Below are 57,671 nucleotides of genomic sequence, written 5' to 3'. Positions count from 1 at the left end.
GTCGACGTCGAGTTCGGGCACGCTCACCGGCAGCTGCCCCACCGACTGGCACGCGTCGAGCAGCACGAGCGCCCCGACCGCGTGCGCGGCGTCGGCGATCTCCCGCACCGGGTTGACGAGCCCGCCGTTGGTGGGGGCGTGCACGACGGACACCAGCCGCACCCGTTCGTCGAGCATCCCCTCGAGCGCCTCGACGTCGACGCGGCCGGACGGATCGGACGGAACGGCCTCGACGGTGGCGCCGGTCGCCCGCGCGCGCTGCAGCGCGGCGATCGCGTTTGCGGCGTATTCGGCCTGAGAGATCAGGATGCGGTCGCCGGGTCGCAGCGGCACCGCGTAGAAGAAGGACGTCCACGCCCGCGAGGCGCCGTCGGACAGCGCGAGGGAGGTCTCCGGCACGTCGAACAGGCGGCCGAGCGAGGTCTTCACGGCCGTCAGGTCGTCGAGCCGTTCGTCGGCCGCCACGTACCCGCCGATCTCGGCCTCGCGGCGCAGGTGCGCGAGCATCGTCTCGAGCACCGGTGCCGGGGGCAGCGACGAGCCGGCGCTGTCGAGGAAGACCCGATCGAAGCATCCCGGTGTGTCGCGTCGGGCCGCCTGGAGGTCCAGCACGGGCCGCTCACCTCCTCCGTCGTCCGTATCGTCGGGGTCGAGCCTGCCCGGTGGAGTGCGTTCGCGCACGCACCGGTGCGTTATCCGCGCGTCGTGTCCCCCGGCGGGTTAGTCTCGACCGCAGACCTGGCGCACCGGCCGAGGGGGTGGACGAATGGCAATGGCAGTCGATGCCGCAGCCTCCCGTGCCCGCAAGGACCTCGGCTCCCGAGCAGCAGCGGAGGACCACGTCCGCAGCAGGGCATTCCGGCTGGGAATCCCCAGGCTGATCGGGGTCGAGCTCGAATGGCTCACCGCGCGGGCCGACGGCACCGAATCGCGTCCCGAACTCACGAGGCTCGTCGAGGCCCTCGGGCCCCACGCGCCGCGCACGGTAGCGCCGTCGTCGTCGGCCCGTCCCCTGCCGTCGGGCAGCGCGGTCAGCGTCGAGCCGGGTGGTCAGATCGAGCTGTCGAGCGTGCCGTGCACTTCGGCACGGCAGGTGTGCGATCGGCTCACGGCCGACCTCCGCATGCTCCGGGCGTTGCTGGCCCGCCGGTCGGTGACCATGCTCGACCGCGCCGCCGACGAGGTGCGGCCTCCCCACCGTCTGCTGCGCACCCCGCGCTACGGAGCGATGGAACTCCGCTACGACCGGATCGGCCCGATGGGCCGGTTGATGATGAACAGCACTGCGTCCATACAGGTTTCCGTCGACGCGGGACGCGACGAGGCAGAGGTGGTGCAGCGCTGGGAGTTGCTCCACGCCATCGGCCCGGCGATGATCGCGGCCTTCGCGTGCTCGCCCCGGCTGCGAGGTGCTCCGGAGGGCGACTGGGCGTCGCAGCGGATGCGCACGTGGCTCGAACTCGATCCCGCCCTCGGTCACGTCGACCATCCCGCCGACTACCCCGCGTGGGTGCTCGACGCACCGCTGACCTGCGTGCGTTCGGAAATGCCCGAATGGTACGCACCGCCCGGCGCCACCTTCGCGGCGTGGCTCGCGGGCGAGCTCGACGCCGACATCCACCGTCGACCCACCATCGACGACCTCGACTACCACATGACGACGCTGTTCCCGCCTGTTCGTCCGTGCGGGCATCTCGAGGTGCGTTATCTCGACGCCCAGCCGGCCGAGTCGTGGCAGGTGCCCGTCGCGGCTCTCGAGGCGTTGCTGTCGGCGCCCGAGGTCTCCGCGGAGGCGTGCGCGATCGCCGCGCCGGTGCGCGACCAGTGGTCCGAGGCGGCCCGCGTCGGTCTCGCCTCGCTCGAATTGCGTGCTGCCGCGGCGGGTTTGCTCTCGCTCGCGGCGGAGTCCTCCCGCGACATGCGGTTCACCGCGGCGCTCGACGCGGCCGCGGCACGGTGCCTGCGCGGTCTGGCGCCGGGTGAGGAGGTGCGGTGACACCTGCTCGTGTTGCGCTCAGGCGGCACCTCGAGCGGGCGCGTGCCCGCACCGAGGTACTCGCCTCCGTGCCGGAACAGGATCTCACCGCACAACATTCGCCGTTGATGAGCCCGCTGGTGTGGGATCTCGCGCACATCGCCAACCAGGAGGAGCGCTGGCTCGTGCGGGTCGCGGGCAGGCGCCCTGCGGTTCGCGGCGACATCGACGATCTCTACGACGCGTTCCGGCATCCCCGCGCGACCCGCACGGGGCTGCCACTGCTCGACCCCGACGCCGCCCGCCGTTACGCGCGTGCCGTCCGCGAGCTCACCTGGGATGTGCTCGAAGACAGTGCATTCGACGACGATCTGACCCGCGAGGGTTTCGTATTCGCGATGGTCGCGCAGCACGAACAGCAGCACGGCGAGACGATGCTCGCGACGCACCAGTTACGGCAGGGTCCACCCTTGCTCGACGCGCCGGAAGCGCCGCGCACCGGAACCGTCCGCGACACCGAACGTGTCCGGATCCCCGCCGGCGCATTCGAGATGGGCACGTCCACCGATCCGTGGGCCCTCGACAACGAGCGCCCGGCACACGTCGTCGAGGTGCCGGAGTTCGAACTCGACGCGGTGCCCGTCACCAACCGCCGTTACCTCGGGTTCGTCGAGGACGGCGGTTACGAGCGGCCCGAACTGTGGAGCGAGGCAGGTTGGCAGCACCGCCTCGACGCCCGTCTCGAGGCCCCGCAGTTCTGGAGTCGCGACGAAACCGGATGGAGCCGAACGGCCTTCGGCCGCACGATGCCGCTGCACCCGGACGAGCCGGTCGTGCACGTGTGCTTCCACGAGGCGGAGGCGTTCGCCCGCTGGGCCGGTGGACGTCTTCCGACCGAGGCCGAATGGGAGAAGGCGGCACGCTGGGATCCGGCCACCGGGCTCAGCCGCCGATTCCCGTGGGGCGACGAGGATCCCGGTCCCGAGCACGCGAATCTCGGTCAGCGTCATCTCGGTCCCGCCGTCGTCGGCGCGTATCCGCAGGGAGCGTCACCGCTCGGGGTGCACCAGCTGATCGGCGACGTCTGGGAGTGGACGTCCACACCGTTCACCGGTTATCCGGGCTTCCGCGCGTTCCCGTACCGCGAGTACTCGGAGGTCTTCTTCGGCGACGGACACCGGGTTCTGCGCGGAGGCTCGTTCGGAACCGACGAGGTCGCGTGCCGCGGAACCTTCCGCAACTGGGATCTGCCGATCCGCCGTCAGATCTTCTCCGGGCTCCGCGTCGCGTACGGGACGGGCGATGTGTAGACATCTGGCGTACATCGGGCCGGAGACGAACGTCGCGGCACTGCTGTCCACCGGAACCAACTCGCTGCTCCGCCAGTCGTGGGCGCCCACCGACATGCGTGGGGGAGGCACGATCAACGCCGACGGATTCGGTGTCGGATGGTGGAGTGCCGAGGGCACCTTCGGGCGCTACCGGTCGGCGTTGCCGATCTGGTCCGATCCCTTCGTCGGTGAAGGCCTGACGTCGATACGGTCGCGCACCGTCGTCGCCGCGACCCGCTCGGCCACCGAGGGGATGCCCGTCGAACGGTCGGCGGCCGCGCCCTTCTCCGACGACCGGTGGGCGTTCAGTCTCAACGGTGTCGTCCGGGGCTGGCCGGGATCGCTCGTCACCCTCGCCGGCGCGCTTCCCGTCGCCGAACTGCTGCAGCTCGAATCACCGACCGATGCTGCCACGCTGTGGCTCCTGCTCCAGTCGCGTCTGCGCTCGGCCGATCCCGAGCCGGCGCTGATCTCACTCGTCCACGACGTGCTGGAACTCGCACCGGAATCACGGTTGAACATGTTGCTGTGCAACGAATCCGGGATCTGGGCCACCGCCTGGTACCACTCGCTGTGGACGTTCGTCGACGAGCAGGTCGCGATCGTGGCGTCCGAACCGTTCGACGACGACAGCCGCTGGAAACCCGTACCCGACCGGCATCTCGTCGCCGCGATGCCGGGCAAACTCATCGTCTCACCACTGGAGGTCGGTTCACCGTGATCGTCGACGTGCATCTGCGCCCCGAGGACCTCGACGCCAAACTGCGCGAGGACGCACGGCGCGGACTCACGTCCGATCCCAAGTACCTGTCGCCGACCTGGCTGTACGACGCGCGGGGCAGCGAACTGTTCGACGAGATCACGCGACTGCCCGAGTACTATCCGACACGCACCGAATTCGCACTGCTGCGACAGCACGCCGCCGACTTCGCCGATGCCGCCCGCCCCGAGATGCTCGTCGAACTCGGCTCCGGGTCGTCCGAGAAGACGCACGTGCTGCTCGACGCCCTCGAACCGTATCTCCACACCTACGTGCCGCAGGACGTCTCCGAACCGGCGTTGCGGTCGGCCGTCACCCGGCTGGCGGCGGAGTATCCGAACCTGACGGTGCACGGGGTTGTCGGCGACTTCACCGATTCGCTCACGCATCTGCCGGCCGGCGGGAAACGCGCGATCGCGTTCCTCGGCGGCACGATCGGCAATCTCGTCCCGAGCGAACGCGCACAGTTCCTCGCCGGGACGGCCGCGATCCTCCATCCCGGCGAGTGGCTGCTCCTCGGCGCCGGTCTCGTCATCGACCGCGACACCCTGATCGCCGCCTACGACGACGCGGCCGGCGTGACGGCGGAGTTCGACCGGAACGTCCTGCGGGTGCTCAACGACCGGCTCGGCGCCGACTTCGATCCCGCCCGGTTCGTGCACCGCGCCGTCTGGGACCCGGAGAACGAGTGGATCGAGATGCGCCTCGAGGCGACCGAGGCGATGGACGTGACGATCCCGGGCCTCGACCTGCAGATCTCCTTCGCCGAGGGTGAGCAGATCCGGACCGAGATCTCCGCGAAGTTCCGCCTCGTCGGAATCTCGCAGGAACTCGCCGACGCGGGATTCGTGGTCCGGCACGAATGGGTGGATCCGGACGGACGGTTCGTCCTGCTCGCCGCATCCCGGGAGTAGTCCTCGAAAGGCGGCCGACGAGCCGATTCGACTTCCGCCGCGCCCACACGGGACGCTGGAGGACATGGCGTCCTCCCGTCCCGTCCTGACGACCCCGGTCCTGTTGCTCATGGCCGTGGCGACGGGTCTGTGCGTGGGTGGCAACTACTTCAACCAGCCGCTGCTCGACTCGATCGCCGAAGCACTGGACACCTCCCGATCGGCCGCCGCCTCTACCGTGACGGTCGCGCAGGTCGCCTATGCTCTCGGCCTGCTGTTCCTCGTGCCGCTCGGCGACATGTTCCCGCAGCGGCGGCTGGCGGTGATGCTCATGCTGGCCGCGGCGGCGGGGCAGGGGCTGAGCGGATTCGCGCCGAACATCGGGGTGCTCGTGGTGGGCACCGCTGTCGCCGGTCTGTTCTCGGTGGCCGCGCAGGTGCTGGTGCCGTTCGCGGCGACCCTCGCGACGCCGGAATCGAGGGGTCGCGCGGTCGGCACCGTGATGAGCGGGCTGCTCGTCGGGATCCTCGTGGCCCGGAGCGTCGCGGGCATCCTCGCCGAACTCGGCGACAGTTGGACGACGGTCTACCGGGTGAGCGCGGTCGCGATGGTGATCGTGGCGCTCGCGTTGTGGCGGGTGCTGCCGGCGACGCCACCGGTGGTCCGTCAGGGTTACGGCAGCACGCTGCGATCACTCGGGACGTTGATCGTCACGCATCCTCGCCTGCGCACCCGGACCCTGCTCGGCGGGCTGGGTTTCGCGTCGGTGGGCGCGCTGTTCTCGACGATGGCGTTTCTGCTGTCCGACCCGCCCTTCGGCCTCGACGACCTGCAGATCGGGCTCGTCGGGCTGGCCGGGGTGGCCGGTGCGTTCGCCGCGACCGCGGCGGGCCGGCTCGTCGACCGCGGTTACGGACCGCCGACGACGGCGGTGGGAGTGTTCACGCTGATCGCGTCGTGGGCGGCGCTCGCGGCGGGTGCGAGCTCGCTGGTGTGGTTCGTCGTCGGGATGCTCGTCGTCGACCTCGCGCTCAACCTCGTGCACATCACCAACCAGAACATCGTGTACGCCCTCGACCCCGACGCCCGCTCGCGCGTCAATTCCGTCTACATGACGGGCTACTTCATCGGTGCGGCGTCCGGTTCGGCGCTCGGCACGATGGCGTGGAGCGCCGGCGGGTGGACCGCGGTGTGTGTGCTCGGTGTCGGACTGGCGGCGCTCGCGGGTGTCGTGTGGGCGCTCGATCTTCGGCTCACCGCCCGGATGCGTGCGCGTTCGGCTACAGCGACCGGCGGACCGGCAGCAGCCTGAGATCGCGCGCCCGGCCGATGGCTTCCACCCGCGTGTGCACGCCGAGCTTGCGGTAGATGCTGCGCAACTGGGTCTTGATCGTGTTGTGCGAGACGAACAACTTCTTCGCGATGTCGGCGTGCGTCGATCCCAGCGCCAGCAACTCCAGCACGTCTGTCTCCCGCCGGGACAGTTCGACATGGGTGACCGGTTCGGTGAAGACGGACCCGATCGCCTCGTCCGGGACGGTGAGACCGCCGGGCTCCGCGAGACGCCCGGCGACACCCTCGGCCAGAGTGGTGAAGGCGCGGCGGTTGCCGAGGGCCTCGGCGAGCGTGCAGGCCCGCTGCCAGCTGCGGACCGCGGCGTCCTTCTTGTCGAGATCGAGGTGGGCGCTCGCCTCGATGAGCAACGCCTCGACATGTGCGCGCGGGAAGCCGCACTCCGTCCACGGAACACGCTTGAGCTTCTTGAGCGCGATCTCCGGATGACCGGTGAACAGTTCGACACGCGCGTTCGTCACCACGAGCATCGGATGGGTCTGCGGCGACTCCTCGGCGAGGGCGCGCGCGAGGTTGCCGTTGCCGAGCGCCAGCTGCAGGTCGATCTCGGCGGCCCCGAGCAGGATGCGCGAGAACGCGCCGCGGTCGAACAGATCGTGGTGTGAAGCGATGAGCCGGTGCAGTTCGGTGAGTCCGTCGTAGGCGTTGCCCGCCGCCAGGTTGTAGTAGGCCCGGCCGTAGGCGACGAATCCCCAGAGTTCCTCCGAAACCCGCGGGACACCGAGCTCGTCGAGATATCCGACGGCACGGTCGAGCTCGAGCGAGTCGAGGTGGACGAGCGCGGACGCCACGCGACCACCCACCTTGACCATCTCGCCCCAGCGACCCTCGGTGGGCTCGGCGTTGCTCTCGATGCGCAGCCATTCCCGGGCGCGCGGATTGTCGCCCGTCACCGCCCAGTTCAGCGCCGAGCTGCCCGCGGCGTTCTGGATGACGAAGGCGATGTTCACGGCGTACGCACCGCGGTAGGCGCGGCGGAAGACGGTGGTGGACTCGGTCAGATATCCGGCGAGCTGGAGCGTGATCGCCCACTGCACGCGCAGCAGCGGCAGTTGCGGACCGAGATCGTCGGGCCGGTGTTCGAGGATCGAATCGACGAGCGGACGCAACAGCAGCGTCAACCGCGCGGCCTCACCGAATTCGCCCGAGACCCGCAGGGTCAGGGTCTGCACCGTCGCGACGTAGAGGGCCTGCGCGGCGCCGGGTGTCTTCCCGAGCTCGGTGAGTTCGTCGGGATCCGCGGGCAGGGAGGCGTGCAGGATCGAATGTTCGTCGAGCATCTGTGTGAACAGCGCGCGACCTGCCTGGACCGACGGATGGTCGCCGAGCTCCTGGTCGGGGATCTGCCGAAGCACCTTGACGAGAACGTCGAAAGAACTGTCGACCATGCGCGCCCAGGATTCCTCGACGATCGCCACGGCGGTCTCCCAGTCGCCGGCCTCGACGGCATAGATCGACGCCTCGGCGGGCCTGCCGGCGTCGCGATGGGCCCGGGCGAGTTCGACGAGCAGGGCGTCGACACGTCCGGGTTGCTCTCGGCGGGAGATGTCGAGCACGCACGAGCGGACGGCGTCGGGCCACCGCCACGTCCGGGGATCGTCGAAGGGCGAATCCATCACGAGGCCGGCCGCGGCGAGCGTCGCGAGTGCGGCCTCGGGGTCCGCCGCGCCCGTCAGTTCGGCCGCCCGCTCGGCGGTGACGCTGTGGGCAGCGGCGACCGAGAACGCGAACTCGCGGTGCGCGTCGTCGAGTTCGTCGAGCCGGCTCTCCACATACGTCCGCACGAGGCGGGCCAAGGCCGGGGTCGGCAGTCCACGGGAGTCGATCAGGCGCTGGGGCCGGCTCCGGGCGACGGCCGCGGCCGCCGAGACCAGGGTGGGCACACCACCGAGCACGCGACACACGACCTCGCACTCGCTGTCGGAGCGCTCCGGTCCGGCGTCGCGCAACAGCGTCGTCGTCTCCTCGATGGTGAACGCGAGATCGGCCGCCGGGACGTACGTGGAGTCGATCCCGCGGAGGACGACCTCGGTCATGTCGGTGCTGTTTCCCGGCAGGCAGACGATCGCATCGAGCAGGGGGCACCGGTCGAGCAGCCGAAGGGTTGCTTCGAGCACCTCGGCCGAGTTCTGCGGCGACACACAGGCGAGCACGAGCAGGCAGGGCGACCCCAGATCGCGGAAGGTACGGACCACGCGCTCGAACGGGGAATCGTCGGGACCGTCGCCGGCGACCTCGACGGCCGGGTGATCGGCGAGGACCGCGAGCACATGCTCGGGCAGGTCGCCGTCGCCGGACGCCGTGAGTTCGGGAACCCAGACGATCGTGTGGTCGGGTGCGCCGCCCCGATGGAGCCATCCCGCGACGAGCGTCCGCTTGCCGAAACCCGGGGGAGCGTCGCTCACCGTCAGCGTGGAGCACCGGTCGAGACACGCGAACAATCGGGGTCGCGCCAGAGCCGAGGACAAGGAACGCCACGCGGGTGCACCGACGCGAGAGGAGTCGGAAACACTCACGCGCACTCCTTCGGAAGGCTTCAGCCCGGATCTGCACAGGCGGGAAGGCCCGAGCAGTGCCCCCGACAGGCTCTTGGTCGATCACAGACTACCTGGTCCGTTGTCGTGAGGTGCGGTAACGACAACCGTCGTGACGTGCGGTAACGACGGCAGCCCCGGCACCGGACCGTCGAGCGGACTCGACGGAGCGGGACGGGGCTGCGGTGGTGTGAGCCGGCGACTAGCTGCCGGATGCGCTCAGACGTGCCTTCTCGAGTGCGGCGAGGGTACGCAGGATCGTCGCCTTCTGCTTCTCCAGATCGCTGCGGCGGGCGCGGGCGGCGAGGCCGTTCTGCTCGGCGACGAGCGCGAGCTGCGCGTCGATCGCGGAGAGCTGATCGAGCAGCGCGAGGGCCCGGGTCTGGATCTCCTCGACGTCCACGGCGCCCGTCCGGACCGGAGCCGCGGACTTCGCCGGCTTGGCCGAAGCGGACGAGCTGCGGGTCGCGGAGGCCGGACGCGTCGACGTCTGCGCGGAGGAACCGGTGTGGCCCTCCGTGATCGCGGCGGCGCGGGGACGCAAGGTCTTGCGCACGAGCGCCGGGTCGGGCTGCTCGGCGAGACGGATGTCGTTGAGGGCGCGGCGGGCCTCGCGGGCGGCGAGGCGGTGCTCGTATTCCTCCTCGTCGTCGGACTGCAGGGTGCCGCCGATGGGGCGCAGGCCGTACATGCCCATGAACTTGCGGGCCTCGTCGATGACGGCTTCGTGCTTACGGCATGTGGCACAGCGAGGTTCGTTGCGGAAGACCTCGACAGAGTCGGTGTCGCCGCACCAGACGCACGCACCCGGCGACCATCGTCGGACCGTTCGGATTGTCGCGTTTTCCGTAGGGGCTTCGAGAGTTTGCGCGTCGGTCACGAGGTGCCACTTTAGGTGAAAGCCGAGTTACGCAGGGGAGGGGGGTCTCGCACGACCTGCGACGATTTCACGCGGCGTGACGAAGATCATCCCCGTCCCGGCGCGTCCTTCAAACCATTGCGCCACACAGCATTTCCATACCACCCGGTCTGCCGGATCACGTTGTGGTAGCAGCGGTGAGCCAGCGCACCAGCGGCCGGAACTCACGCCACGCCGAACGCACCTCCTCGAGGGTGCGCGGACTGTCGATCCACGGCGGGGAGATCTCGGTGCGACCGGCCCACAGCGACCGGTGACGCATGAGTTCGATGCGGGGATGATCGACGTCCACGCCGCGCGGCCGGGACTTCAACCGGTCGCCGCCGATCTCGTATCCCGCGCGTTCGAGCTTGCGCACGATCCTCCCGAGCTCGGGGCCGCGACGGTCGTGATCGACCCCGGTCCGGTAACCGGCGATCTGATCGGACGAGCCGTGGAACAGGCCGGCGGCGACCCGCAATCCGGCGGCGTTGATCTCGACGTAGTAGCCGACGCTCTGCGCGACGGAGGCGAATCCGCCCTGGTGGGTCTTGTACGGCAGCTTGTCTTTGCTGAACCGCACGTCGCGGTACGGGCGGAAGGCCTTGCCCTCCCCGAACTCCTCCTCGAGTTCCGCAAGTAGGGCAAGTATCGGGCCGCGCACGCAGTCGTCGTAGACGGCCTTGTGCGCGGCCCAGAATGCTTTGCTGTTGTCGGCCTCGAGATCGTCGTAGAAGTCGAGGGCCGCGACGGGAAATCCGGTGAACACCGGACAAGTCTGCCCCGTCGTCGAGCGGAAGGTCAGGCGACCCCGTTGAACAGCGAGGTGACCGAGCCGTTCTCGAAGACCTCGCGGATCGTCTGCGCGAGCAGCGGAGCGATCGACAGCACGGTGAGGCAGTCGAACTGCTTCTCCGGCGGGATCGGCAGCGTGTTGGTGACGATGACCTCCTTGGCGCCGCACGAAGCGAGGCGCTCGGCGGCCGGGTCGGAGAGCACACCGTGGGTGGCGGCGATGATGACGTCGCCCGCGCCGGCCTCCTTGAGGATCTTCACGGCGCCGGCGATGGTGCCACCGGTGTCGATCATGTCGTCGATCAGGATGCAGGTGCGGCCGTCGACCTCACCGACCACGCGGTTCGACTTGACCTGGTTGGGCACCAGCGGGTCGCGGGTCTTGTGGATGAACGCCAGCGGCGCGCCACCGAGGGTGTCGGCCCACTTCTCGGCCACCCGCACGCGACCGGAGTCGGGGGAGACCACGGCGATGTTCTCGACGCCGTACTTGCCGCGGATGTACTCGGCGAGCTGGCCCTGTGCGTGCATGTGGTCGACCGGACCGTCGAAGAAGCCCTGGATCTGATCGGTGTGCAGGTCGACCGTGATGATGCGGTCGGCGCCGGCGGTCTTGAGCAGATCGGCGATCAGGCGGGCGGAGATGGGCTCGCGGCCGCGGTGCTTCTTGTCCTGACGGGCGTAGGGGTAGAACGGCAGGATCGCGGTGATGCGCTTGGCCGAACCACGCTTGAGCGCGTCGATCATGATGAGCTGCTCCATGACCCACTGGTTCAGCGGGAACGGATGGCTCTGCAGCACGAAGGCATCCGAACCGCGCACCGACTCCTCGAAACGCACGAACGTCTCACCGTTCGCGAAGTCCCGTGCCGTCTGCGGGGTGAGGGGGACGCCCAGTTCCTTCGCGACCTGCTCTGCCAGCTCGGGATGGGCCCGGCCGGAGAAGAGCATCAAGTTCTTCTGGTTGTCGATCCAATTGGTCACTGGTTCTGGCCGTCCTTCTGGCGATCGTGGTCGTGCGGCTGCTGTGCTCTCGATGCTGCCTCGGCAGCGGGGGTACCGGCGCGATTTCGCTGGACCCACCCGTCAATATTGCGCTGTGGCGTACCCGACACCGCCAGCGCCCCCGGAGGAACGTCGCGACGGAGTACTGTTCCGGCGCCCGTGTAGGCGCCGTCGCCCACCGTGAGGGGAGCGACGAACATAGTGTCCGACCCGGTCCGGACGTGCGATCCGACGACCGTGCGGTACTTCTTCACCCCGTCGTAGTTGACGAACACGCTCGATGCCCCGATGTTGGAGTGCTCGCCGATCTCCGCGTCGCCGACATAAGTGAGGTGGGGGACCTTCGAATGCGCTCCGATCTGCGCGTTCTTCGTCTCGACGAAGGCGCCGAGCTTGCCGCACGCGCCGAGTTCGGTGCCGGGGCGCAGGTAGGTGAACGGGCCGACGGTGGCCTCCGCGCCGATCACGGCGTCGGAGCCGTGGGTGCGCATCACGGTGGCGCCGGCGCCGACCTGCACGTCGGTCAGCGTCGTGTCGGGGCCGACCTCCGCGTCGTCGGCGATCACCGTGCGGCCGCGCAACTGCACACCCGGGTGGATGGTGACGTCGGCCCCGAGCACGACGTCGACGTCGATCCACGTCGAAGCCGGGTCGATCACCGTGACACCCTCGCGCATCCAGTGCTCGAGCAGGCGCCGGTTGAGTTCGGTGGTCAGTGCGGCGAGCTGGACGCGGTCGTTGACGCCGGAGACCTGCACGGCGTCGTCGGTGTGGAGTCCGCGGACGGTGTGGCCCTCGTTGCGGGCGATCTTCACGACGTCGGTCAGGTACAGCTCGCCCTGCGAGTTGTCGGCGCTCAGCTTGCCGAGCGCGGATCGCAGCGCGGCCGCGTCGAAGGCGTACACGCCCGTGTTGATCTCCTGGATCGCGCGCTGCGTCGGCGAGGCGTCCTTCTCCTCGACGATCCCGGCGACGTCGCCGTCGGTGGTGCGCACGATGCGTCCGTAGCCGGTCGGCTCGGACACCGTCGTGGTGAGGACGGTGACGGCGGCAGGTTCGGTGTCGAGGTGTGCGTCGAGCAGTTCCTGCAGGGTGTCGGAGCGGAGCAGCGGGACGTCGCCGGCGGTGACGACGACCGTGCCGTCGAAGTCGTCGGGGAGGGCGCCGAGGCCGCACTCCACGGCGTGGCCGGTGCCGAGCTGTTCCTCCTGGACGGTCACCCGGATCTCGCGGTCGAGATCCGCGGCGACGGCGCTCACCTCGGCGGAGACCTCCTCGCGGCGGTGCCCGACGACGGTGACGAGATGGGCGGGTCCGAGTGCGGCGGCGGCGTACAGGGAGTGAGCGAGCATCGTGCGTCCACCGAGGGTGTGCAACACCTTCGGTGTCTTCGACCGCATCCTTGTTCCTGCTCCGGCTGCCAGCACGACGATCGCGGTCTGCACCTGCATGTAGCTCCCTCGACACGTTTCTGTACGCCGGTCCGTGCGTACACCGGGGAAGCGCTGAGGCTCCCCGGGACGGTTCCCGCTCCGCCGCCAGGACTCGAACCTGAACTATCTGAACCAAAATCAGAGGTGCTGCCGATTACACCACGGCGGATTGCCACACCCCCGCGGCGGAACCGGCGGGCGTGCGCCCCTGATCCTCGCACGAGACGGCGTCGACGTCGAACCTGGGGTGGCGCGATCGGGAATGGATAGGCTGTCGAACGTTCGAGTACGTCCCGCCGCCGAAGGAGGACCTGTGTCGCAGGCGTCGCAGAAGCGAACCGAGCGCACTCCGCGGATCCGGATGACGGGCACGCAGCGTCGGGAACAGCTCATCGAAATCGGTCGCGCCCTGTTCGCCGAGCGCGGCTACGAGGGCACCTCCATCGAGGAGATAGCCCAGCGGGCGCAGGTCTCCAAGCCGGTCGTCTACGAGCACTTCGGCGGTAAGGAAGGTCTCTACGCGGTGGTCGTGGACCGCGAGATGACCGTGCTGATGTCGATGGTCACCGAGAGCCTCACCCGCAACCGGTCGAGGATCCGCGTCGAGCGGGCCGCGCTCGCTCTGCTCACCTACATAGAGGAGCGCACCGACGGCTTCCGCATCCTCGTGCGCGACTCGCCGATGTCCGCCGAGGAAGGCACCTATTCGAGTCTGCTCAACGAGGCGATGCGTCAGGTGGGGAAGCTGTTGACCGGCGACTTCTCCCGGCGGGGGCTCAACCCGGAGTTCGCTCCGCTCTACGCCCAGGCTCTCGTCGGCATGGTCGCCACCACTGCGACGTGGTGGCTCGACCGCCGCACTCCGTCGAAGGAGGACGTCGCGGCCCACCTCGTGAACCTGTGCTGGAACGGCCTCATCGGTCTGGAAGCGGACCCGAAGCTCGGGGAACCCCCGGTTTCCGAATAGTCCTCTCGTTTCCGGGACCGTCTGCTCTCTACTTTCAGGTAAGTGGCGTTATCGTTGGGATACCCGTGAGAAGGCAGGCTGTGGTGGGACGACAAGTACGCGCAGAGGTGACACGCGAATCGGTGCTGCAGGGCGCAGCGACGATCTTCGTGCGCGACGGGTACGCGGACGCGAACCTGGGCGACATCATCGAGGAGGCCGGCGTCACCAAGGGTGCGCTGTACTTCCACTTCGGTTCGAAGGAAGAACTGGCGCGCGGGGTGATCGACTCCGGCTATCTCCGCTTCGAGGCCGCCGCCGAGTCCAAGATGGACCGCCGTTCCCCGGCGCTCGAGACACTGATCGACCTGTCGGTCCTGCACGTCGACATGTCCGAGACCGATTCCGTGGTGCGGGCGATGTTCCGGCTGCTGGTCGAGATCGGCGACTACCAGGGCACCGAGCACCGGCCCTACGAGATCTGGCAGAACAACCTGCAGGAGCTCGCGGCCCGGGCCGCCGACGAGGGCGACCTCGTCGAGGACGTCGACGTCCACGCGGTCTCCCTGCTGTTGCTCGAACAGGCGATGGGCGCCCGGATCATGGCGAACGCTCTCAAGGCGACCGAACGGCTCGCAGAGCAGACCGGTGCGATGTGGCAGATGATCCTGCCCGCGCTGGTGCCGGCGAACAAGCTCGAATACTTCCGGCAGTTCGTGGAGCGCCGTCTGCGGCTGCAGTCGTGACCTTCGGGCCGTTCTCCGCCGAGGAGGCCCCCGCGGCGCTGGCGGGTCTGCTCGACCGGTTCGGGTCCGACACCGCCGTGACGATCGGTGTCGTGCCGTCGTTGCTCACCATCGCCCAGGCCGCCGACGTCCTCGGCTGCTCCCGCCGGCACGTCGCGCGCCTGGTCGACACGGGCGCACTCTCCGCCGACTTCCACGGCCTGCACCGGCGGGTGTCGCGCTCCGACGTCCTCGACCTCGCGAAGCAGCAGGCGGAGGTGGTCACGACGGTCCTCGACGGACTCGCCGATCTCACGCGGCGCGAAGGACTGTACGACCCGTTCTGACAGCATGACGCGGCCCGCCGCGGCAGCACGGTACGGTCCGTTCCGACGGTTCGACGAAGGGTGACGATGCCGGTTCGAGTGGTGCTCGATGCGACGGTCCTCGCCCGCCCCCGCCTGCGCGATGTGGCGCTCGCCCTTACCGAAGACGGCCTCTACCAACCCTTCTGGAGCGACGGAATCATCGCGGAAGTGGACCGCCGACTGCCGCAGGAACTGCTGCGTCCCGCCCGCGACTTCCTCTTCGCCGAACTCGACCGCGCCTTCCCCGACGCCCGGGTGGTCTGGCCCACCACCGTGCTCCGCGAGGTGCCGCACGTGACGGGACCGAGGGAGGCACACGTGACCTCGGTGGCGCTGCTGTGCCACGCCGACGCCGTCGTCACCGCCGACCCCGAGCTCACCGGGGCACTGGAACGATCGGGTATCGAAGCGTGGACACCCGACGCTTTCGTCACCTTCGCGCTCGACGCCGATCCCGTCCGCACCCGCGCGGCACTGCTGAGAATGGTGCGCCGTCGCTGGCTCGCCGACGATGACACCCGGCGCGAGGCGGACGACGACGAACTGTTCGCACGGCTGGCCGAGTGGGCCGCGCGCGACCTCGGTGCAAACAGCGCCGACCTCCTCGCGCCCCCGGCGCGGTAGCGCGTTTCACGCCCCCGCGCGGTAGCGCGTTTCACGCCCCGGCGCGGTGACGCGCGGGGAACAGCGGAATAGACTCGACAAGGTTCTCGTCCCACACTCAGGAGCGCCTTCCTTGTCTGCTGTGCCCCCGGCCGCTGTCCCACTGTCCGGATTGGCGCGGATCGCGCTGGCCGACGACAGACTGCGCAGGATCGGCGAGCTCGCCGGTTCCGCCGAACAGGAGATCGTCGCCCCACCCGCCGCGCGGCCGTTCGTCGCGGCGGCGCTGGCCGAGAAGACACCTCTGCTCGTGGTCACCGCCACCGGACGCGAGGCCGACGATCTCACCGCCGAACTCACCGAGATGTTCGGCGAGGGCGTCACGCAGTTCCCGTCATGGGAGACCTTGCCGCACGAGCGCCTGTCGCCGAGCGCCGACACGGTCGGCCGTCGCCTGCACGTCCTGCGTCGCCTCGCGCGTCCCGACGATCGCGATCTCGGGCCCGCACTGCGGGTCGTCGTCGCCACCGTGCGGTCGCTGGTGCAGCCGATGGCTCCCGGACTCGGCGAGATCGACCCCGTCACGCTGCGGGTCGGCACCGAACACGACTTCGAGGAACTCGTCGAGCGGCTCGTCGAACTGGCGTACACCCGCGTCGACATGGTCGGCAAGCGCGGTGAGTTCGCGGTGCGCGGCGGCATCCTCGACGTCTTCCCGCCCACCGCCGACCATCCGGTCCGCGTCGAGTTCTGGGGCGACGAGGTCACCGAACTTCGCTGCTTCTCCGTCGCCGACCAGCGTTCGATCTCCGAGGTCGACGTGCCGGTGCTCGTCGCGCCGCCGTGCCGCGAACTGCTGCTCACCGACGAGGTCAAGGCCCGCGCCGCGCAGCTCGCCGAGGACAACCCGGCCGATGCGGCGCTCGTCGAGATGCTCGACAAGATGGCCGGCGGCATCCCCGTCGAGGGCATGGAAGCGTTGCTGCCGGTGCTGCAGCCCGGCGAGTTGCAGTTGCTCACCGACGTTCTGCCCGCCGGGGCGCACGTGCTGATCTGCGACCCGGAGAAGGTCCGCACCCGTGCGAGCGATCTCGCCCGCACCGGGCAGGAGTTCCTCGAGGCGTCGTGGACGGCCGCCTCGATCGGTGGTGCGGCGCCGCTCGACACCTCGAACCTCAACGGGGTGGACGGCCGGAAGCTCGATCTCGGCGCGTCGGCCTACCGGTCGCTGCGTCAGGTGCGCGAGGCCGCGCAGGCCGCGGGCAGACCGTGGTGGACGCTCAGCCCGCTCGCCTCCGGTGCCGACACCGAACTCGTCCTCGACGTGCAGCCGGCCCCCGAGGTCCGCGGCTCCGAGGACCTGCTGTCGATGCTGTTCGTGAACCTGCGCGCCCACGTCACCGCGGGGGGCCGTGCGGTGATCGTCGTCGCCGGTGCGGGCACCGGACAGCGCATCCTCGAGCGGCTGAAGGAGAACGAGGTCCCCGCCGCGAAGCTCGAACCGGGCACCGAACCGGTGCGCGGGCAGGTCGGCGTCATGCGCGGTTGCCTGCACGAGGGCGTCGTCCTCCCCGGCAACGACGACAACGTGGTGCCGGGGCTGGTGGTCGTCACCGAGGCCGACCTCACCGGTAACCGCGTGGTCACCGAGGGCCGCAAGACTCCCGTCAAGCGTCGCAACCAGGTCGACCCGCTCGCCCTGAACGCCGGTGACTTCGTCGTCCACGACCAGCACGGCATCGGCAAGTTCGTCGAGATGGTCGAGCGCACGGTCGGTGGTGCCCGCCGCGAGTATCTCGTCATCGAGTACGCGCCCGGCAAGCGGGGCCAGCCCGGCGACAAGCTGTTCGTGCCGATGGAGCAGCTCGACCAGCTCTCTCGGTACGTCGGCGGTGAGCTGCCGTCCGTCAGCAAGCTCGGCGGATCCGACTGGGCCAACACCAAGCGCAAGGCGCGCAAGGCGGTTCGCGAGATCGCCGGCGAGCTCGTGCGGCTGTACGCGGCGCGGCAGGCCTCGCCCGGCCATGCCTTCGCGCCCGACTCGCCGTGGCAGAAGGAGATGGAGGACGCCTTCCCCTTCACGGAGACACAGGACCAGCTCACGGTGATCTCCGAGGTCAAGGCCGACATGGAGAAGGCGGTGCCGATGGACCGCGTCGTGATCGGCGACGTCGGCTACGGCAAGACCGAGATCGCGGTGCGTGCGGCCTTCAAGGCCGTGCAGGACGGCAAGCAGGTCGCGGTGCTCGTCCCCACGACCCTGCTCGCGCAGCAGCACCTGCAGACCTTCACCGAGCGGATGGCGGCCTTCCCCGTGACGGTGAAGGGGCTGAGCCGGTTCACCGACGCATCCGATTCGCGCGCGATCACCGAGGGCATGGCCGACGGCACCGTCGACATCGTCGTCGGCACCCACCGCCTGCTCCAGACCGGGATCCGCTGGAAGGACCTCGGTCTCGTGATCGTCGACGAGGAGCAGCGTTTCGGCGTCGAGCACAAGGAACACATCAAGGCGCTGCGCACGCACGTCGACGTGCTCACGATGTCGGCCACACCGATTCCGCGAACCCTCGAGATGAGCATGGCCGGGATCCGCGAGATGTCGACCATCCTCACCCCGCCCGAGGAGCGGCACCCGATCCTCACCTATGTGGGTGCGTACAACGACAAGCAGGTCGCCGCGGCGATCCGCCGAGAGCTGCTGCGCGACGGTCAGGTCTTCTACGTCCACAACCGGGTGAGCTCGATCGACAAGGCCGCCAAGCGACTCCGCGATCTCGTCCCCGAGGCGCGGGTCGCGGTCGCGCACGGGCAGATGAAGGAGGAGACGCTCGAGAAGACGGTGCAGGGCTTCTGGCAGCGCGAGTTCGACGTGCTGGTGTGCACGACGATCGTCGAGACCGGCCTCGACATCTCGAACGCCAACACGCTCATCGTCGAACGTGCGGATTCGCTCGGTCTGTCGCAGCTGCACCAGTTGCGCGGCCGCGTCGGGCGTTCGCGTGAGCGCGGCTACGCGTACTTCCTGTACCCGGCGGAGAAGCCGCTGACGGAGACCGCCTACGACCGACTCGCCACGATCTCGCAGAACTCCGATCTCGGCGCGGGTATGGCCGTGGCCATGAAGGACCTCGAGATCCGCGGCGCCGGTAACGTTCTCGGTGCCGAACAGTCCGGCCACGTCGCCGGCGTGGGCTTCGACCTGTACGTGCGGCTCGTCGGCGAGGCCGTCGAGGCGTACCGGGCCGCGGCCGACGGCCGCACGGTCACCACCGACGAAGCGCCCAAGGAGGTGCGGATCGACCTTCCCGTCGATGCGCACATCCCGGCCGACTACGTCGCATCCGACCGGCTGCGCCTCGAGGCGTACCGCAAGCTCGCCGCCGCGAACGACGACGCCGCGATCGCCACGGTCGTCGACGAACTCGTCGACCGTTACGGTCCGCTGCCCGATGAGGTGCAGCGGCTCGTGTCCGTCGGCCGGTTGCGGTTGCTGTGCCGCGAGTACGGCCTCGAGGAGGTCGCGGTCACCGGCACCCAGATCCGGATCTCGCCGATGGAGCTGCCCGACTCGAAGCAGATGCGGCTCAAGCGGTTGTACCCGGGAGCGCAGTACCGCGCGACGAGCGGTCTCGTGCAACTGCCGATCCCGCGGACCGGCGGGGTCGGATCGGATCGGGTGCGCGACGTGGCGCTGCTGCAGTACATCGCCGACTTCCTGCTCGCCCTCGACGGCAAGCCGCAGGGCTCGGTGGACCTGAACAGCGCGGCGACGGTGAATGCATGACCGACTACACCGCTCTCGCCGAGGCGGCGGCCGTGATGGACAGACTGTGGTCGTTCGGGGGATGGGAGGTCACCCAGACCCACGAGAGTCTGCGCCGCTATCTGATCGAGGAGACCTACGAGTTTCTCGACGCCGTCGAGTCGGGTGATCCGGACGAGCTCCGCGAAGAACTCGGCGACCTGCTGCTGCAGGTGCTGTTCCACTCCCGGATCGCCGAGGCGAACGGGCAGTTCACGGTCGACGACGTGGCGGCGACGCTCGTCGCCAAGCTGGCCGCGCGCAGCCCGCACCTGACCAACGGGCACACCGGTCCGCTCGACGTCGCGGAGCAGGAAGCGGCGTGGGAGATCGCGAAGAAGACGGAGAAGGCACGCACGTCGTGCCTCGACGGGATCGCGATGGCGCAGCCCGCACTCTCCCCGGCCGACAAGGTGATCGAACGCGCGATGCGAGCGGGTTTCCCGGAGGACCTGGTGCCCGAGACGTTGCGGGTCGTCCGGATCACAGGCACGGGCGACACGGAGTCGACGCTCCGATCGGCGATCCTCGCGTTCGCCGGATCGATCCGGGCAACGGAGAAGGCCGCGCACACCGACGGAGTTCCGCACGGCGGGCTCGACGAGGATGCGTGGCGTCGCTACTGGGCACCCGCCGGCGAGCACCGCGGGGGACCCGCAGACGAGCACCGCGGGGGACCCGCAGACGAGCACCGCGCCTGAATGTGTCTCACCCGACCCACCGGACCCCGTGCCGGCTGTCGGGTGGAATACACCAGCGGCCCTCGAACTCCGGGAACTGCGCCCGCACTTCGGGGAGCAGATCGGGGACGGTGAGCAGGATGCAATCGGGGGATGCATCGCGCAGAGCGGTGAGGTCGACGATCGGGACGTCCGTTCCCGGCATTCGCCGTCCGGCCTTCGCCGGTGAGCCGTCGGCGACGGCCTCCATGACGGAGCGGTCGACACCCGCACGAGCGAACAGTGCCACGGCCCGGGAAGCCCCGCCGTAGGCGAAGACCCGTCGGTGTTCGGCGGCCGACTTGCGCAGCCAGGAGACCAGTTCGTCCACCTGGCGGTCGGCCTGCCGTTGCAGGGTGCGGAGTGTCGCAGCGCTCGTGATGCCGGTCGCCCGTTCGGCGGCGAGGATCCGGCGTGCACTCAGTCCCGCATTCGTCCACGGATCCCGTTCGGCAGCGACCAGCACGGTGCCGCCGTAGAGGTCGAAGGTCCAGGCCTCGGAGATGTGCAGTCCCACGTCCTCGAGCAGTCGCCGCAGCGCGGTCAGTGAGTAGTACGCGAAATGACCGTGCCGCAGGGCGTTCCACTGGCCCTGCGACACGATGGCGGAGAGGGTGTGGAACTGGAGCAGCAGCACACCGTCGGGGGAGAGCGCCGCCGCGCGTTTGAGGAATGCCGCGCGCTGATCGGCTTCGTGCATGATGCCGAAGCTGTCGAGGACCAGGGACGCGGCGGCCCCGGGGAAGGCGGGCTGGAAACCGCGTTCGATCAGCAGGGGGAGCCAGGTGCCGCCGTGCGGACTGCCGAACTCGATCACCGTGCGGCCCTTCAGCCTGCCCGCCCGCTCGACGACCTCGACGGCCTCCCGGGCCTGCTCGCGCAGCGCCTCCGGCTCGATGCCGCGGGGCTCGTCCGGGACGGTGTCGTCGTCCGCCAGCTGCGCCAGTCCGCAGCCGGTACACAAAACCATCGCCAGTTCGTGGGCTGATTCGGCGGGTAAAGGAGGCGAGTCCCCGGGTGGAAAGAAATCGGCGGGCGGGACCGCTCCGAGATCGAGGACTCGCTCGAGGCGATCGTGGCCGCACGCGCGGCACCTGTTCATTCGCGGAACACGCCCGCCGGCCGTGGCCGCAGCGTCGGGTCGAGGCGTCCCGCATCGGACAGCCGCCGCAGATGTGCCAGGCGCGTGAAGCGCTGGGTGAAGTCCTCCTTCGTGAGGCCGTCGGCGACGAAGTGACGGAACAGTTCGGCAGCGCCTGCGTCGACACTCCACGACGGAACGAAGGCCGGCATGGCGCGGCGAATGGCCGAGAAGTCCACACGATACGAGCGTGGGTCGGGACCGGTCTCGCCGGTGATGGAGACGAACGACCCGGGGACCGCGCGGGTGACGGACTCGGCGATGTCGCGTACGCGGACGTTGTTGGATTCGGTGCCGACATTGAAGGCGGCGCAGTGCACATCGCTCTCCGGTGCGGTGAGGGCACACGCGAACGCGAGGGCGATGTCCTTCGCGTGAACGAGGGGACGCCACGGGGTGCCGTCCGACAGCACGCGCACCTCGCCGGTGAGCACCGCGGTGCCGACGAGATTGTTCACGACGATGTCCGCGCGGAGCCGTGGCGAGTATCCGAAGGCTGTGGCGTTGCGGAGGAAGACGGGACAGAAACCCGAATCGGCCAGGGCCGCCACGTCGTCCTCGACCCGGACCTTGCTCACGGCGTAGGGCGTGAGCGGCCGGAGCGGAGCACTCTCGTCCACGAGATCGTCGCCCGCGCTTCCGTACACCGAACAGGTCGACGCGTAGAGGAACCGGCGCACACCGGCCTCCTTCGCGCACCTGGCGAGGTGGACGGATCCGAGATGGTTGATGTCGTAGGTGATCTCGGGTGCGAACGCACCGAGCGGGTCGTTCGACAACGCCGCCAGGTGGACGACGGCGTCGAACCCGGTGAGGTGCTCGGTTCCCACATCGCGGATGTCGACGGTCATGCCGGGCGGATCCTGCGGTGCCGTGCCGAGAGTGCATTCCGCGAAGAGTCCCGTGTCGAGACCGACGACCTCGTGACCGCGGGCGAGCAGTTCGGGCACCATGACGGATCCGAGATATCCCTTGTGCCCTGTGACGAGTACGCGCATGTCAATCTCTCCCGGGATCGTCGGCGGTCATGAGGTTCACGAGGTCACCGCCGGTGTCTCCCACACCGTCCACGGATGGATACCGCGTGCGAAGTTGTCGTCGAGTTCGGCGCGTTCCTTGAAGGTGTCGGCCGGTTTCCAGAACCCGAAGTGGCGATAGCCGAACAGTTTCCCCTGGCCTGCGAGCGGTCCGCACACGTCGGCGACGAGGTCGCCGCCGGGTGGCAACAGGTCGAAGATCGCCTGGTTCAGGACGAAGTATCCGCCGTTCTCCCAGATGGGGAAGTTGCTGACCGGGGTGATCTCCTTGATCTCGCCGTTCTCCGCGACGTCGACGCAGTGGAAGGACGACTGCGGGGGCACGACGAGCATGGAGGCCGTGGCCCCGGACGTGTGGAACGCCTCGATCATGTCGTCGAGCGGGGCATCGGTCAGCACGTCCGCGTAGTTCGCGAGGAAGTGCTCGTCGCCGTCGAGATATCGGCGGACGCGGCGCAGGCGTTCGCCGATCGCCGATTCGAGTCCGGTGTCGACGAAGGTGATCTTCCAGTCGCTGATGTCGGTGCTGAGGCAGTCGACCCGGTTGCCGTGCAGGACGAAGTCGTTGGACTGTTCCTCGTGGTAGTCGAGGAAGAACTCCTTGATCTTGGATGCGCCGTAGCCGAGGCAGAGGATGAACTCCTTGTGCCCGAAGTGCGCGTAGTAGCGCATGATGTGCCACAGGATGGGGCGCGGACCGACCATCTGCATGGGCTTGGGGATCTGGTCGTTGCGATCGTTGCGCATGCGCATGCCGTAACCGCCGCAGAACAGTACAACCTTCATGATGTGGTCCTCCAGGACAGTTCGGGTTCACCGATGGCCGTGTGGATGGTGGGGAGGGGGAAGACGAGATGTCCGCCCCAGTCCACGATGTAGGCGAGCTGGCGGGTCAGCTCGGGTTCGAGGTTCCAGGGCAGTGCGAGGACGATGTCCGGCCGGTCCTGGGCGATCCGCTCGACGGGCTCGATGGGGATCCGGGTCCCCGGGGTGAAGCGTCCGTGCTTGTACGGATTCCGGTCGACGGTGTAGGACAACAGGTCCGGTCGGATTCCGCAGTAGTTCAGCAGGGTGTTGCCCTTGCCGGGTGCACCGTAGCCGACCACCGACAGACCGTCCTCGCGGCACTGCAGGAGGAAGCGCAACAGCTCCAGGCGGGAGGTACGCGCGAGCGGTTCGAGCCGGAAGTAACCGGTGGGATCGTGCAGTCCTGCGCGCCTTTCGATCTCGATGACCTCTGCGACGCGCGGCGTCCGGTTCTGCGCGACCTGCTCGGGTCGTGCCCATACGCGGATCGAACCACCGTGGGTGTCGAGCAGTTCGACGTCGACGACCCGGAGTCCTCCCGACGCGAGGGCCCGGGCGGCCGACAGCACCGTGTAGTACTGGAAGTGCTCGTGGTAGATCGTGTCGAACTGGCCGAGCGCCACCAGGTTCAGGGCGTGGTGGACCTCGATGCTCAGCCAGCCGTCGTCGGCCATGAGCAGACGCAGTGCCCGCGTGAATCCGACGAGATCGGGTACGTGGGCGTAGACGTTGTTGGCGACGACGAGGTCCGCGGGTCCGTGTTCCGACCGGATGCTTTCTGCGAGTTCGACATCGAGGAATCCGGTGTGGGTCGGCACACCGGCGGCCCGGGCCGCCTCCCCGACGTTGACCGAAGGTTCGATGCCGAGGCACCGGATGCCGGCATCCACCGCGTGACGGAGCAGGTAACCGTCGTTGCTCGCCACCTCGACGAGGGTCGAATCGGGTCGCAACCGCCCGTTTCCGAGCGCGTCGCGCACGAAGCGCCGGGCGTGGTCGACCCACGACTGCGAGTACGAGGAGTAGTACGCGTACTCGGTGAAGGTGTCCTCCGGAGTGATCAGCGCGGGTATCTGCAGCAGCAGGCAGTCCTCGCACAGGCGCAGGTGGAGCGGGTAGGTGCATTCCGGGAGGTCGAGCTGCTCGGCCGTGAGGAATCGTTCGCACGGGGGAGTGGCTCCGAGGTCCAGGATGCTGGTCAGGCGGTCCGAATTGCACAGTCGGCACTTCATGCGGGTGCCCCCTCGCTGGAAGAAGCGTGTCCGGGCCGGCGCCCGAACTCGATGCCCCCAATAAACCATACTCAAAGAAGGGAAACAAGCTGAAAAAAGACTTTAGTTTGGTTTTCGTGTTGGCTGGAAACCTGCCGTCTCACCCCCTAGCCTCATATTCGTAGTCGTTGTGCCGGTGTCGGGCAGTGCACGCGATGCAGGGGGAAGCTGGACGTGTTTGGAGGAACTGCCCGATGTCGTTTCAAATCGTGGATCGCCGCGAAACCCTCGTTGCCGGTATTCCGGTTCGTAGTCCCCGCCGAGCTCTCGGCCAACTCCGAGATCCGCACCTCGAAGAGGCATGGGCTGCCCTGCTGAACGGGGAAACCTACGGTCCGTTCGCGGCCACCTACACCGATCACGCGGAAGACATAGATTCGTACTACACGCAGACCGTGGGGTTCTGCTGCTCGTCGGTCGACGACGTCCCCGAGGGGTATGTCGTATCCCGTGTTCCGGCCGGCACCTACGCGAAGTTCTCCGCGGTGGGAAGTCGATTCACGGACGTCTTCGACGACCTGTGGCGCCAGATCTGGGACGCCGAAGCGGAGGGTGAGATCACCCGCGCCTTCACCGGCGATTTCGAGACCTACCCGCACGCCTTCGGAATCGAACTCTACGTCGCGATCGTCGACCCGAGGCAGGAGGAGGAACGATGACGTTCACGGTCGTGAAGGTGGAACCTTGCCTCGTCGGCGGACTCGTGGTCCCGGGAGCGGAACCGGGAGTTTTCGGAGAATCGGGCGATCTGACCGATTTCACCCTGGAACGGTTGCGGCTGCGGAAGATTCGCGATCTCGTGGCGGTGTTCAACTGCCAACCCCGCGTCGGCTGGTCCGCGGTCTTCGGATACCGCCTCGGCAATCCGGACGATCTGGAGGTCGGCGACTCGATGATCCGGGTCGACGAGCGGTACGCCGCGCGTTTCGTCCCCGACGGCCCGTCGCCCGATCTCTACAAGGATCTCTGGCGGCAGGTGGAGATGGCCGAGAAGGAAGGCGCGATCACGCGCGCCTACACCCAGGAGGTGGCGGTCATCCCGGAACGGGGCGAACCCGAGTTGTACATCTCCGTGATCTGAGCATGCCCCGGTTCGCCGAGCGCGACCTCGTCGGGGGGCGTTCGGCGGATCGCGGGCGGAAAGGGCCGCCCGTGTATCCCCAGCCGCTCTTCATGCGCCGCACGCTCGACTTCTGGGACGAGGACTCGGAATATCACTTCGTCGCCGCCACGCCGCAAGGCGAGCCGGACCTGTGGGTGCAGTTCCTCGACGGTGCCCGCGCCGCCTACCGCCGTTTCGGCGCCGAGGGCGCTCTCGAATACGCATCGATCCGTGACGGGACGTCCACATCGTTGTTCTTCGCCGCCGTGACGACGGACGGTGTCGTCCAAGGAGGCTCCCGCGCCCAGGGGCCGTACGGCAGCGGACGCGAGTCGCACGCCTTTCAGGAATGGACCGATCCCGGCATCCGGGCGAGGATCGCGCGGATACTCGACGCCTACGTCCCCCACGGCCTCATCGAGGTGAAGAGCACGTGGGTGGGCTCCGGTGCGGTGCGCCGGCACGAACTCAGCGCGGGCGTGGCACGCACGCTGACCTATTCGATGGAACTGCTCGGCACGCGCTACCTCGTGGCCACCTCGGCGAGCACAGCGGTGGCCCGCTGGCAGGAGGTGGGAGCGGAGATCGTCGACGAGATCCCGCCCTGCCCCTATCCGGACGACCGCTACCGGACGCACCTGATCGTGTGGGACGTCGAGCGGTGCAGGTCGGAGCGGCGGAGCCGCGAACTCGAGAAGCTCCTCGCCTCCGATGCGGCGCCCGGTTTCACGTATATGTCCTCCCTGCTTGCTCTACGCTCGCTGGAAAGGGGCGACCTGAAGGGATCGGGTGGGGAGATGTGATGCCCTCGGAGGACATACCGTGCGCGGCGTTGCTACTCGCCGAGGACCTCGAAGCGGACATGGACGTCCTGGATCGGCTGCGTCGCGACGGCGTGGACCTACGGGATCGACTGGACGACCAACGAGCAGGCCTCGCCGCTCTCGGTGACGACCTCCCGGACGAGGCCCCGCGATGGGCCTACTATCCCTGGAGCCGCATCGCGGTCCGGATCCTCGGCCCGGCCGGATTCGACCGACTCCGGCTCGACCGCAATCGCAACAAGATCACCGCCGAAGAACAGGCACGCCTGCGGTCCGCGAAGGTGGGCGTCGTCGGACTGAGCGTCGGCTACGCCGTCGCCTACACCCTCGCCCTCGAGGGGGCCTGCGGCGCACTACGTCTCGCCGATTTCGATGAGCTCGAACTGTCCAACATGAACCGATTGCCCGTATCGGTCACGGACCTCGGCGTGAACAAGGCCGTGATCGCGGCACGGCGGATCGCCGAACTCGACCCCTACCTGCCCGTCGAGGTATGGACCGACGGCGTCACCCCCGACACGGTGGGGGCGTTCTGCCGGGACCTCGACGTGGTGGTCGACGAATGCGATTCGCTCGACGTGAAGCTGCTGATCCGGACGGAAGCGGCGCGGCGACGGCTCCCCGTCGTGATGCACACCAGCGATCGAGGACTGCTCGATGTCGAACGGTTCGATCTCGACGGCGACCTGCTGCCCTTCCACGGTCTGCTCGGCGATATCGACCCCGAAACGCTGCAGACCCTCTCCACCCGCGACAAGGTCCCGTACGTGCTGTGTCTGCTCGACCCGGAGGAGATCTCCGCGCGCATGGCGGCCTCCATGCTCGAGGTCGGTGAATCCCTGGAGACCTGGCCGCAACTCGGAGCCGACGTCGGCCTCGGCGGCGTGACCGTGTCCGCGGCGGTGCGCGGGATCGTCCTCGGTCACCCGATCGCGTCGGGACGGGTCCGGATCGATCTCGACCGGCACCTCGACGCGCTCGACGTGCCTTCTGTGCACTCCGAGGCACCCGACGTGCCTTCTGTGCACTCCGCGGCACCCGACATGCCTTCTGCGGCCCCTGGGGTGTCTGCGGGCGCCTCTCCGGACGGGGAGACGCCGCAGGATCCACTGGAGGCCGTGATCGACGCCGCGATCCGGGCACCCTCCGGCGGTAACGCCCAACCGTGGTCGATCGTCGTCGAACCGGACTGTTTGACGTTCGCGCTGGCACCCGAACCGGAACCCGTCCTGATGGACCTGCACCGGCGCGGGAGTCTCGTCGCGCTCGGCGCGGCCCTGCACAACGCGCGGGTGGCCGCGGCAAACCACAAGATCCTGGGGCCCGCCACGGTGCTCGACCCTCCCGGCGAACCGGAGCCGGGTGTCCCGCTGGCCCACCTGGAGCTGGGGAGCGACACCGATCCGGATCTCGCGGCGTACCACTCGGGCATGCTTGCGCGCGCGACCAACCGCTCACCCGGTGACCCCCACACCGTCACGGACGACGAACTCGAGGCGATGCACGCGGCCGCCCGGCTCCTCGGCGGACGTATCGAGGTCGTCACCGAGAGCGACGACATCGCCCGCCTTGCAGAGATCCTCACGGAATCGGACCGCGTGCGGTATCTCGACGGCCGGCTCCGCAGCGAGATGGTCGCCGAGCTGAGGTGGCCGGACGACCCCGATCCCGACAGCGGGATCGAAGTGGACTCGCTCGGGCTCGACACCGCGGAGGCGGCAATGCTCGACGTCGTCCTGCGCGACGACGCCCTCGACCTGCTCGAGGAATGGGGACTCGGAAGGGGACTCGGCAGGATGACCCGCGACCGCGTGCTCGGCAGTGCCGGGCTCGTCGCGGTGTTCACCGAGGGCCCGTCGCCCGCGGACTACATCCGGGGCGGTGCGGTGGTCGAGAGCGTCTGGATCGCGGCGCAGGAGATCGGTCTGGCCGTCCAGCCCGTGTCGCCGGTCTTCCTGTACGCCGATACGCGGAGCGATCTCGAGCACCTGAGCCCGGAGCATGTCGACGATCTCGACGTGCTCCGGCAGGAGCTGGCTGCCGTCCTGGAGGTTCCCGCGGGCGGAGGCCTCGCCCTGCTGCTGCGCTTCGGCCGTGCCTCGGCGGCGACGATGCGCAGCCGGCGCCGTAACGACCGCGTGCGCCACGCCGGCGACGTCGACGGACTCATCCCTGCTCGAGGCTGACGACGGAGGCCTCATGCCCGGTACGAGAAGAACGCTGGAAAGCCTGGTCACCAGGATCGCCGCTCGGCTGATGCCCGCGGACGCTGCGTCGCACCTCGAGGTGGTGCGTCTCGTGCTCCGGGATCTCGTCGAGGATCTCGGGGTCGACACCTGCTTCCTGAGGTACAACGACCACGAGATCGGGGCGACGATCCTGGTCGCCGAGTGGCCTCCCCGGGAGAACGTGCCCGACCCCGATCCGATCGGTGTCGTCTACTTCCGCGATGCGGATCCCGTCTTCGCCGCTGTCGAGCATCTGAAGGAGCCACTCCTGGCGGGTGCCGGTGGGGCGTCGTATCCGGTCGTGGAGTCGCCCGACTACACCGAGCGGGTGTTCGCCGCGTCGGGATGGTCGGAGGTATCCATGGTGGCCGTGCCGCTCGTGTCCGGGCAGATCACGACCGGCGTACTGGGGTTCGTGAACGAGGGTGGCCGGCCGTGGAGCGAGGACGAGGTCAACGCGTTGACATTGATCGCGGTCCTGCTCGCGCAGGTGCAGGCACGTGTCCGCGCGGAAGAGGACCTGCGGCGCGCCGCCTACGAGGACGCCCTCACCGGACTCGCGAGCCGGCGCGCTCTGTTCGAATATCTCGACAAACGGCTCGAACCGGGCGCCGAGGGGCCCGTCGGGTTGCTGTTCCTCGACCTCGACCGCCTCAAGGCGTTGAACGACTTCCTCGGTCACGACGCGGCCGACTCGTATCTCTGCAGGATCGCGGACCGTCTTGCGAAGGGCAGCCGACCCGACGACCTCGTCGCCCGGCTCGGCGGCGACGAATTCGTCGTGGTGCTGGCCGGCCCGTCGTCGATGGAGGAGGCGATGGAACGGGCCGAGGTGTACCAGGACGCGGTGGGAGCGTCCGTCGCGCTCGGCAACCGGACCGTCGGGCGCGGCGTCAGCGTGGGTGTCGCGCTCGGGACGCCGGGGGAGCTGAGTTCGGCGACCCTGCTCAGTCGCGCCGATCAGGCGATGATGGTGGCCAAGCGGCAGGGCGGCAACGGTGTGGGTGTGTTCACCGAGGACATGAACGAGAAGGGCAAGCGCCGCACCATCATCGAGATGAACCTCCGGACGTCGATCGACGACGAACATCTGACACTGGAGTACCAGCCCGAGATCGACCTGCGGACCGGGACGATCCTCGGCGTCGAAGCGCTCGTCCGATGGAACCGGTCGCCGCTGGGGGTGCTCCAGCCGGGAGAATTCGTCGAAGTCGCCGAGGCCACCAATCTCGCCGGGGAACTGGGGGAGTGGGTCGTCACACGGGCCTGTGCGCAGCTCGCGGAGTGGAAACGGAAGATCCCCGACCTGCGGATCACGATGAGTGTCAACGTCTCTCCCGTCCAGCTGGTGTCGATGGATTTCGACGCCACAGTGAGATCGGTCCTCCACCGCCACGGCCTCGTGGGGTCGGAGCTGTGCCTCGAGATCACCGAGAACGTGGTCGTCGGAGACCTTCAGCGCACGAAGGACACCCTCCGCCGGCTCGAGCGCCTGGGGGTCTGGGTCGCGATCGACGATTTCGGGACCGGGTACAGCTCGCTCGGGCATCTCAAGGCCCTTCCCGTCGACACACTCAAGATCGACAAGGGTTTCGTGCAGAATCTCGAGCACAGCGAGGAAGACCGGGTCATCGTCGATTCCATCGTGGGGCTGGCCTCGTCGTTCGGTCTGCAGGTGGTCGCCGAGGGTGTCGAGACCGTCGGTACGGTGAAGCAGTTGCTGGATCTGGGTTGCACACGGGCGCAAGGATTTCTGTTGAGCAGGCCGACCACGCCGGACCGGCTCCGGTGGATGCTTCAGGCCGGGAGTGTGCGGTTGCCGTGGAACATGGACACGTGGGCGGCGACGAAGACCGTGAAGAGCTGACTGACCCACTGAAGATGCTAGAAGTCTGTTATTGCGTGAAAAACAATCTCAAGGTACGGTTTGGGAGTCGGGGTAACCGTGACTCCGGACTGGGGTGACCTTGAATGTACAAGCGTGAGAACGACTTCGCGACGGTTCTCGACACGGATTCCGACCGTGACGCACCGACGACGAAGGCCGGGTCAGGACCGAACGGGGCACGGAAGATCGGATCGACCATCGTGCTCCCCGTGGGCTCGCAGGTCGCGTCCGTTCCTCCACCGGTACGCCGGCCGAGAACCGAGCGCCGCTACAGATCGGTGGTGACCGGCTTCGACCTGTTCGTGCTCGTGATCGCCCACGTGGTCGTCACGGTCGGATACCACTCCTTCGACCAGATCGACTCGTGGCGCACCCCCGTTCTCATCGGCGCCTCGATGACTGCGGCGATCGTCTCCCTCGGAATCCAGAAGGCCTGGGACGAAAGAATTCTCGGAACCGGCACAGAGGAGTACCGGAGGGTCGTCCGCGGATACGTCTTCGCCGTCGCCGCCCTGGCCGTCGCCGGATACGGATGGGGCACCTCGGCCGGTCAGTCCTGGACGTTCGGCTCGCTGCTGATCGCTCTCGTGCTCACCCTGCTGGGGCGGACGCTGCTCCGCCGTCACCTCTCGAAGGCCCGCACCGAGGGTCGATATCTGCACTCGGTGCTCGTGGCCGGAGACGTGGAGGAGGTGCACGAGCTGGTCTCCCGGGCCGACTGCCTCCGACGCGCCGGATGGCGGGTCGACGGCATCTGCCTCGCCGTCGACCGCGGCGCCGACTCCCTGCCGGTGGCCATCGACGACATCCCCGTCCTCGGCACCGACGAGATCGTCCTGGCCGTCGCCGAGCAGCACAACTTCGAGGCCGTCGCACTCCTGCCCTCCGGTCGGTGGCCGCACGCGCGGACACGCAGACTCAGCTGGGACCTCGAGAAGATCGGTGCCGAGCTCCTCATCGCCCCCGTGCTCATGGACGTCGTCGGCCCGCGCCTGCACATCTCCCCGCTCGAGGGGCTGCCCCTGTTGCAGATGAGCGCCCCCAGCTACAGCGGCCCGGCCTGGATCGTGAAGAACGTCTTCGATCGGGTCCTCGCGGTGCTGATCCTGATGGTGATCGCGCCGGCACTGCTCGCCGTCGCGGTCGCGATCAAGGTCGGCAGCAGAGGACCGATCCTCTTCCGTCAGCAACGGGTGGGACGCGGCGGAACCCCGTTCACGATGTACAAGTTTCGCAGCATGGTCGTCGGCGCCGACGAGCACAAGGACGACATCGCCGATCACGACATCGGTGCCGGAGTGCTGTTCAAGGTCCGCGAGGACCCGCGGGTCACCAGGGTCGGCCGCTTCATCCGGCGGTACTCGCTCGACGAACTGCCGCAACTGTTCAACGTGGTCAAGGGCGACATGTCGCTCGTCGGCCCGCGCCCACCGCTCGAATGCGAGGTCGCCCGGTACGGACAGGACGGCGCGGCGCGGCGGTTGTTCGTCAAACCGGGTGTGACGGGACTGTGGCAGGTCAGCGGACGCAGCAATCTGTCCTGGGACGAGTCGGTACGGGCCGATCTGCGGTACGTCGAGAACTGGACCTTCATGCTCGACCTGTCGATCCTGCGCCGCACGATCCGGGCCGTTCTCAGCGGGGACGGCGCATATTGAGGGAGACCGCTGTCGAGACAGTAAAGACAGAGTCAGAGGCAACGGTGGAGTCCGACCCCTCGCGGATTCCACCCTCCGAGGCCGGCGCCGACGATCAGGCGGGATCGTCGGCGCCGGTGCGTCTACTTGGGGTTTTCGTCCCGTATGGAATATGGAGGGGTGCCGTCCGATCGAGAACCCCGACGCTGGCTGTGGCCGGTGGTCCTGCTCAGTGCGCTCGTCGCCGTCGTCTTCGTGGCGGTCGAGTCCGCTCTGCACTCACCCCGGCGGCCGTCCGTCGAGATCCCCGACGGCGTTCCACCGGCTCCCGGCCTGCCCGTTCCTCCCATCGACGTGAACGGTCCCGGCCGCACAGCGGCGCAGCTCGCCGACTGGGCCGAATCACAGTCCCGCGAACTGGGCATCCCCACCACCGCACTCGAGGCGTACGGGCACGCGGCGGCCGTCCTGGCCGTCGGCACCCCCGGATGCGGCCTGTCGTGGACGACCCTCGCCGGCATCGGCAACGTGGAGAGCAGCCACGGACGGTTCGGCGGCGCCTCCCTCGGATCCGACGGCAGCGTCTCACCGCCCATCCGGGGTGTCCCGCTCGACGGCACCCGGGGCAACGCCGAGATCCGCGACACCGACGGTGGCCGCCTCGACGGCGACCCGGTGCTCGACCGGGCGGTCGGGCCGATGCAGTTCATCCCCGAGACCTGGGAACGATGGGGTGTCGACGCGAACGGCGACGGCATCGCCGACCCCGACAACATCGACGACGCGGCCCTGACCGCGGGCCGCTATCTGTGCGACCGCGGAGGCGACCTGACCACCGCGGAGGGGTGGACGAACGCCCTGATGGCCTACAACCGCTCCACCGAATACCTGATGCTCGTCCGCGACCGCGCCGCCGCCTACGGCGTGGGAGTGCGGCCGTAGACGGCACCGCGCCGGGCCTCGAGCGCGCCTGTGCCTCACACGCAGGTCGCGACCGTTAGGCTGTCCCCAGCGTGCAGACACCGCAGCGTGACAGTCCATCGAAGGAGAATCAGCCAGTGGCCATCATTGAGCAGGTAGGAGCCCGCGAAATCCTCGACTCCCGTGGCAACCCCACGGTCGAGGTCGAGGTGCTGCTCGAGGACGGAAGTTTCGCCCGCGCTGCAGTGCCGTCGGGCGCCTCCACCGGCGAGCACGAGGCCGTCGAGCTGCGTGACGGCGGCGAGCGTTACCTCGGCAAGGGTGTCGAGAAGGCCGTCGAGGCGGTTCTCGCCGAGATCGGCCCGGCCATCATCGGCCTCGACGCCACCGAGCAGCGCACCGTCGACCAGGCACTCCTCGACGCCGACGGCACTCCCGACAAGGGCCGTCTCGGCGCGAACGCCCTGCTCGGCGCGTCGCTCGCCGTGGCGAAGGCCGGTGCGGAGTCGTCCGGACTCGAGCTGTTCCGTTACGTCGGAGGCCCGAACGCCCACATCCTTCCCGTTCCGATGATGAACATCCTCAACGGTGGCGCCCACGCCGACACGGGCGTCGACGTCCAGGAGTTCATGGTCGCCCCGATCGGCGCCCCGACCTTCAAGGAATCCCTCCGCTGGGGTGCCGAGGTCTACCACTCTCTCAAGTCCGTGCTCAAGAGCAAGGGCTTGGCCACCGGCCTCGGCGACGAGGGCGGCTTCGCCCCCGACGTCGCGGGCACCAAGGCCGCGCTCGACCTGATCAGCGAGGCCATCGGTAAGACCGGTCTGAAGCTGGGCAGCGATGTCGCGCTCGCACTGGACGTCGCGGCCACCGAGTTCTACACCGAGGGCACCGGCTACAAGTTCGAGGGCCAGAACCGGACGGCCGCCGAGATGGGCGCCTTCTACGCCGAGCTGCTCGGCCAGTACCCGCTGGTCTCCATCGAAGATCCGCTCAGCGAGGACGACTGGGAGGGCTGGGTCGCGCTCACCGAGGAGATCGGCGACAGGATCCAGCTCGTCGGCGACGACCTGTTCGTCACCAACCCCGAGCGCCTCGAGGACGGCATCGTCAAGGGCGCCGCGAACGCGCTGCTCGTGAAGGTCAACCAGATCGGCACCCTCACCGAGACCCTCGACGCCGTCGACCTCGCGCACCGCAACGGCTACAAGACGATGATGAGCCACCGCTCCGGCGAGACCGAGGACACCACCATCGCCGATCTCGCCGTCGCCGTCGGCAGCGGACAGATCAAGACCGGCGCGCCCGCCCGCTCCGAGCGTGTCGCCAAGTACAACCAGCTGCTGCGCATCGAGGAGTCCCTCGGCGACGTCGCTCGCTACGCCGGCGAGCTCGCCTTCCCGCGGTTCTCCGTCGAGGGCTGATCGCCGGCATGAGTCAGCGCGGTAGATCCCGTCCCGGAGCGAGGCGCACCCGCACCGAGGGTGCGTCCGGCGTCCGGCGTCCGAGCCGGGTCCGGCCCACGGGATCTACCGCCCCGGCCGAACACTCGGCCGAGAACGCGGGTGCGCGGCCGGCCGGCCGCGAGGACCCCGTTCATTCGTCGCCCGGTCGCGGCCGCCCCGGTGGTTCGGGGCGAGCCCGCCCCACCCGGGTCGGCGCGCCCCGCGACTCCCGCCGCCCCCGCACCGAACGCACCGTCCTGGGCCTGTCCACCGGCCGCGCCGTGGTGCTCGCCCTCGTCGTGTGTGGTCTCGCGCTCACCCTCGCGGTGCCGCTGCGCACCTACGTGAGCCAGCGTTCCGAAGCCGAGCAGCTCGCCGCCGAACGCGTGCAGCTCGAACAGGAGATCGCGGCCCTCGAGGAACAGAAGGCCCGCATGGAGGACCCGGCCTGGGTCCGCGCCCAGGCCCGCGAGCGACTGCGGTTCGTCGTCCCCGGCGACATTCCCTACCAGGTGCAACTGCCGGGCGACGCCCCGCCCGAACGTGAGGAACGCGAACCCGAGCGGCCGACGACCGGCGCCTGGTACAGCGACCTGTGGTTGTCGGTGTCCGAACCGGCACCCGAACCCGAGCCCGAACCCGTGCCCCAGCAGATGCCTGTGGCACCCCCAGAACCAGGAGATGTCCCCGGGTGACCGATCACGTCACGCAAGAAGACCTCGACGCCGTCGCCGCCCAGCTCGGGCGCGAACCCCGCGGCGTCCTGGCCATCGCCTACCGTTGCCCCGACGGTGCGCCCGGAGTGGTGAAGACCGCGCCCAAGCTGCCCGACGGCACGCCCTTCCCGACGCTGTACTACCTCACCGACCCGCGCCTCACAGCCGAAGCGAGCCGGCAGGAATCCGCCGGGGTCATGAAGGAGATGACCGAGCGCCTCGGCACCGACGAGGAACTTGCTGCGGGCTACCTGCGCGCCCACGAGTCGTACCTGGCCGAACGCGACGCGATCGAGTCGCTCGGCACCGACTTCACCGGCGGCGGCATGCCCGAACGCGTCAAGTGTCTGCACGTGCTGATCGCCCATTCGCTCGCGAAGGGACCGGGCGTCAACCCGCTCGGCGACGAATCCGTAGCCCTCGCCGCCGACGCCGGTCTGCGTGGCACGGCGATCCCCGCCGACTGGCCCACCTACGCCGAGCTTCGTGGAGAAAAACAGTGAGGGTCGCGGGAATCGACTGCGGCACCAACTCCATCCGCCTTCTGATCGCCGACATCGCGAAGGACGGTACCCTCACCGACGTCACCCGCCTCATGAAGGTCGTGCGGCTCGGGCAGGGCGTCGACGCCACCGGTCGTCTCGCCCCCGAGGCGATCGAACGCACGCGGGTCGCGCTGGTGGAGTACGCCGACCTGATCCGCGAGACCGGCGCCACCGCCGTTCGCATGGTTGCCACCTCGGCCACGCGCGACGCGAGCAACCGTGAGGACTTCTTCGCGATGACCCGCGAGGTGCTCGGTGCCGTGATCCCCGGAGCCGAGGCAGAGGTCATCACCGGCGACGAGGAGGCGCGTCTGTCCTTCGCTGGTGCGGTCGGCGAACTCGACTCCGCGCGTGGGCCTTTCGTCGTCGTCGATCTCGGTGGCGGATCCACCGAGGTCGTGCTCGGCGACGCCGACGGTGTGCACGCCGCCTACTCCACCGACATCGGCTGCGTCCGGCTGACCGAACGGTGCCTGCACGACGACCCGCCGACCGCCGCGCAGGTCGCTGCGGCACGGGAGGTCGCGGCGGACAAGATCCGCGAAGCGCTCGAGCGGGTGCCGGTCGAGCAGGCCCACACCTGGGTGGGTGTCGCGGGCACCATGACCACCCTCGCCGCGCTCGCCCTCGAACTCGACGAGTACGACTCCGAGAAGATCCACTTGTCGTCGGTGCCGTTCGACCGCCTGCGCGAGGTGTGCGACGGTCTCGTCGCCGCGACCCGCGAGAAGCGCGCGGCGCTCGGCCCGATGCATCCCGGCCGCGTCGACGTCATCGGCGGCGGCTCGATCATCACCACGGTCCTCGCCGAGGAACTCGGCCGCCGAGCCGGCATCACCGAGCTGGTCGTGAGCGAGCACGACATCCTCGACGGCATCGCCCTGTCCGTCGCCCGCTAGTTCTTTGATCCGCACTACTCGGAGATCCAGTCGGGCGGCTACCGCAGCCTCGACGAGAACCAGCGCGTGCGCTTCGAGATCGGCCAGGGTGCCAAGGGTCCCCAGGCCACCGGTATCACCGTGATCTGATTCGATCTCCCGTCCCCCCAGGGGATCCGAGACACCATCAGGCCCGCCTCGTCATTCGAGGCGGGCCTGATGCATGTCCTGGCCGGATCGAGCGGAAACGATTGTGACGACCGGAAATCCCGTCAGGGCACCGTGAGACGAGTGGTGAACCGGGCGGGGTCGAGATAGGTCGTGTTGAGGCCGTCCGTGGTCACTGTCATTCCCGCATCGCCGGAACCGATGTCGATACTGATCTGTCCGCTGGGAGCGTGTCCGGGTTCGCCGGGAGCCGACGTCAGCTCGAGGGCGCGTACGCCGTTCCTCTTGCTTCCCCAGTGGTTGACGAATGCGGTGATGGTGCACGAACCGCCCAAGAACGTCGACCAGGACAGATCGATGAGGATCGTTCCCGGTCGATGGTGCGGGGCGAACACGTGGCCGGTCAGCTGCCCGCTGCACGGTACCGAGTGGTCCCGCCCCAACGAGTATGTGGTCGGCAGGGGAACGAACTCCTGGTGGTGCGCGGACGCCGTGCCCGGAAGAACCGCGAGCAGGGCAAGCGACATGCCGCCGACCGCGAACGTCCGACGGAATTGTCGTCCAGTCACGCTCCGAGCGGTGTTCATACCGTCCCGCAGTCCGACGACGGCGCAACGCCGGCGAATCGGCCGTCGAGGAAGTCCAGCGCACCCGGCAAGCCGATCACGGCGGCAGTGATGTGATCCGGGCTCGGCACGAGTTCGGTCCGCACCGCCACCCCGGCGTCGCAGTACCTGCGCAGCGTCGTGGAGATCGCATCGAGAGGAATCAGCACGTCGGTCGGTGAATGCCACTCGTACACCGGGGCATTCGGCACTGTCGCGACCTTCTCGACGCTGTTCTCCATCAGCACCTCCTGCACGGTCGGGCTGTCGAGCAGGGCAAGGCCCGCCGCAGCGTCGGCGACGTCGGCCATGCTGCGACCGGCACCGGCGAGCAGGATTTCGTTGGTGCACGCGTTGGCGATGCGGTCGCGCAGTTCCCGCCCCGCACCGTTGAGCTGCTCGCTGACCGGCATGCGGTCCGGGTACTCACGTTCGAGGCCGAGGGCGGCCGCCATCGCCAATCCGAAGGCGGGATGCGCGGATTCGCCGAGTTCCCGGGCCATCTCGCCGATGTCCATCGGGACGCCACCGTAGGCGGAGCCGACGATCGGGATCTCGGGCGCGTAGGTCGGGGCGAGTGCTGCAGCCATCGCTGTCGCCATCCCGCCGCCGGAGTAGCCGGCGATGCCGACCGGACTGTCGGCGAGTTCGAGCGGTGCGTAGCGTTGCGCGGCCCGGATGCCGTCGAGGGTGATCTGCCCGCCGACCTTCGCGGCGCCGTAGGCGCTGTTCGGTCCGAGATGATCGGGAACGGCCAGCGACCAGCCGCGCTGGATCGCGATGAGCAGGCCGGGAGACTCCCGGATCCCTCGCAGTGGGTTCGGTGCGTACAGCGCCGTCGACGGCGCGCATTCGAGCCCGAGTGCGTTGATGATGGCTTGGTACGAGACGAGCGGACGACCCGGCGCCCCACCCTGAGGGGACAGCACGGTGGTCACTGCGGAGATCGGTTCGCCGGCGGAGTTCGTCGACCGGAACTTCAACTGGACGGCGTCGGTGCCGGGAAATCCGAGCGGCGGCGGAAGGACGCGCGCGGCGAGGACGTCACCGGGCTGCCGATCGGCGATGTCGTCGGGGGTGCTGTAGAAGGAGTCGTTCACGGACGCGGGGTAGACGATGCCTTCGGCCTGTGCGGAGGGTGCGGCCACCAGGCTCGGCGTCGCTGCCAGGGCCATGACGGCTACTGCGGTGGCGAGTCGCCCGGTCAGTGGGCGTGCGGTCGTGAAGCGCATCCATGGTCCTTCTCTTCGTGCCCGGTTCACCAACCGGCTGTCCGCTGTGTACTTGTCTCCCCGCAGGATGTCGGCCGGAAATCGAGGTGCGTTACAGCCCGGGCGAGGAGCACATTCGAAGTCGGATCCGAGGAGGTCGAGGAGCAATGAGGATCGAACCTTGCACGGCCGAACGACGAAGTGACGTACTCGATCTCTCCCTCCGGGCGTGGCGTCCCGTCCTCGGGCTGTACCGGCCTCCGTCTACGAGGGGACAGGATACGAACGCCGTCCCGTCGCACGGTACTTCAAGAACCTCGCGCCCCGGCGCGGTGGTGGACAGTCGTGAACGCTAATGTGATCCCCACGCCCCTATAGCCCAATTGGCAGAGGCAGCGGACTTAAAATCCGCACAGTGTGGGTTCGAGTCCCACTGGGGGCACAGGTCCGGGGTCGTCCCCGATGCATCCGCTACCGCTCTCGCTATCCGCTACAGCAATTTGCCGTAGCGGATAGCGAATCTTGTAGCGGATGCACTGGTGGCGAACAGTTCGGCCGGCGACTATCCCGAGGGCAACCTCTGCTGCTTCTCGTGTCGTGACCGGTGCAGGACCTCCATGAGCTCGTGTTCGAGCGCCACGAACTCGCTCGACACGCACGTCTCCAGGGTTCGAGGTCGGGGCAGGTGCACACGCAGCTCGTGCTGCACCCGCGTCGGTCGCGGACCGAGGACGACGACCCGATCGGACAGCAACACCGCCTCGCGGACGTCGTGCGTCACCATCAGCACCGTCCACCGATGCTGCTGCCACACCTGCTGCAACCACAGTTGCATCTCGGTGCGGGTCAGCGAATCGAGTGCGCCGAACGGCTCGTCGAGCAGGAGCACGTCGCGCCCCTGCAGCACCGTGCGTGCGAGCGACGCGCGTTGACGCATACCGCCCGACAGTTGGTGCGGGGCAGCGTCCTCGAAGCCGGCCAGGCCGAAGGTCGGCAGCAGTTCGCGGGCGCGGGCACGAGCGTCGGATCGCTGTACACCCTGCACCTCGAGCCCGAGTGTGCAGTTGTCGAGCACCGTCCGCCACGGGAACAGCAGGTCCTTCTGCGGCATCAGCGCGACCTGCCCGGGTGCCGCGGGGGAGTCGCCGACGAGAACCTCTCCGGTGTCGGGTTGCTCGAGTCCCGCGACGATCGAGAACAGCGTCGACTTGCCGCACCCACTCGGCCCGATGAGGGACACGAACTCGCCGGGCTCCACAGCACAGTCGATGCCGTCGATCACCGCCCGGTCGCCGTACGACTTGTGGACCGAGGCCACCGTCACCGCATTCATCTCTCACCCCTCGTGAGCGCCCACGGCGCGACCATCCGTTCGACGACGAACGTCAGCGCGTACAGCAGGAGTGACAGAGCAGCGGTCACCACTACGGCAGCGAGCACGAGATCGGTGCGGAACGAGTTCTTCTGCGTGCTCATGTAGATGCCCAGACCGGATGTCGCGCCGACGTATTCGGCGAACACCGCACCCACGACGGCGTAGGTGATGCCGATCCGCAGGGCGGTGAAGAAGCGGGGGAGCGCGGATGGCAGGCGCACGTAACGGAACTGCTGCCACCGCGACGCGCCCATACTGCGTAGCAACGCGCCCGCCTCCCGGTCGGCCGCCGCGAACCCTTCGAGCAGCCCGATCGCGACGGGGAAGAACGTCACCAGCGCGATGACGAGGATCTTCGGTAGCAGTCCGAAACCGAACCAGATGATCATCAACGGCGCGATCGCGATGATCGGCAGGGTCTGCGACACCACGAACAACGGCACGAGGGCCCGCCGCAACCAAGGCGAGAAGTCTACGACGATCGCGAGGGCCCACGCCAGTGCCAGCGACACGGCGAACCCGACCATCGTGACCTGCAGAGTGGACCAGGCGTGCCCGGCGATGTCGACGCGATGAGACCACCCCTGCGTGAGAACGCGTGCGGGGGAGGGCAACACCTGCGGGCGGACACCGCTCACCACGACGTACGACTGCCAGATCGCGACCAGAGCCCCGGCGATGAGCAGCGCGGGAAGGAGCCGACGTGCGCGGCCGATGCTATCGGTCTTCGAGGTAGTCATCGGTGACATAGGTCGACCAGTCCGGCTCGGTCGTCAACGGGCTGCCGTCGGGTCCGGACAGCACGCCGTTCTCGTACAGGAACCGGGCATAGCCCGACCATTTCCCGGCGTCGAGGACTCCGACGGCGCCGGAGGCGTCACGCATGTACTCGGCGGCGAGCATGCGCTGGCTCTCGTAGACGAGTTCCTCGTCGGGGAAGGCCCCGGGGTTCGCCTCGAGCAGAGCCCGGGCTCCACGATCGGGGTCGTCGGCGGCGATCCGGTAACCCTGGTGCAGCGCCTGCACGAAAGCGCGTGCCTGCTCCGGGTTCTCCGTCATCCAGTCCTCGTTGCCGTCGACGACGATCGCGTACGCGTCGGGGAAGCCGTAGTCGGTGAAGCCGAAGTACCGCATGGGCAGGCCGCGGTGCTCGGCCTCGAGACCCTCCCACGCCAGGTACGACACGGTGAAGTCGGCGGTCGACGAGTAGACGGCCTCGTACGACGACGTCCCGAGCGTCACGTTCTCGAACTCACCGCGACCACCGTCGTTGCGGATCACTTCGGCGAGCATCTCGTCCTCACCAGGGTTGGCGAAGCCCGCGAAGGTCTTGCCGTCGAGATCCGCCGGCCGCGTGATCTCGGCGTTGTCGGCCCGCACGGCGATCCCCGTCGCCCAGTGCTGCAGCGGTGCGAGGACCGCGACGGTCCGGGACCCGGCGGCTCTGGCGATGGTCGATGTGGCGTGCGTGGAGATTCCGAACTCGGCGCTACCCGCGTCGACGAGGGTGTCGGGGGTCGCGTTGTTGTACGGCAGGATCTCGACGTCGAGACCCGCATCGGCGAACAGACCTTCCTGCTGCGCCACGTACAGGCCGGTGTGATTGGTGTTGGGCGTCCAGTCCAACGCGAATCGGATGGTGTCGCTCCCGGAATCGGACGAGCACCCGACGACCGCGGAGAGTGCGGCGACGAGGGTGAGCAGTCCGGCGAGAGTCCGCCGCGCCTTCACTGCGCGGGCAGGGGACGGATCGATGTGGGTACAGGCGTGGTCATGTCGGGACATCCCTTCGTCAGCATTACCTGGTCAGGTTCGACGGGTGTGATCTCAGCCCCGCTCGTGCGGAGCACCCCGTGTCACGGGCGACCCTAGCACCATGCCCTCCTGGGGCCGCCGGGACGGGAGCAGAACGGAAGATGTGACCCGAAGTTACGGAAATGCCCAGGTCAGGATGTCACCCTCACATTTCACCCGCAACGGAAGGATCGAAGATCCCGACTCTTCGAGTGATGGTCCCTGCCACCTCCCCCGAACGGCAGGGACCGTCGCTCTGCGCATGTCTCTCCCTTGCGCGGACGATGAAGGGCCGTCGGTGAACTCCGACGGGTCCGTTCTTCTGTTGTTTCCGTAGACCCGACTCCCGCAACGGTGTTCAATACGCACGAACCGATCGGGGGATGGGATGCGCGCAATGATGGGCGCCGCGATGGCTGCGGCGGTGATGGGAAGTGTCCTGACGGCATCGGTGGTGTCGGCGGAGACGAGCGGACGCACCGAAATGCCGTATGACTCGTCGGCGCCGCTGGCCGGCGAGGTGCTCGGGTCCGTGGTGTCGATACCCGTGCCGCTGCCGGCGGAAGCGGGACCGCGACCCGCCGCGTGCGACCGGTTGTCGTATCTGCGGTGGCGGTCGGCCGACGGACCGGAGAGTTCGGCCGACGCCGACCGGATCCTCGTCGCCCAGCCCGGGATCTTCGAGGGAGCGGGCGCGTTCGAGAGCGTCGCGCGCAACACCGTCGTCGCGGCCGCGGCCCGTGGTGCCCACGTCGAGTTCTGGGCACTCGACCGGCGATCGAACTGCCTCGAGGACCACACCGGTACCCGGGCGGCACTGCGGACGGGTTCGCTCGACACCGCGACCGACTACTACTTCCGCGGTGCCGAAGTGGACGGGCGACGATTCGCCGGCCACGCGAGCGGCGCCGACGTCGCGTGGCTCTCGCATGTCGGCATCGAGCAGACGCTGCGCGACCAGTACGACCTGCTGCGTCACGAACTCTCCGACCCGGAACTGCGGAAACGGAAAGTGTTGTGCGGCGGACATTCTCTCGGTGGTTTCATCACCGGCTACTTCGCGGAATGGGACTTCGACGGAGATCCCGCCACCACGGGCGACGCCGGTTACAACCAGTGCGGCGGGTACTTTGCGCTCGATACGGTGATCGAGGCGGGAGCGCCCTCCCCCGGGCAGAGTGCCCTCCCGGATCTGCCCGAAGCGGTCTCGGCGCCAGTCGATGCGTTCTTCGGCTCCATCTCGACGGCATCGCCGGTGCTGGCACTTCCCACGGTCATCAATCCCGAGACGACGAATCTGCTCGCACTCACCGGACTCGCCGCGCGACTGGACCCGGACAGCACCGACGGCATTGTCCCGCGCATGCCCGACAACCCGAACATCGACTGGACGTTGCGCACTCTGTTGTCGGGGGACTACGCGATGTTCGCGACGGGCGACCCGGATGTGCGGACGTTGAACGCGACCAACGAGGCGGTGCTCGGCGCGATCCTCGACGACAATTCGCAACCGCTGGGGTTCCTGCAGGTGAGCGTCGGATTCATTACCGGGGCGCCCGTGCGCGACAAGCTGTTTCCTGTTCCCGCCACGCCGGAGGTGCTCGGGTCGGGATTCTTCGGCGATGCGCTCAAGGCGTCGCCGGCGGTGTTCGCGGATCCGGGAGTCGTCTACCGGTGGCTCGACTACGACGAGGTGGGCACTGGGGCGTCGTCACCCGACGAGGCGCGGTACACCGATCGGGGGAGCGAGGTGACGTCGATCGCGGAGCTGGCGCGGAATCTGTCGGAGCCACCACTGGATTTCACCGAGTGGTACTTCCCGTCGAGGCTTCCGTTCGACCTCGCATCGGCGACCCGCTTCGAAGGGCATCTCCACCGCGACGGTGTCGCGCGCAATCCTGTGGTGACGCTGGTGGCGAGCGGCGGGATCCCGTTGCCGGAGAGGGATCATCCGAACGAACGCAGGTGGGTGCTGCCCGGATACAAGCACATCGATGTACTCACTGCGGCCGCTGATCAGAACGACGGGCGGCCCGAGCAGGTATCGCAGACGCTCGCCGACTTCGCAGCCGACCGAGTCGGTAGCTTCACAGTCGGATGAGGCGGGATCAGGCGCCGCGCGCGGAGAAGATCGAGGTGTAGTCGTGGGGACCGCCCACTTCGGCGACAGCGGTGACGGGTTCGGTCTCGGCGTCGGTCTCCGGAGTGGTGGGCGCGAGGAAGAGGGGTCCGTCGAATTCTTTGTTCTGGCTCATGGCCGTCCTTTCGGGTGCGGCCGGGTAGACCCGGCCGTGGGGCAGTGCGAAGAAGAGGGGCCGCGGTACACGCGGCGGGGAACTCTCACGTCCGGTTCGGAACCTTCGGGCACTGTGGTGCGAGGTTGCTCATCATGTGCGAGCCGAACGATGTCTCCACCCTACACCAGAAGGTTCGCGCGACGTTTGACCGGCGAGTCGCGTGGGAAGACACTCGGCATGGCTACCTACAGAGTGATCGACCCGACCGGGAACGTCGTGGATACCAAGGAAATCGAGAGCGCGGACGACGCGCACGCCTGGTTCGTCGACCAGCGCGCCGACAACAGCGAACTCGGCTGGCGTATGGAGGCGCAGAACGAGCAGGACGGTACCTGGCACTTCTTCGACGACACCGAAGGCACCTCCTCGAAGTAGTCCCGGCAGCACCCCGTGAGAGCGGGGTGCTGCACGCACCGACACAGCGCGGTGCCGAGCACCTCGACAGCGCGGTGCCGAGCACCTCGACAGCGCGGTGCCGAGCACCTCAACAGCGCGGTGCCGGTAGTCGCAACTACCGGCACCGCGCAGTTCAAGGGCTACTTCTTGAAAGCGTCCTTGACGTTCTCGACGGCGTCCGAGACCTTGTCGCCTGCCTGCTTCAGACCGCTGGAGGCCTGGTCGCCGCGACCCTCGGCTTCGAGATCACGATCGCCGGTCGCCTGACCGGTGTTCTCCTTGATCTTGCCGCCCGCTTCTTCTGCCTTGTGCTTTGCCTTATCGACGAAGTCGGCCATGGGGTCCTCCTGTGTCATCGAACGTTGCTCTGACGGAGTACCCCACCCGAACAGCCTGAAACCGAACACGACCGGCTCGTCCGTGTCAGACTTCGACACAGACAGCCAGGAGGAGACCGATGTCGCATCCCACCAACTCCGGTCCCGAGAACAACGACCCGATCGGGGACGCGCCCGACGCCGATCCCGAACTCGTCCGCGACGGGCCGGTGCAGCGCCGGCGTTCGGCGGGTGCGGTGATCGCAGCCGTCGCGGTGGTCGTCGTGATCGTCGTGCTGCTCGTAGTTTTCCTCTGAACAGAGCCGTTCACCGAGCAACGCGGGGTTCACAACCAGTCGCGGCGCTTGAAGAGCACGTAGAGAACGATCGCCGACACGACCATGATCCCGACCCCACTCATCAGTCCCCAGGCCTCGCCTACTCCGGGATAGGGCACGTTCATGCCGTACCAACCGGTGACGGCCGTGGGGACGGCGATGATCGCGGCCCATCCCGTCAGTTTCTTCATGACGATGTTCAGGCGCGCGTCCTGCAGCGACAGGTTCGTCTCGAAGACGGTGTTCACCATCTCGCGCAGTGAATCGGTCCACTCTGCAGCACGCATCACGTGGTCGTAGAGGTCGTTGTAGGAACTGTCGAGTTCGGGGTGGTGGTTGCTCTCGGCGCGGGTCCGCAGGACGGCATTGACGACCTCGCGCATCGGCAGCACGACCCGCCGGAGCTGCACGAGTTCCTTGCGGAGCCGGTAGACGCGTCGCTGGATCTGCCGGGTGGAGGCGCCGTCCTCGAAGAGGCAGTCCTCGAGGTCCTCGGCGGCGTCGTCGAGTTCCTGGATGGTCTCGAACTGCCCGTCGACGACCGTGTCGAGCAGGCCGTGGATCAGCGCACCCGGTCCGTACTGCAGCAGGTCGGTGTTCTCGTCCCACCTGCGCACCGCCTCGTCGATGTCGAAGGGAGTGCCGCGGCGAACGGTGACGACGCCGCGGGGCAGGACGAAGGCGGAGATCCGGGTGGTGCGGAGCCGGGACTCGTGCGCCTGATTCTCGTCCTCGGAATCCGGAAACAGGTGTGTCGCGTAGACCGTGAGGAAGGTATGGGTGGCGTAGCGGGTGGCCTTCGTGCGCTCGCCGTGTGCGAGCGAATCCTCGACGGCGTGCGGGTCGAGGTTCCATTCCTCGGCGAGTTCGAGCAGAGCCGTGTGCTCGGGATTCCACAGATCCACCCAGACGAGGGCCTCGGGATCGGCGAGATGCTCCGAGACGGCTGAGAGCGGGAAACCTTCGTCGGCGAGTTTCCCGTGGGCCCACCGCCGGGTCCGGATGGAGTTGTCGTATCGGTCCGTCACCTCGGCAGTGTCCCCGAAATCGGCGGGCTTCACACCGCGTTCCCGTCACGACCGGGCTCACACGACAGGACGATGCTCGGTGTCCACCAATCGCAGCACCTCGTCGACGAACCCGAGGTCGATCCGTGGCCGATCGTCAGGCCGCAGACCCTGTTCGATCCGTACCCGCATCGAGGTGAGCGTGGCGATCACGTGTGGCCCGCCGTCGGTCAGATAGCGCACCATTCCGCGCGCCGCGCACGCGTCGACCACGACGGCCAGGGTCTCCTCGGCCTCCTTGATGCGTCCGGCCGCGTGCAGGCAGGAGGCGAGCAGACGGTGGGCCTGCAGGTGGGCGCGGGGACGCGAGGTGGTGCGCTGTACCCACATCCGCGCCCATCCGACGGCCTGTTCCGACGCCTCGGGCTCCCCGTTCTCGCTGAGCAGCCGGATCGCGGTGGAGTCCTCGATCTGGAGGGTGATCTCGACGGTTCCGTCGGGGTGGGGTGTGGTGTTCTCCGGCATCGTGCGTGTCGAGGGGCCTGGAGTGGCGATTCCGAGCCGGACCCGTTCGTTCTCGATGCGTGCCCGCAGGCGCGGCAGGTCGTGCAGCGCCGCGACCCGCAGTCCTTCGGTGAGCAGGGCGACGGCTTCCTCCCGGTTGCCCTGCAACATCTTCAGGCGCGCAGCGGTACCGAAGCGAGCGATGAGGAAATCCGTTCCACCGCCTTCTATTCCGAGCAGGTTGCTCTCGTCGAGCAGTGCTTCGGCCTCGGCGGTCCGTCCCTGTTCGTAGAGCAGCTCTCCGAGCATGGCAGCGGCGAGACGCCCTCCGTGGGTGTGGATTCCGCCGTTTCGTCGCGCTCGGCGCAGCGCTGTGCGGAAGTACTTCTCGGCCGAGGCGACGTCGAGTCGTTCGTTCGCGGCGATGCCGCACAGGCACTGACCGTAGATCGACGCGAACGGTCCGCGGGTCTCGCGGTGGTAGGGCTCCGCCCATTCCTGCCGCCGGATCGCTGAGGTGAAGTCGAAGCGGAAGATGTCGGCGTACGAGGCGAAGTCGGCTGCGGCCGCCACCACCCACGGGTGCACGGAGGTCGGATTCTCCAGGCACGGCGCGATGAGTTCGTAGATGCCGTCGATGCGGTCGGAGTTCATCAGGATCGACGCCTCGACGGCATCCGCCTCGATGTGGAGTGCTTCGACGTCGTAGCTGTCCGTCACCCCACGGTCGAGCAATTCCCGTACTGCCGCGAGGGTTCTGCGGCATCGGTCCAACCGCAGCAGCGCACTGTTCGCCCAGGCCTGCGTGAGCAGCAGGCGCGGATCGTTTGCGACGGCCCGCGGCGGCAGTTTGTCGATCAGGGCGAGCAGCGTGGCGATGTGCCCGTGCTCCATCAGGTACATGCCGTCGTCGGCGAGCAGGTCGACGGCGAAGTCGGTGTCGTTGGCGGCGAGGGCGTGGTCGACGGCCTCCTGCAGCATGCGGTTGCGGGCGAACCAGTCGGCGGCGGTGCGATTCAGGTCCGCGACCTTCTCGGGATGGTCGCGTTCGAGACGTCGACGCAGGAAGTCGAGGAACAGGTGGTGATAGCGGAACCACACGCGTTCGTCGTCGACGTGCCGCAGGAACAGGTCGCGTTCCTCCGCCTCCTCGAGCATCGCCTGGCTGCGCGGATCGCCCGTGAGCGCCGCGGCGAGGCTGCCACTGATCGATTCGGTGATGCTCGTCGCGAGGAGGAATTCGTACATCCGGGGTTCGAGACCGGCCAGCACGTTGTCGGCGAGGAACTCACCGATCGCGTGGTGCCGACCGGTGATGTTCTCGATGAGCCACGACGGATCGTCGCTGTCGCGCAACGACAACGACGCGAGCTGCAGGGCTGCGGCCCAGCCCTCCGTGGTGCGGGTGAGATCCTCCACGTCCTCGGGGCCGAGGTCTATCCCGCCGATGTCGCGCAAGAAGGCGTTCGATTCGTCCACCCCGAACCGCAATGCCGTCGAATCGACCTCGACCAGCTCGTCGCGAACACGCATGCGGCTGAGCGGAAGTCCGGATCGGTTGCGGCTCGTCACCACGAGCTGCAGGTGATGGCATCCGCGGTCGAGCAGGAACTCGAGGGCAGCGACGGTCTCCGTCGACGTGACGCGGTGCCAGTCGTCGATCACCAGCGTCGCCGCGGTGTCGGTCCGGTGCAACTCGTCGATGAGCGTGCACAGTACGTACCGTTCGGCCTCGTCGCCGTGCGCGTCGAGGATCTGGCCCAGTTCGCGCGCGAGGACCGGCCGGATCTGCTTCATGGCCTCGACGAGGTGCGCGAGGAACCACAGGACGTTGTTGTCGTCGCTGTCCACCGTCAACCACGCGACCGGCACTCCCTCGGCGGCGAGTACGTTGCGCCACTGCGTCGCGAGGGTGGACTTACCGAAGCCGGTGGGGGCGTGGATGGCGACGAGACGGCGTCGTCCGCCTGCCCGCAGGAACGAGATCAGACGGCTGCGTTCGATCAGAGGACGTGAGGTCGAGGGCGGCCGGAACCTGGTCGACGGTGCGGTGGACGGACCGGTGCGTCCCGAGACCGTGGACGACCGGCCGGAGACCGTCGAGGCCGGTCCGGTGAGCGGTGGCGCCGAACGCGGCGGGAGCGGGCCGGACGGCGGTGACCCGGGCAGCGCCATCTCGTCGATGGGCAGGTTGTGGGCGCGCTGGACGTCGCGGAGCAGATCGCCGAACTCGGCGGCCGTCTGCGGCCGGTCCTCGGCATCGGTCGCCATGCCGCGCTCGAGGGCCTCGCACACGTCGTCGGGGATGCCCTCGCCGCGCAGGTCGGGGACGGGCTCGGAGGTGATGCGCACGAACTGCGCGACGATCTTCTCACCCTCCTTCCGCTCGAAGGCGGCGTGACCGGTGATCGCCGCGAACAGGGTCGCGGAGAGGCCGTAGACGTCGGCGGCCGGAGTCGCGGCATGACCGCGCAGCACCTCCGGTGCCGTGAACGCGGGGGAACCGGTGATCTCACCGGCAGTGGTGCGGAAGCCGCCGCCGACGCGGGCGATACCGAAATCCGTCAGCTGCGGTTCGCCGTACTCGGTGAGCAGGATGTTGCCGGGCTTGATGTCGCGGTGCAGGACGTCGGAACGATGCGCCGTCTCGAGTGCACCGGCGACCTTCACCCCGATCCGGACCGCCTCCGGCCAGGCGATCGGTCCGTGCCGCCGGATGCGGGTGTCGAGAGAGTCGTGCGGGTGATAGTGCATCACCAGATAGGGCAGGCCCGTGTCCGTCGCGCCGGCCTGCAGCACGGTGACGATGTTGGGGTGGCCGGAGAGCCGCCCCATCGCGCGTTGCTCGCGTAGGAAGCGTTCGAGATCGGCGGGTTCGGGGGAGCGGCGCAGCACTTTCACCGCGACGTCGCGGTCGAGTTCGGCCTGCCGGCAGCGGTAGACCACACCGAAGCCGCCGCGGCCGATCTCCACGGCATCGGTGAAACCGGCATCGTGCAGCGCGCGCACGATGTCGGTCTCTGCGACGTCGACAATCGGCGCGCGCTGAGTGGCGGCCGGATCGTTCTCGGTCATCGGCGCAATCACCTCGGGAAGCCGTTTCCCCAGGATAGTCTCGAAATGTGCACGCCCGCCGCAGATCGTGCGTCGCCCCTGTTCTAACGTGGTCCGGCCGGACCACGGTGCCTCACCGGGAACGGACGAAACGACACTGCGACCAGAAGTGGGACATAGATGAAGAAGACTCTCGCGGCGCTGTTCGGTGCAGGTGTGGTCCTGCTTGCGGCGGCGTGTGGATCCTCGGACGGATCCGACTCGGCCGAGGAGACCACCACCACGACGAGCACCTCGGCTTCGGCGGAGGCCGGCACCTCGGGCACCAGCGTCGAACTCGGTAAGAGCTACGAGGAGAACTGCGAGGCTCTGCTGCCCTACCTCGACGAGCTCGAGGAGTGGGGGCAGGACCGCGTGGCAGCTGCCCAGGCCGTCGCCGACGCCCAGCAGCAGCTCCCGGCCTGGCAGGATCTCAGCGAAGAGGAGCAGGCCGACACCCTGCGTGCCATCGAGAACGCCGGAAAGGGCGAGTGCTGACGGTCGAGTGGTGATCGACGAGTTGTACGACAGGTTGAGGCGCTTCCCGGATGTGGAAGCGCCCAACCTGTTCGCCGTCGACGGGGCCGATCGCCTGCTCCTCGACGAAGCCGCGCCCGCACTGGAATCCGCAGCGCCGGGCACGATCGTGGTCGTCGACGACCAGTACGGCGCCCTGACCCTGGGTGCGGCCGTCCGGTTCGGCGCGGAGCGGATCCGGGTGCATCAGGACTCGGTGGTGGCCGAACGCGCCCTGGCTGCGAACGCCGAGCGTGAGGATCTCACCGACCGCTACCGTTCCTGCGGACTCGACGCGGACCTGCTCGCCGGTGCCCGAGTGGTACTGCTGCGTCTTCCCCGTTCGCTGTCGGCGCTCACCGAGATCGCCGAGATCGTGGCCCGCCACGCCGACCCCGAGGTCGTCGTGTTCGCCGGTGGCCGCGACAAGCACATCAGCCTTGCGATGAACGACGTCCTCGCTGCGTCCTTCGCAGAGGTCCGCGCGTCGCGGGGACGGCAGAAGTCGCGTGTGCTCACCGCGCGCCGAGCAACGCCCGGACCGGCCTCGTATCCCGTCCGTGAGAGGCTCGACGAACTCGGCCTCACCGTGGTCGCGCACGGGGCCACCTTCGCCGGCCCGCGCCTCGACATCGGTACCCGTTTCCTCCTCGACTTCTTCCCCCGTCTCGACTTCCCCCGTAACGACACGGACGAGCAGATCGCGGTGGATCTCGGCTGCGCCACCGGCATCCTCGCCGCGATGCTCGCCCGGCAGCTGCCCGACGTTCGCGTGATCGCGACCGATCACTCCTCCGCCGCCGTCGCCTCCGCCGCGGAGACGGCCGCCGCGAACGGGCTCGCCGACCGGATCGACACGCTCCGCGACGACACCGCGAGTTCGATCGCCGCCGGGTCGGTCGACCTCGTGGTGTGTAATCCGCCCTTCCACATCGGCGCCGCCGTGCACACCGGCGCGGCCCACAAGATGTTCGACGCCGCAGCCCGGATCCTCCGCCCGGGAGGACAGATGTGGACGGTCTACAACCGCCACCTCGACTACCGCCCCGCGCTGGCGGGCATCGTCGGGCCGACCCGCGTCGAGGGCCGCAACCGCAAGTTCACGGTGACCAGGTCGGTACGGAGCCGGTAGAGTCCGATTAGTCCGAGCTTTCTCGACGAAACGGGAACTCGTGAGGTTACTGCCTCGTTGAACGGACAGAAGCGACCACGAGAAGGGAAGTGCACGGTGCGCACCACCAGTAACCCGGTGTTCCGCAACCTGCCCAAGCAAGAGGGCGGCGGATACGCCACGTTCGGCTCTGCGACGGCGGGCGCCGCGCAGGCCACCCAGCAATTCGGTCAGCCCCAGACGGATCCGTGGGCACGTCCCACCGACCAGCGGACCATGACGATCGACGATGTCGTCACCAAGACCGGCATCACGCTCGGCGTGCTCGCCGTCTCGGCACTCATCTCCTACGTCCTGGTCAACTCCAACGTCGGCCTGGCAGCTCCGTTCGTCATCGGCGGCGGTCTGATCGGCCTCGTCCTGGTGCTGGTCGCGACGTTCGGCCGCAAGATGGACAACCCGGCGATCGTCCTCGCCTACGCGGTGGCGGAAGGCTTCTTCCTCGGCGCGCTGTCGTTCATGTTCACCGACATCACGTTCGGTGGCGCCGGCGGCGCGACTCTGATCGCGCAGGCCGTCCTCGGTACCTTCGGCGTGTTCTTCGGCATGCTCGTCGTGTACCGCACCGGCGCCATCCGCGTCACGCCGCGCCTGACCCGCATGATCGTCGGCGCCCTCGTCGGTGTCCTGGTCCTGGCGCTGGGCAACCTCGTCGCCGGCTTCTTCATCGACGGTGGCCTGGGCCTGCGCGACGGCGGCCCGATCGCCATCATCTTCAGCCTCGTGTGCATCGGCATCGCGGCGTTCAGCTTCCTGCTGGACTTCGACTCCGCCGATCAGCTGATCCGCGCACAGGCCCCCGAGAAGGCCGCCTGGGGCGTCGCCCTCGGCCTGACCGTCACCCTGGTGTGGCTGTACGTAGAGATCCTGCGACTGCTCAGCTACTTCCAGAACGACTAGCAGTACGCCATGAAGACCCCGGACCACGGTCCGGGGTCTTCGTCGTTTCCCAGGGGGTGTTTTCCCAGGGGTGTACACCTTCACCCTGTCGGAAAGCCACGACGTGGGAACATGGAGTCATGCGCATTGCGGATTCCGTCATCGACCTCATCGGAAACACCCCCCTCGTCAAGCTCAACACGGTGGTGAAACCCGGATCGGGGCTCGTAGCGGCGAAGATCGAATACCTCAATCCCGGCGGCAGCTCCAAGGACCGTATCGCGGTGAAGATGATCGATGCGGCCGAAGCGTCGGGCGAACTGAAGCCGGGCGGGACGATCGTCGAGCCCACCTCCGGCAACACCGGCATCGGCCTGGCCCTGGTCGCGCAGCAGCGCGGCTACAAGTGCGTGTTCGTGTGCCCCGACAAGGTCGGCGAGGACAAGCGCAACGTGCTGCGGGCCTACGGTGCCGAGGTGGTCGTGTGCCCGACCGCGGTCCCGCCGGAGCACCCCGACAGCTACTACAGCGTCTCCGACCGTCTCGCCCGTGAGCTCCCCGGTGGCTGGAAGCCCAACCAGTACTCCAACCCGGGGGGCCCGGCGAGCCACTACGAGACCACCGGCCCGGAGATCTGGAACGACACCGACGGCAAGATCACGCACTTCGTCGCTGGCGTCGGCACCGGCGGCACCATCTCGGGTACCGGCCGGTACCTCAAGGAGGTCTCCAACGGTGCGGTGAAGGTCGTCGGCGTCGACCCCGAGGGCTCGGTGTACTCGGGCGGCACCGGCCGGCCGTACCTCGTCGAAGGTGTCGGTGAGGACTTCTGGCCCTCGGCCTACGACCCGTCGATCCCCGACGAGATCATCGCCGTCTCCGACGCCGACTCGTTCGAGATGACCCGTCGCCTCGCCCGCGAGGAAGGCCTGCTCGTCGGTGGCTCCTGCGGCATGGCCGTCGTCGCCGCACTGCAGGTTGCCGAGCGCGAGGGCCCCGACGCGGTCGTTGTCGTGCTGCTGCCCGACGGTGGTCGCGGCTACATGTCGAAGATCTTCAACGACAAGTGGATGGCCAGCTACGGCTTCCTCCGCGCGCCGCTCGACGGCAAGCCCGACGACTCCACCGTCGGCGACGTGCTGCGCGGCAAGAGCGGCGACCTGCCCGACCTCGTGCACACCCACCCGTCCGAGACGGTGCGCGACGCCATCGAGATCCTTCGGGAGTACGGCGTCTCGCAGATGCCGGTCGTGGGTGCCGAACCGCCCGTCACCGCAGGTGAGGTGGCTGGTTCGGTCAGTGAGCGCGAACTGCTCAGCGCCGTCTTCGAAGGTCGCGCGAATCTCGCCGATCCGGTCGAGAAGCACATGAGCCCGCCGCTGCCGAACATCGGCGTGGGCGAGTCGATCGACTCCGCCACGAAGGCGTTCGGCGACACCGACGCGCTCATGGTGATCGACGACGGCAAGCCCGTCGGTGTCATCACCCGCCACGACCTGCTCGGATTCATCTCTCAAGGCCGATAGGACACAGATCTTCATGACAGACCAGAACCAGCACGGTTTCGCGACCCGCGCCATCCACGCCGGGTACGAGCCCGACCCCCAGACCGGTGCCGTCAACGTGCCGATCTACGCGTCGTCGACCTTCGCCCAGGACGGCGTCGGCGAGATGCGCAACGGCTTCGAGTACGCCCGCACCGGCAACCCCACCCGTCGTCCCCTCGAGGCGAACCTCGCCGCGCTCGAGAACGGCACCTACGGCCGGGCGTTCGGCTCGGGCATGGCCGCTACCGACTGCCTGCTCCGTTCGGTGCTGCGTCCGGGCGACCACCTCGTCATCCCCAACGACGCGTACGGCGGCACCTTCCGTCTCATCGACAAGGTGTTCACGCAGTGGGGGATCGAGTACACCCCGGCCGCGATCAACGACGCCGACGAGGTGCGCGCGGCCGTGCGCCCGAACACCAAGCTCGTGTGGGTGGAGACGCCCACCAACCCGCTGCTCAACATCGGCGACATCTCGGCGCTCGCCGACATCGCGCACGAGGGTGGTGCCAAGCTCGTCGTCGACAACACCTTCGCGTCGCCGTACCTGCAGCAGCCGCTCACCTTCGGTGCCGACGTCGTGCTGCATTCGACCACCAAGTACATCGGTGGTCACTCCGACGTCGTCGGTGGCGCGCTGGTGACGAACGACGAAGAGCTCGACGCCGCCTTCGCGTTCCTGCAGAACGGTGCGGGCGCCGTGCCGGGCCCGTTCGACGCCTTCCTCACGCTGCGCGGCATCAAGACGCTCGCGGTGCGGATGGAGAAGCACTCCGACAACGCCGAGAAGCTCGTCGACTTCCTGTCGGGACATTCCGCCGTGACCAAGGTGCTGTACCCGGGTCTCGAATCGCATCCGGGCCACGAGTACGCGGCCAAGCAGATGCGTCGCTTCGGTGGCATGATTTCCGTGCGCCTCGCCGGTGGCCGCCAGGCCGCGCTGGACTTCTGCAAGCGCACCGAGATCTTCACCCTCGCCGAGTCGCTCGGTGGTGTGGAGTCGCTCATCGAGCATCCGGGTGCGATGACCCACGCCTCCACGGCCGGGTCGCTGCTCGAGGTCCCCGAGGATCTCGTCCGGCTGTCGGTGGGTATCGAGGATGCCGCCGACCTGCTCGCCGACGTCGAACAGGCGCTCGGCTGACACACCGGTCGTAGAAGACAGGAGAAGAAGGCGTCCCGAAGGACGCCTTCTTCTCCTGTCGATCGGGAAAACATCGACGGCGACGTGCGGAAGGAACCGCATAGCCCCCGGAAGCACTGCCGGGCGCCGTACGATCACGTGGTGACGGACAGCGAACATCCCGAATCCGCCCTGTGGGACACCGTGCTCGACACGGTACGGCGCCATGGACCCATGACGATCGACGAGGTGGCCGATCATCTCGAGGAGCACGGATTCGGCTCGGCCGAGCAAGTGATGATCGATCTCGAACAGTCGGAACCGCATCCGCTGTTGATGTGGTTGTCCGACGACCGTGTCGCGGCGACGGATGCGCTGTTCGAGGGCAGGATGCTCACACACCGCCTCACCGCGGACGAACTCGACCGGCACGCGATCCCGGTCGACGACATCGAACCGCTCCTGCTGCTCGTCTCCGAGGACGACGAGTTCGATCTCGTGCAGCCCGGTGGATTCGAAGCTGCTGCCACGCAAAACGATCCGGATTCGGATGAGATCGTCCGCAAGGAGACGATCGTCTTTCCCGAAGGAGCCCTGGCGGGTCACGAGGCGGGAGACCTGCTCGCACTCACCGTGCGGGACGGTCGCTTGTCGTTCGCTCCGGTCGACGACGAAGTCCGAAGTAGTGAGGCCGAATTCGTGCACGCGCTCGAACAGACCATCGCCCGCCAGCAGGTGGCGAGCCTCGGGGGCGCCTTCCTCGACGTGCTCGCCGATGTACCGGACGCGTTCTCCGCGCCGTCCCTGCCGCTCGGTGACTTGCTCGCCGGAGCCGGTCTGGTCCGCCGCGGAGACCTGGTGGCACCGAACGGTTTCGACTTCGACGGATACTCCGACCGGGCAATGTTCGAGATCTATGCCGAACAGCTCGGGATCCCCGTCGACGCCGTGCCCGGCGTGGCCCTGTTCGCGTCGCTGGTCGAAGCCCTCGAACGCGGCGACGACGCCGAACTCGACGAGCGTTTCGCCGTGGGAAAATCCGGTCTGTACTCGGTGCTGTCCGATCCCGAGATCGCCGAGACCGTCTACGACGAACTGGTGGGGGAGAAGCTCGCGCCCGAGGCGATCGAACAGGCCGCGCTGTGGCTGCTCGACCATGCGCCGCGACGTGCGGCGGGGGCAGCGCACTGGATCGCCGGTCGCGCGGCCGAATCGACCGGACGCCTCACGGAAGCCGAACGGCACTACGAGCGCTCGGCCGACCTCGACTCCGCCTTCGACCTCCCGTTGTTCGACCTCGCGCGCTTCGCTTCCGATCGCGGGGACGCGATACGGGGGCTGTCTCTGCTCGCCCGGGTGCCGGGCGGCGACGAACATCCCCTCCACGAAGTGCTCGAACGGTACCGGCCGAAGGAGGTCCCGGGGCTCGGCCGCAACGACCGCTGCTGGTGCGGGTCGGGCCGCAAGTACAAGGCGTGCCATCTCGGGCGCGCCGAGCACTCGCTCGAGGAACGCTCCGACTGGCTGTACATGAAGGCGGCCATGCACGCCCTCGAACCCGGATGGGCCGAACAGCGGGTCGCGCTGGCGGAGGCGCGTTCCGGCTACGGGGACGACGACGCGGTGGCCGAGGCCGTCGCCGATCCTCTCGTCGAGGACGTCCTGCTCTTCGATGCCGGCGCCTTCGCGGATTTCGTCGAGCGTCGCGGTGAGTTGCTGCCCGAGGACGAGGCCGAGCTCGCCCGCTCGTGGCTGGCGGTCGAGCGTTCGGTCTTCGAGGTCGAGGCGAGTGCGCCGGAGGAGTCGCTCACGCTGCGCAACGTCCGTAGCGATCGGGTGGTGGAGGTGTCCGCGCCCTGGCTCGCGGGTGAGGTGCCCGCCGGGACGTTGCTGTGCGCCCGTGTGATGCCGGTGGGGGAGGACCGGTGGGTGATGCCCGGCGGCTGCGAACCGGTGACGAAGGATCAGCGGGACACGCTCGTCACGCTGCTGGACGAGGACGCGGTCGATGCGGTGGACATCATGGACGTCCTGACCCAGCCGGACGCCGCAGACTTCTATCCGGAACCGTAACTCCGGACCCTCAGGAAGCACCGGTCCCACTGGTCCCAGTACTAGAACGTGTTCCTGAATATATGTGATAAGAACATCCGGAAGCCGCACTGGTGATCGACCTCACAGCTACGGTGAGAGCGGTTGATGGATGGATGTGGGGGTAGCGGATGTCGGTGGACCCGTCTGCGGTCATCGTGGCAGTGGCTACGGCAGCAAGTGCGCTCGTTCAGGGCGTGGACCTACCAGCAGAGATCAAGGATCAGATCAACGGGGCGATCGAGTCGTTCGAGGCAACTGCCGAGAACGCCGACACGGATGTGACGAATCTCGTCGCGTCCTTGCCGGAACCGATGCGGCAGGGAGCACAACAGGCGGTCGCGGATGCGACGACGGCGGTCGCGGGAGCGATCGAGCCGCATCTGCCCGACGACGCGGCCGCGGCCCTGCACCCCGCAGATCCGCAAGCAGCTCCGCCCGCTCTGGCGCCCGAACCTCCGGCCGCGCGTCCCGGGCCCTTCGGAATACCGGTCCAACCCCCGGCGACCGGTGTGGTCGGGAACCCGCAACCCGGTCCCACGATCCCGGGCACCGGGATCACGTTGCCGTCGATCCCGGCGATCCTTCCCGGAACGCGACTCGCACCCATCGGTGCGATCGCAGTGTTCGCGCCGTGGCTGAAGAAGGCCGGCGAA

General features: G+C 68.3%; 51 protein-coding genes, 2 tRNA genes, 1 pseudogene and 1 riboswitch (2 of these 55 cut by a window edge). Of the genes and pseudogenes, 34 read left to right on the top strand and 20 right to left on the bottom strand.

Annotated features, from left to right (window positions below):
* On the bottom strand, positions 1-612 hold the 5' portion of the coding sequence (locus AC6CID_RS03965) for an aminotransferase class V-fold PLP-dependent enzyme (RefSeq protein WP_498353601.1). It extends 567 nt beyond the left edge of the window; only the first 612 of its 1,179 coding nucleotides appear in the window; it begins with the start codon at positions 610-612; its stop codon lies beyond the left edge, outside the window.
* Between the two features lie 154 nt (positions 613-766).
* Here AC6CID_RS03965 and egtA point away from each other — a divergent pair, with 154 nt between their 5' ends.
* The 5 genes from egtA (at position 767) to AC6CID_RS03940 (ending at position 6,271) form a co-directional block, all read left to right on the top strand.
* Complete coding sequence (egtA, locus tag AC6CID_RS03960) at positions 767-1,996, top strand: ergothioneine biosynthesis glutamate--cysteine ligase EgtA (protein WP_037216302.1); 1,230 nt, start codon at positions 767-769, stop codon at positions 1,994-1,996.
* Positions 1,993-3,285 carry an ergothioneine biosynthesis protein EgtB gene (gene egtB, locus AC6CID_RS03955; protein ID WP_217580068.1) on the top strand — a complete coding sequence of 431 codons (1,293 nt, stop codon included), beginning with the start codon at positions 1,993-1,995 and terminating at the stop codon, positions 3,283-3,285. The genes egtA and egtB overlap by 4 nt, the downstream gene beginning before the upstream one ends.
* Positions 3,278-4,027, top strand: coding sequence for an ergothioneine biosynthesis protein EgtC (gene egtC, locus AC6CID_RS03950; protein WP_006553841.1), 750 nt, complete (start codon positions 3,278-3,280; stop codon positions 4,025-4,027). Before egtB ends, egtC begins: the two co-directional genes overlap by 8 nt.
* Positions 4,024-4,980 (top strand): L-histidine N(alpha)-methyltransferase, encoded by a 957-nt coding sequence (gene egtD, locus AC6CID_RS03945; protein ID WP_006553842.1) that lies wholly within the window; start codon positions 4,024-4,026, stop codon positions 4,978-4,980. Before egtC ends, egtD begins: the two co-directional genes overlap by 4 nt.
* Before the next feature lie 64 nt (positions 4,981-5,044).
* Entirely contained in the window at positions 5,045-6,271 is a 1,227-nt protein-coding gene (locus AC6CID_RS03940) for an MFS transporter (protein WP_019288756.1), read from the top strand.
* On the opposite strand, the gene AC6CID_RS03935 is transcribed toward AC6CID_RS03940, so the two are convergent.
* The 6 genes from AC6CID_RS03935 to AC6CID_RS03910 form a co-directional block, all read right to left on the bottom strand.
* Complete coding sequence (locus AC6CID_RS03935; RefSeq protein ID WP_498353600.1) at positions 6,240-8,828, bottom strand: helix-turn-helix transcriptional regulator; 2,589 nt, start codon at positions 8,826-8,828, stop codon at positions 6,240-6,242. The two genes, AC6CID_RS03940 and AC6CID_RS03935, sit on opposite strands and share 32 nt — an antisense overlap.
* A gap of 220 nt (positions 8,829-9,048) precedes the next feature.
* Positions 9,049-9,726 (bottom strand): hypothetical protein, encoded by a 678-nt coding sequence (locus AC6CID_RS03930; RefSeq protein ID WP_217580065.1) that lies wholly within the window; start codon positions 9,724-9,726, stop codon positions 9,049-9,051.
* A gap of 157 nt (positions 9,727-9,883) precedes the next feature.
* Entirely contained in the window at positions 9,884-10,513 is a 630-nt protein-coding gene (locus tag AC6CID_RS03925; RefSeq protein ID WP_217580064.1) for a DUF2461 domain-containing protein, read from the bottom strand.
* Between the two features lie 32 nt (positions 10,514-10,545).
* Positions 10,546-11,523, bottom strand: coding sequence for a ribose-phosphate diphosphokinase (locus tag AC6CID_RS03920; RefSeq protein ID WP_006553847.1), 978 nt, complete (start codon positions 11,521-11,523; stop codon positions 10,546-10,548).
* Positions 11,520-12,995, bottom strand: coding sequence for a bifunctional UDP-N-acetylglucosamine diphosphorylase/glucosamine-1-phosphate N-acetyltransferase GlmU (gene glmU, locus AC6CID_RS03915; protein ID WP_006553848.1), 1,476 nt, complete (start codon positions 12,993-12,995; stop codon positions 11,520-11,522). The genes AC6CID_RS03920 and glmU overlap by 4 nt, the downstream gene beginning before the upstream one ends.
* A 79-nt stretch (positions 12,996-13,074) precedes the next feature.
* Positions 13,075-13,146: transfer RNA gene (locus AC6CID_RS03910), tRNA-Gln, on the bottom strand.
* Positions 13,147-13,338: 192 nt separating this feature from the next.
* Here AC6CID_RS03910 and AC6CID_RS03905 point away from each other — a divergent pair.
* From AC6CID_RS03905 to AC6CID_RS03880, 6 genes are all read left to right on the top strand, one after another.
* On the top strand, positions 13,339-13,944 hold the full coding sequence (locus tag AC6CID_RS03905; protein WP_024103232.1) for a TetR/AcrR family transcriptional regulator: 606 nt from the start codon (positions 13,339-13,341) through the stop codon (positions 13,942-13,944).
* Between the two features lie 83 nt (positions 13,945-14,027).
* Entirely contained in the window at positions 14,028-14,669 is a 642-nt protein-coding gene (locus AC6CID_RS03900) for a ScbR family autoregulator-binding transcription factor (protein WP_033098277.1), read from the top strand.
* A complete protein-coding gene (locus tag AC6CID_RS03895; RefSeq protein ID WP_024103234.1) occupies positions 14,666-14,995 on the top strand; it encodes a helix-turn-helix domain-containing protein in 330 nt (109 codons plus the stop codon). The genes AC6CID_RS03900 and AC6CID_RS03895 overlap by 4 nt, the downstream gene beginning before the upstream one ends.
* 66 nt (positions 14,996-15,061) lie before the next feature.
* Positions 15,062-15,640 carry a PIN domain-containing protein gene (locus AC6CID_RS03890; RefSeq protein ID WP_039584602.1) on the top strand — a complete coding sequence of 193 codons (579 nt, stop codon included), beginning with the start codon at positions 15,062-15,064 and terminating at the stop codon, positions 15,638-15,640.
* Between the two features lie 112 nt (positions 15,641-15,752).
* Positions 15,753-19,406 (top strand): transcription-repair coupling factor, encoded by a 3,654-nt coding sequence (gene mfd / locus AC6CID_RS03885; RefSeq protein WP_248689663.1) that lies wholly within the window; start codon positions 15,753-15,755, stop codon positions 19,404-19,406.
* Positions 19,403-20,125, top strand: coding sequence for a nucleoside triphosphate pyrophosphohydrolase (locus tag AC6CID_RS03880; protein WP_498353599.1), 723 nt, complete (start codon positions 19,403-19,405; stop codon positions 20,123-20,125). Before mfd ends, AC6CID_RS03880 begins: the two co-directional genes overlap by 4 nt.
* Before the next feature lie 7 nt (positions 20,126-20,132).
* On the opposite strand, the gene AC6CID_RS03875 is transcribed toward AC6CID_RS03880, so the two are convergent.
* Genes AC6CID_RS03875 through AC6CID_RS03860 form a run of 4 tightly spaced genes read right to left on the bottom strand, consistent with a single transcriptional unit; the run spans position 20,133 to position 24,360 of the window.
* Positions 20,133-21,245, bottom strand: coding sequence for a class I SAM-dependent methyltransferase (locus tag AC6CID_RS03875; RefSeq protein ID WP_064060593.1), 1,113 nt, complete (start codon positions 21,243-21,245; stop codon positions 20,133-20,135).
* Positions 21,242-22,282: an NAD-dependent epimerase/dehydratase family protein gene (locus AC6CID_RS03870; protein ID WP_064060594.1), complete on the bottom strand. Its 1,041-nt coding sequence runs from the start codon at positions 22,280-22,282 to the stop codon at positions 21,242-21,244. Before AC6CID_RS03870 ends, AC6CID_RS03875 begins: the two co-directional genes overlap by 4 nt.
* Positions 22,283-22,318: 36 nt before the next feature.
* Positions 22,319-23,107, bottom strand: coding sequence for a glycosyltransferase family protein (locus AC6CID_RS03865; protein ID WP_033098266.1), 789 nt, complete (start codon positions 23,105-23,107; stop codon positions 22,319-22,321).
* Positions 23,104-24,360 (bottom strand): class I SAM-dependent methyltransferase, encoded by a 1,257-nt coding sequence (locus AC6CID_RS03860; RefSeq protein ID WP_064060595.1) that lies wholly within the window; start codon positions 24,358-24,360, stop codon positions 23,104-23,106. The genes AC6CID_RS03865 and AC6CID_RS03860 overlap by 4 nt, the downstream gene beginning before the upstream one ends.
* Before the next feature lie 233 nt (positions 24,361-24,593).
* Here AC6CID_RS03860 and AC6CID_RS03855 point away from each other — a divergent pair, with 233 nt between their 5' ends.
* The 12 genes and pseudogenes from AC6CID_RS03855 to AC6CID_RS03800 form a co-directional block, all read left to right on the top strand.
* A complete protein-coding gene (locus AC6CID_RS03855) occupies positions 24,594-25,058 on the top strand; it encodes a GyrI-like domain-containing protein (RefSeq protein WP_064060596.1) in 465 nt (154 codons plus the stop codon).
* Entirely contained in the window at positions 25,055-25,480 is a 426-nt protein-coding gene (locus AC6CID_RS03850) for a hypothetical protein (protein WP_064060597.1), read from the top strand. Before AC6CID_RS03855 ends, AC6CID_RS03850 begins: the two co-directional genes overlap by 4 nt.
* A gap of 71 nt (positions 25,481-25,551) precedes the next feature.
* Complete coding sequence (locus tag AC6CID_RS03845) at positions 25,552-26,304, top strand: hypothetical protein (protein WP_498353598.1); 753 nt, start codon at positions 25,552-25,554, stop codon at positions 26,302-26,304.
* Entirely contained in the window at positions 26,304-28,511 is a 2,208-nt protein-coding gene (locus AC6CID_RS03840) for an Rv1355c family protein (protein WP_498353597.1), read from the top strand. Before AC6CID_RS03845 ends, AC6CID_RS03840 begins: the two co-directional genes overlap by 1 nt.
* A gap of 13 nt (positions 28,512-28,524) precedes the next feature.
* Positions 28,525-30,420 carry a putative bifunctional diguanylate cyclase/phosphodiesterase gene (locus tag AC6CID_RS03835; RefSeq protein ID WP_498353596.1) on the top strand — a complete coding sequence of 632 codons (1,896 nt, stop codon included), beginning with the start codon at positions 28,525-28,527 and terminating at the stop codon, positions 30,418-30,420.
* A 104-nt stretch (positions 30,421-30,524) separates the two neighbouring features.
* A complete protein-coding gene (locus AC6CID_RS03830; protein ID WP_064060599.1) occupies positions 30,525-32,099 on the top strand; it encodes a sugar transferase in 1,575 nt (524 codons plus the stop codon).
* 198 nt (positions 32,100-32,297) lie between these two features.
* Positions 32,298-33,020 (top strand): lytic transglycosylase domain-containing protein, encoded by a 723-nt coding sequence (locus AC6CID_RS03825; RefSeq protein ID WP_258913905.1) that lies wholly within the window; start codon positions 32,298-32,300, stop codon positions 33,018-33,020.
* 116 nt (positions 33,021-33,136) lie between these two features.
* Positions 33,137-34,423, top strand: a complete 1,287-nt coding sequence (eno, locus tag AC6CID_RS03820) for a phosphopyruvate hydratase (protein WP_094980862.1) — start codon at positions 33,137-33,139, stop codon at positions 34,421-34,423.
* An 8-nt stretch (positions 34,424-34,431) separates the two neighbouring features.
* On the top strand, positions 34,432-35,139 hold the full coding sequence (locus tag AC6CID_RS03815; protein WP_231412246.1) for an FtsB family cell division protein: 708 nt from the start codon (positions 34,432-34,434) through the stop codon (positions 35,137-35,139).
* Positions 35,136-35,663, top strand: coding sequence for a DUF501 domain-containing protein (locus tag AC6CID_RS03810; protein WP_064062139.1), 528 nt, complete (start codon positions 35,136-35,138; stop codon positions 35,661-35,663). Before AC6CID_RS03815 ends, AC6CID_RS03810 begins: the two co-directional genes overlap by 4 nt.
* Positions 35,660-36,604 (top strand): Ppx/GppA phosphatase family protein, encoded by a 945-nt coding sequence (locus tag AC6CID_RS03805; protein WP_064062138.1) that lies wholly within the window; start codon positions 35,660-35,662, stop codon positions 36,602-36,604. The genes AC6CID_RS03810 and AC6CID_RS03805 overlap by 4 nt, the downstream gene beginning before the upstream one ends.
* A 12-nt stretch (positions 36,605-36,616) precedes the next feature.
* Positions 36,617-36,733 (top strand): annotated as a pseudogene (locus AC6CID_RS03800) (cold shock domain-containing protein); the annotation flags it as partial.
* A gap of 122 nt (positions 36,734-36,855) precedes the next feature.
* On the opposite strand, the gene AC6CID_RS03795 reads toward AC6CID_RS03800, so the two are convergent.
* Positions 36,856-37,320 carry a hypothetical protein gene (locus tag AC6CID_RS03795; protein ID WP_498353595.1) on the bottom strand — a complete coding sequence of 155 codons (465 nt, stop codon included), beginning with the start codon at positions 37,318-37,320 and terminating at the stop codon, positions 36,856-36,858.
* A gap of 14 nt (positions 37,321-37,334) precedes the next feature.
* Positions 37,335-38,588 carry a lipase family protein gene (locus tag AC6CID_RS03790; RefSeq protein ID WP_039584581.1) on the bottom strand — a complete coding sequence of 418 codons (1,254 nt, stop codon included), beginning with the start codon at positions 38,586-38,588 and terminating at the stop codon, positions 37,335-37,337.
* Between the two features lie 347 nt (positions 38,589-38,935).
* Between AC6CID_RS03790 and AC6CID_RS03785 the strand changes: the two genes are divergently transcribed.
* Positions 38,936-39,009 (top strand) — tRNA-Leu (locus tag AC6CID_RS03785).
* A 120-nt stretch (positions 39,010-39,129) separates the two neighbouring features.
* Here AC6CID_RS03785 and AC6CID_RS03780 read toward each other — a convergent pair.
* The 3 genes from AC6CID_RS03780 to AC6CID_RS03770 all read right to left on the bottom strand — a co-directional run bounded on the left by AC6CID_RS03780 (position 39,130) and on the right by AC6CID_RS03770 (position 41,727).
* The gene (locus AC6CID_RS03780) at positions 39,130-39,900 is read right to left on the bottom strand and encodes an ABC transporter ATP-binding protein (RefSeq protein ID WP_217580058.1); all 771 of its coding nucleotides are present in this window, start codon (positions 39,898-39,900) and stop codon (positions 39,130-39,132) included.
* A complete protein-coding gene (locus AC6CID_RS03775; protein ID WP_019288745.1) occupies positions 39,897-40,682 on the bottom strand; it encodes an ABC transporter permease in 786 nt (261 codons plus the stop codon). The genes AC6CID_RS03780 and AC6CID_RS03775 overlap by 4 nt, the downstream gene beginning before the upstream one ends.
* Positions 40,660-41,727 (bottom strand): ABC transporter substrate-binding protein, encoded by a 1,068-nt coding sequence (locus tag AC6CID_RS03770; protein ID WP_259443599.1) that lies wholly within the window; start codon positions 41,725-41,727, stop codon positions 40,660-40,662. Before AC6CID_RS03770 ends, AC6CID_RS03775 begins: the two co-directional genes overlap by 23 nt.
* Positions 41,710-41,806: riboswitch (TPP riboswitch) on the bottom strand. Its footprint overlaps the gene before it by 18 nt.
* A 318-nt stretch (positions 41,807-42,124) precedes the next feature.
* Between AC6CID_RS03770 and AC6CID_RS03765 the strand changes: the two genes are divergently transcribed.
* Positions 42,125-43,837, top strand: a complete 1,713-nt coding sequence (locus AC6CID_RS03765) for a hypothetical protein (RefSeq protein ID WP_248846167.1) — start codon at positions 42,125-42,127, stop codon at positions 43,835-43,837.
* Positions 43,838-43,844: 7 nt separating this feature from the next.
* Here AC6CID_RS03765 and AC6CID_RS03760 read toward each other — a convergent pair whose 3' ends face one another.
* Positions 43,845-43,991 carry a hypothetical protein gene (locus AC6CID_RS03760; RefSeq protein ID WP_162836409.1) on the bottom strand — a complete coding sequence of 49 codons (147 nt, stop codon included), beginning with the start codon at positions 43,989-43,991 and terminating at the stop codon, positions 43,845-43,847.
* A gap of 219 nt (positions 43,992-44,210) precedes the next feature.
* On the opposite strand from AC6CID_RS03760, the gene AC6CID_RS03755 reads away from it, so the two are divergent.
* Positions 44,211-44,408, top strand: a complete 198-nt coding sequence (locus tag AC6CID_RS03755) for a hypothetical protein (RefSeq protein WP_006553868.1) — start codon at positions 44,211-44,213, stop codon at positions 44,406-44,408.
* A 161-nt stretch (positions 44,409-44,569) separates the two neighbouring features.
* Here the strand turns inward: AC6CID_RS03755 and AC6CID_RS03750 are convergent, their stop codons facing one another.
* On the bottom strand, positions 44,570-44,767 hold the full coding sequence (locus tag AC6CID_RS03750; protein WP_019288742.1) for a CsbD family protein: 198 nt from the start codon (positions 44,765-44,767) through the stop codon (positions 44,570-44,572).
* A 119-nt stretch (positions 44,768-44,886) separates the two neighbouring features.
* Between AC6CID_RS03750 and AC6CID_RS03745 the strand changes: the two genes are divergently transcribed.
* The gene (locus tag AC6CID_RS03745) at positions 44,887-45,063 is read left to right on the top strand and encodes a hypothetical protein (RefSeq protein WP_162836410.1); all 177 of its coding nucleotides are present in this window, start codon (positions 44,887-44,889) and stop codon (positions 45,061-45,063) included.
* A gap of 29 nt (positions 45,064-45,092) precedes the next feature.
* Here AC6CID_RS03745 and AC6CID_RS03740 read toward each other — a convergent pair whose 3' ends face one another.
* On the bottom strand, positions 45,093-46,112 hold the full coding sequence (locus tag AC6CID_RS03740; protein WP_064060089.1) for a magnesium transporter CorA family protein: 1,020 nt from the start codon (positions 46,110-46,112) through the stop codon (positions 45,093-45,095).
* 57 nt (positions 46,113-46,169) lie between these two features.
* Positions 46,170-49,670: a protein kinase domain-containing protein gene (locus tag AC6CID_RS03735; RefSeq protein ID WP_498353594.1), complete on the bottom strand. Its 3,501-nt coding sequence runs from the start codon at positions 49,668-49,670 to the stop codon at positions 46,170-46,172.
* 159 nt (positions 49,671-49,829) lie between these two features.
* Here AC6CID_RS03735 and AC6CID_RS03730 point away from each other — a divergent pair, with 159 nt between their 5' ends.
* The 7 genes from AC6CID_RS03730 to AC6CID_RS03700 all read left to right on the top strand — a co-directional run.
* Entirely contained in the window at positions 49,830-50,186 is a 357-nt protein-coding gene (locus AC6CID_RS03730; RefSeq protein WP_006553871.1) for a hypothetical protein, read from the top strand.
* Between the two features lie 7 nt (positions 50,187-50,193).
* Positions 50,194-51,336 carry a class I SAM-dependent methyltransferase gene (locus AC6CID_RS03725; protein ID WP_498353593.1) on the top strand — a complete coding sequence of 381 codons (1,143 nt, stop codon included), beginning with the start codon at positions 50,194-50,196 and terminating at the stop codon, positions 51,334-51,336.
* Between the two features lie 96 nt (positions 51,337-51,432).
* Positions 51,433-52,275 (top strand): Bax inhibitor-1/YccA family protein, encoded by an 843-nt coding sequence (locus AC6CID_RS03720; RefSeq protein ID WP_006553873.1) that lies wholly within the window; start codon positions 51,433-51,435, stop codon positions 52,273-52,275.
* A 119-nt stretch (positions 52,276-52,394) separates the two neighbouring features.
* Positions 52,395-53,780, top strand: a complete 1,386-nt coding sequence (locus tag AC6CID_RS03715; RefSeq protein WP_006553874.1) for a cystathionine beta-synthase — start codon at positions 52,395-52,397, stop codon at positions 53,778-53,780.
* Positions 53,781-53,793: 13 nt separating this feature from the next.
* Positions 53,794-54,945, top strand: coding sequence for a cystathionine gamma-synthase (locus AC6CID_RS03710; RefSeq protein ID WP_019288736.1), 1,152 nt, complete (start codon positions 53,794-53,796; stop codon positions 54,943-54,945).
* 141 nt (positions 54,946-55,086) lie between these two features.
* Positions 55,087-56,997: an SEC-C domain-containing protein gene (locus AC6CID_RS03705; protein ID WP_498353592.1), complete on the top strand. Its 1,911-nt coding sequence runs from the start codon at positions 55,087-55,089 to the stop codon at positions 56,995-56,997.
* A 149-nt stretch (positions 56,998-57,146) separates the two neighbouring features.
* Positions 57,147-57,671: the 5' end (the start) of a C40 family peptidase gene (locus tag AC6CID_RS03700; protein ID WP_498353591.1), read on the top strand. It continues 837 nt past the right edge of the window; only the first 525 of its 1,362 coding nucleotides appear in the window; it begins with the start codon at positions 57,147-57,149; its stop codon lies beyond the right edge, outside the window.

The organism is Rhodococcus sp. GQ147, assembly GCF_059759155.1.
This window is presented reverse-complemented; position numbering and strand designations above follow the sequence as displayed.

Excerpts from the sequence above, each read along its gene's own strand:
- egtA (WP_037216302.1), top strand. The coding sequence starts at position 767 with ATGGCAATGGCAGTCGATGCCGCAGCCTCCCGTGCCCGCAAGGACCTC.
- egtC (WP_006553841.1), top strand. The coding sequence starts at position 3,278 with ATGTGTAGACATCTGGCGTACATCGGGCCGGAGACGAACGTCGCGGCA.
- AC6CID_RS03940 (WP_019288756.1), top strand. The coding sequence starts at position 5,045 with ATGGCGTCCTCCCGTCCCGTCCTGACGACCCCGGTCCTGTTGCTCATG.
- glmU (WP_006553848.1), bottom strand. The coding sequence starts at position 12,995 with ATGCAGGTGCAGACCGCGATCGTCGTGCTGGCAGCCGGAGCAGGAACA.
- AC6CID_RS03905 (WP_024103232.1), top strand. The coding sequence starts at position 13,339 with ATGACGGGCACGCAGCGTCGGGAACAGCTCATCGAAATCGGTCGCGCC.
- AC6CID_RS03890 (WP_039584602.1), top strand. The coding sequence starts at position 15,062 with ATGCCGGTTCGAGTGGTGCTCGATGCGACGGTCCTCGCCCGCCCCCGC.
- AC6CID_RS03880 (WP_498353599.1), top strand. The coding sequence starts at position 19,403 with ATGACCGACTACACCGCTCTCGCCGAGGCGGCGGCCGTGATGGACAGA.
- AC6CID_RS03875 (WP_064060593.1), bottom strand. The coding sequence starts at position 21,245 with ATGAACAGGTGCCGCGCGTGCGGCCACGATCGCCTCGAGCGAGTCCTC.
- AC6CID_RS03870 (WP_064060594.1), bottom strand. The coding sequence starts at position 22,282 with ATGCGCGTACTCGTCACAGGGCACAAGGGATATCTCGGATCCGTCATG.
- AC6CID_RS03865 (WP_033098266.1), bottom strand. The coding sequence starts at position 23,107 with ATGAAGGTTGTACTGTTCTGCGGCGGTTACGGCATGCGCATGCGCAAC.
- AC6CID_RS03860 (WP_064060595.1), bottom strand. The coding sequence starts at position 24,360 with ATGAAGTGCCGACTGTGCAATTCGGACCGCCTGACCAGCATCCTGGAC.
- AC6CID_RS03855 (WP_064060596.1), top strand. The coding sequence starts at position 24,594 with ATGTCGTTTCAAATCGTGGATCGCCGCGAAACCCTCGTTGCCGGTATT.
- AC6CID_RS03850 (WP_064060597.1), top strand. The coding sequence starts at position 25,055 with ATGACGTTCACGGTCGTGAAGGTGGAACCTTGCCTCGTCGGCGGACTC.
- AC6CID_RS03840 (WP_498353597.1), top strand. The coding sequence starts at position 26,304 with ATGCCCTCGGAGGACATACCGTGCGCGGCGTTGCTACTCGCCGAGGAC.
- AC6CID_RS03835 (WP_498353596.1), top strand. The coding sequence starts at position 28,525 with ATGCCCGGTACGAGAAGAACGCTGGAAAGCCTGGTCACCAGGATCGCC.
- AC6CID_RS03830 (WP_064060599.1), top strand. The coding sequence starts at position 30,525 with ATGTACAAGCGTGAGAACGACTTCGCGACGGTTCTCGACACGGATTCC.
- AC6CID_RS03815 (WP_231412246.1), top strand. The coding sequence starts at position 34,432 with ATGAGTCAGCGCGGTAGATCCCGTCCCGGAGCGAGGCGCACCCGCACC.
- AC6CID_RS03790 (WP_039584581.1), bottom strand. The coding sequence starts at position 38,588 with ATGCGCTTCACGACCGCACGCCCACTGACCGGGCGACTCGCCACCGCA.
- AC6CID_RS03780 (WP_217580058.1), bottom strand. The coding sequence starts at position 39,900 with ATGAATGCGGTGACGGTGGCCTCGGTCCACAAGTCGTACGGCGACCGG.
- AC6CID_RS03775 (WP_019288745.1), bottom strand. The coding sequence starts at position 40,682 with ATGACTACCTCGAAGACCGATAGCATCGGCCGCGCACGTCGGCTCCTT.
- AC6CID_RS03770 (WP_259443599.1), bottom strand. The coding sequence starts at position 41,727 with ATGTCCCGACATGACCACGCCTGTACCCACATCGATCCGTCCCCTGCC.
- AC6CID_RS03765 (WP_248846167.1), top strand. The coding sequence starts at position 42,125 with ATGCGCGCAATGATGGGCGCCGCGATGGCTGCGGCGGTGATGGGAAGT.
- AC6CID_RS03760 (WP_162836409.1), bottom strand. The coding sequence starts at position 43,991 with ATGAGCCAGAACAAAGAATTCGACGGACCCCTCTTCCTCGCGCCCACC.
- AC6CID_RS03755 (WP_006553868.1), top strand. The coding sequence starts at position 44,211 with ATGGCTACCTACAGAGTGATCGACCCGACCGGGAACGTCGTGGATACC.
- AC6CID_RS03750 (WP_019288742.1), bottom strand. The coding sequence starts at position 44,767 with ATGGCCGACTTCGTCGATAAGGCAAAGCACAAGGCAGAAGAAGCGGGC.
- AC6CID_RS03745 (WP_162836410.1), top strand. The coding sequence starts at position 44,887 with ATGTCGCATCCCACCAACTCCGGTCCCGAGAACAACGACCCGATCGGG.
- AC6CID_RS03735 (WP_498353594.1), bottom strand. The coding sequence starts at position 49,670 with ATGACCGAGAACGATCCGGCCGCCACTCAGCGCGCGCCGATTGTCGAC.
- AC6CID_RS03730 (WP_006553871.1), top strand. The coding sequence starts at position 49,830 with ATGAAGAAGACTCTCGCGGCGCTGTTCGGTGCAGGTGTGGTCCTGCTT.
- AC6CID_RS03715 (WP_006553874.1), top strand. The coding sequence starts at position 52,395 with ATGCGCATTGCGGATTCCGTCATCGACCTCATCGGAAACACCCCCCTC.
- AC6CID_RS03710 (WP_019288736.1), top strand. The coding sequence starts at position 53,794 with ATGACAGACCAGAACCAGCACGGTTTCGCGACCCGCGCCATCCACGCC.